The organism is Streptomyces sp. NPDC056361 (genome assembly GCF_042262805.1).
GTDB lineage: Bacteria > Actinomycetota > Actinomycetes > Streptomycetales > Streptomycetaceae > Streptomyces.
The window spans coordinates 1-57671 of record NZ_JBHJQI010000028.1 but is presented as its reverse complement, the minus strand read 5'-3'; the positions used below and the strand labels follow the sequence as shown (position 1 = coordinate 57671).

Below are 57671 nucleotides of genomic sequence, written 5' to 3'. Positions count from 1 at the left end.
CCGCCGTAGCGCGCGGCGTGCTCGGCCTCCTCGGCGAGGCCTTCGAGCTGGTACGGCTCGGTGGCGACGACGAGGGAGCCGGTGCGCTCCCAGTCGCAGTCGATGCCGTAGCGCTCGATGGCGTCCTCGATGGCCTGGAGGTTCTCGCGGCCCAGGCGTTCGAGGAGTCCGATCTCGTCGGGCCAGCGCTGGCGGCCGTTGCCCAGGCCGTGGGTGAGGCTGGACTCGCAGAAGCCGCCGTTGCGGCCGGAGGCGGCGCCGCCGACCTCGTCCGCCTCGACGAGGACGACGTCGGCGGAGGGGTCGCGCTCCTTGGCGACGAGGGCGGTCCACAGGCCGGTGTAGCCGCCGCCGACCACGAGCAGGTCGCACGTGGTGCCGCCGACGAGCGCCGGCTCGGGCTGCGGCCTGCGGGGGTCGTCGAGCCAGAACGGGGTGTGCTCGACGTCTCGGAGCGAGGTGAGGTGATCCATGGGCGTTCCTTACGGGTCGCGGAGTCGCCCGGGCGCGGGGAGTCTCCGAAGTGCCGCCATGAGACTCCGCCGCGCGGAACAAGGTCAATGATGTTGACATAAGCCCCCGCCCGCGCCCCCGCCCCGCCCTTCGGCGCCTACGCCAGCGGGTCCCAGCGGTCGAGGATCTCGTCCGCGATCCTTCGGGCCCCCGGTTCGAACCGCGCGGAGAGGTCGTGGAACAGCGCCTCGGCGCCCTCGGCCGGCCACTGCTCCGGCAGGTGCTCGGCGGGCAGGTGCGGGTCGCCGCGGACCACGTCGAGCCAGTCGGTGTGGAGCAGCAGCAGGCGGCCCAGGTCGTCGTGCGCCTCGGCGGGTGCGGGGCCGTCGCCCCAGCGGGCGAGGAAGGCGCGGTAGCCCTCGGCGATCGCGTCGACGTCGAAGGCGGTGCGGAGCAGGGGTCCGGCCTCGGTGGGTGCGGCGGCCTCGCCGTGGAAGGCCTTGATACGGTCCCCCAACCCGAGTTCCGCCGCGACGCGGGCGACGTCGACGCGGCCGGGTGCGACCCAGAGGCCGCTCTGGAGGGGGCCGAAGCCCGCCCAGACGAGCCGGGAGCGCAGGTCGTGGCGTTCGCGGCGCCAGGATTCGGGGAGCGAGAAGCCGACCAGGGTCCAGGTGCCGTCCCAGGCGCGGTTGACGGCGCCGGTGCGGCGGATCCGCTCCTCGCCGTCGGCGAGCACCTCGGCGGCGCGGTCGGTGAGCGAGAAGTACATCCTGCGGCCTCGCCGGTGCCGTTCGAGCAGCCCGCGGCCGACCATGCGCGTGAGGGTCGAGCGGACCGCGTCCTCCCCCACGCCGACGCGGGCGAAGGCGTCGATGACGCTCGCCGAGGAGAGGGCGGTGCCGGTGCCGAGGACGTGGATGCCGAAGAAGCTCAGCATCAGGGACTGGGTGCGGGGCGGGGCGCCGCGGCCGGCCGTTTCGGGGTCGGCTTCGGACGGCTGTGCCGGGTCGGGTGCGATCACGGGGACAGCGTAGGCCCGGACTTCGCACCTCGGAATGAATCTTCGGCAGTTTGTTGACCGCAGGCAAGAATGTGCCTAGCTTTGGCCTCGCCGGTGCGTGCTCCAGGCCGCGTCACCTTCGCGCCCCGCACCCGGCTCTCGGGAAGGACCCCCGCTCATGACTCCTGTGGATCTCTCCGGCAAGGTCGCCGTCGTCACCGGCAGCGGCCGCGGACTCGGCCTCGCCTACGCCCGCTCGCTCGCCGCCGCCGGCGCCTCCGTCGTGATCAACGACGTGGACACCGAAGCCGCCGTCGAGGCCGTGCGCCTCATCACCGCCGACGGCGGACGGGCCGTCGCCGAGGTGGTGCCGGTCGGCTCCACCGAGGCCGCCGAGGCGCTCGTCGCCCGCGCCGTCGACAGCTACGGCCGGCTCGACGTCATGGTCACCAACGCCGGCGTCCTGCGGGACCGGGTGCTGTGGAAGATGACCGACGAGGACTTCGACACCGTCGTCGAGGTGCACCTGCGCGGCACCTTCACCTGCGTCCGCGCCGCCGTCGAACGGATGCGCGCCCAGGGCGAGGGCGGCCGGATCGTGGTCGCGGGCTCCCCCGCCGGACAGCGCGGCAACTTCGGGCAGACCAACTACGCCGCCGCCAAGGCCGGCATCGCCGCCATGGTCCGCACCTGGGCCATGGAGCTCGCGAAGGCCGGCATCACCGCGAACGCCGTCATCCCGGTGGCCGCGACCGCGATGACCAAGACCGTCCCCGTGTTCGCCCCGCACGTCGAGGCCCTGGAGAAGGACGGCATCGCGCTCCCCGACAGCCTGCGCAAGGGCGAGGGCTTCGGCACGGCCGAGGACGTCGCCGGCCTGGTGACCTTCCTCGCCTCGGACGCCGCCGCCGGCGTCACCGGCCAGTGCGTCGGCATCGGCGGCGACAAGCTCGCGCTCTGGTCGCACCCGCAGGAGGTGTCGGTGGCGTACGCGGACGGCGGCTGGAGCGCCGAGGCCATCGCCGCCGCCTGGCCGGTGACCGTCGGCCGCACCCCGGAGACCTTCGGCATCCCGGCGCCGCAGCTGTGAGCGGCCACGGCGCGATGGACGTGAACGCGCTCGTCGCCATCGACATGCACACCCACGCCGAGGTGTCCGAGAAGGGCGGGGCGTCGCTCTCCGCCGAGCTCGACGCCGCCGCCGGCGCGTACTTCAAGGCCGAGCACCGCCACCCGACGCTGCCGGAGATCGCCACGTACTACCGCGAGCGGCAGATGGCGTGCGTGGTCTTCACGGTGGACGCGGAGTCGGCGACCGGCACTCCGCCCGTGCCCAACGAGGAGATCGCCGAGGCCGCGCTGCGGAACCCGGACGTCATCATCCCGTTCGCCGGGGTCGACCCGTACAAGGGGAAGGCGGCGGTCCGTCAGATCCGGCGGCTGGTCGAGGAGTTCGGGGTCAAGGGATTCAAGTTCCACCCGAACATCCAGGCCTTCCACCCCAACGACCGCATGGCGTACCCGCTGTACGAGGCGATCGAGGAGGCCGGCGCGGTCGCGGTCTTCCACACCGGTCAGACCGGCATCGGCGCGGGTGCCCCCGGCGGCGGGGGCATCCGGCTGAAGTACTCCAACCCGATGGACGTGGACGACGTCGCCGCGGACTTCCCCGGGATGAGGATCGTCCTCGCCCACCCGTCCTTCCCCTGGCAGGACGAGGCGCTCGCGGTGGCCACCCACAAGCCGCAGGTGTACATCGACCTGTCGGGCTGGTCGCCGAAGTACTTCCCGCCGCAGCTGGTCCGGTACGCCGACAGCCTCCTCAAGGACAAGGTGCTGTTCGGCTCCGACTTCCCGCTGCTCGCCCCCGACCGCTGGCTGGCCGACTTCGCGGAGCTCCCGATCAAGGACGAGGTCCGTCCGAAGATCCTCAAGGAGAACGCGGCCCGGCTGCTCGGTCTCACCGGAAACTGAGGGATCACCCCATGCGCAACCAGGGCATCGGCTCGTGGCCCGCACGCCGCGACCGCAGGTCGCCTCGGCGCACCGCCCTCCTGCACGAGGGCCGCGCGGTCGACTACGCCGAACTCCACGACCGCTGCACCCGGCTGGCCCACGCCCTGCGGAGTGCCGGGGTCGAACGCGGCGACCGGGTGGCGTTCCTCGGCCCCAACCATCCGTCCTACCTGGAGACGCTCTTCGCGGCCGGCTTGCTGGGCGCGGTGTTCGTCCCGCTCAACACCCGCCTCGCCGTACCGGAGTTGCTCCACCAGGTGACGGATTCGGGCAGCCTGGTCCTGGTGCACGCCGGGCAGCCGGACGAGCGGGTGGCGGAGCTGGTGGCCGGAGCCGGCATCGGCACCGTACTCGCCGTGGACGGGGGGCCCGGGACGCCGTACGACGAGGTGCTCGCCGGCGCGTCCGCCGAGCCGCTCGACGAGGAGGTGGGGCACGACGACGTCTGCCTCATCATGTACACCTCGGGCACCACCGGGCAGGCCAAAGGCGCCGTCCTCACCCACGGCAACATCCTCTGGAACAGCGTCAACGTCCTCGTGGACACCGACATCGCGGGCGACGAGGTGACCCTGGTCTCCGCACCCCTCTTCCACACCGCGGCGCTCAACATGAGCTGTCTGCCGACCCTCCTGAAGGGCGGCACGGTCCTCCTGGAGTCCTCCTTCGACGCGGAGCGCACCCTGCGGCTGATCGAACGGCACCGGGTGACCCGGATGTTCGGCGTGCCGACGATGTACGACGCGATGGCGGTGGCCCCCGGCTGGGCGGAGGCGGACCTGACCAGTCTGCGCACCCTGCTCTGCGGCGGCGCCCCGGTCCCGACCCGCACCGCCCACGCCTATCTGGACCGGGGCCTCGCCTTCGTCCAGGGCTACGGCATGACGGAGACCGCGCCGGGCGCCCTGATCCTGGACCGGGCGGACTCGCTGACCCGCGCCGGCACGGCGGGCGTCCCGCACTTCTTCACCGACGTCCGGGTGCTGCTGCCGTCCGGCGAGGAAGCGGCGCCCGGCGAGAAGGGCGAGGTCGTCGTTGCCGGGCCGAACGTCACGCCGGGCTACTGGAACCTTCCGGAGGCGACCGCCGCGGCCTTCCGCGACGGAGGGCGCTTCCGGTCGGGCGACGTGGCCGTCGTCGACGAGGACGGCTACGTGCGGCTCGTCGACCGACTCAAGGACATGATCATCTCCGGCGGGGAGAACATCTACCCGGCCGAGGTCGAGGACGCCCTGCTCGCGCACCCCGACGTGGCCGAGGCGGCCGTCATCGGCGTGCCCGACGCCCAGTGGGGCGAGGTGGGCCGCGCCGTCGTCGTCACCCGCGCGGGAGCGACCGTCACCGAAGCCGAGCTGATCGCCCACCTGGAGGCCCGGCTCGCCCGCTACAAGATCCCCAAGAGCGTCGTCCTCGCGCCGGACCTCCCCCGCAACGCCACCGGAAAGCTGCTCAAGGCCCCCCTCCGGGCGCGCTACGGCAGCACCACCTGACATCCCTTCCCTCCCCTCTTTCTTCACGAGGAGTACTCCCATGGCTCTCACCGTCCACGGTATCGACGAGATCAAGGCCCAGGCCGGGGCCGACCTCGGTCACAGCTCCTGGGTCGAGATCGCCCAGCACCGCGTCGACACCTTCGCCGACGCCACCGGCGACCACCAGTGGATCCACGTCGACGCCGAGCGCGCGGCGACCGGTCCCTTCGGCGGCACCATCGCCCACGGCTACCTCACCCTCTCCCTCCTCATCCCGATGTGGAGCGAGCTGCTCCGGGTCGAGGGCGTGTCGATGGCGGTCAACTACGGCCTGAACAAGGTGCGTTTCCCCTCTCCCGTGCGCGTCGGGTCGAAGATCCGCACGCACGGCCGCGTGGTGTCCGTCGAGGACGTCAAGGGCGGCGTCGAGGTCGTCGTGGACCTCACCGTGGAGATCGACGGCGTCACCAAGCCGGCGTGCGTCGCACAGGCGGTGTACCGCTTCTTCGCCTGACGTCCACGCACCGGTGCCGGACCGGCGGACCGGGGGCGAGCCCCCGACCGTGATCCGCCGGACCGGCATGCGGAAAGGGGGGCGGTCGCGCACACGACCGCCCCCCCTTCCGCATGCCCGGACGCCGTCGGCGGCGGGGGTACGGATCCCCGCGCCCCGCATGCCCGTACCCCGCTTCCGCGGGGGTTGCGGTCGCCCTCACCTCCTGCGCGCCCGGACCTCGTCGACGGCGAGGGGTACGGTTTCCCCGCACCCCGCTCACCCGCCGCCCCGAGGAGTCCGGACGATGCCGCAGCCCGCACCCGCCGAGGCCGAGGGCGTGCCCGACGAGCTGGTCGGCCCCCTTGAGCGGGGGCTCGCCGTGCTCCGCGTGATGGCCTCGGGAGCCGACGTCCGCCACCGCCCCGGCGACCTCGCCAAGACGACCGGGCTCGCCCGCTCCACGGTCGACCGGGTCGCCACCACACTCGTCCGCCTCGGCGTCCTCAGGGCCGAAGGCCGCGACCTGCTCCTCGCCCCGGGGGCCGCCGAACTCGGCAACGCCTATCTCGCCTCCTGCCGGCTCCCCGAACTCCTCGGACCGCACGCCGCCGAACTCGCCGACGCCCTCGACGAGTCCGTCTCCCTCGCCGTCCCCGACCGCGACGGCGTCCGCTTCCTCACCCAGGCCACCCGCCGCCGGGCCATGGCGATCTCCTTCCGGCCCGGCGGCCTCCTGCCGGCCGAACGGTGCGCGCCCGGAGCCCTGTTCGCCGCCCACTGGGACGCGGACGACCTCGCGCGGTGGCGGGCCCGTCGGGCCGGCGACCCGCTGGACACCGGCTTCCCGTCCGTGCCGCCCCGCCCGGCAGCCCCGCCCGCCGGGGTCGAGGCCGAGTTCCTCGACCGGGTGCGGGAGGCCCGGGCGAGCGGCATGGCCGTGGACGACCAGACCATCGAACCGGGGCTGCTGGCCGTGGCCCTGCCCGTACGGGGGCCCGGCGGCGCGGTGGTGTGCGCGGTCAGCGTCGTCAGCCACACGAGCCGGCACACCGCACGGTCGCTGACGGCGCGGGCGCTGGCGCCGCTGCGCCGCGCGGTGGCGGCGATGGAGGCGGCCCTGGCGGCGCCGGAGGCCCCTCCGTGCTCGCCGGAGACCCCTCCGGCGAGCGGGGACGCGCCCGCGGCCGCCAGGGCGGGGCTCAAGGAGGAGCTCGGCTCGGGCTTCCTCCAGTCGCTCGCCCGCGGCCTCGACGTCCTGCGCGCCTTCGGGTCCGTCAGGGGTCCCGTGCGCCTGGCCGAGCTGGCCCGGCTGACCGGGCTGCCCCGCGCGACCGCGCGCCGGTCGCTGATCACCTTGCGCCACCTGGGGTACGTACGGGAGGAGCCCGGCGGTTTCGTCGTCCTGCCCCGGGTCCTGGAGCTCGGGCACGCCCGCCTCTCGGGGCTGAGCCTGCCGGAGATCGCGACCCCTCACCTGGTCGCCCTGGTGCTGCGCGTCCACGAGTCCGCGTCCGTCGCCGTCCTCGACGGGGACGACATCCGGTACGTCGCCCGGGTCGCGGGGACCCGCATCATGCACATCGACATCACGGTGGGCACCCGGCTGCCCGCGTACGCGACCTCCATGGGCCGCGTCCTGCTCGCGGACCTGCCCGCGGCGGAGCGCGCCGAGCGGCTCGGCCGGATCACGCCCGAGGCGCTGACCCCGCACACGGTGACGAGCCCCGAGGGGCTCGACGACGTGGTGGCGGCGACGGCGGCGCGGGGCTACGGGTGGGTCGAACAGGAGCTGGAGGAGGGCCTGCGCTCCCTCGCCGTGGCCGTCACGGACGGCACGGGCCGCGCGGTCGCCGCGGTCAACGTGGCCCTCCACGCGGGCCGGGCCACGCCCGCGGAGAGCCTGTCCGCCCTGCTGCCGCCGCTGCGGGAGACGGCCGCGCTCATCAGCGCCGACCTCGGCGCCGTGGGACGCTTCTCCCGGGTGGCGACGGGCTGACGGCACGCCGGGTGCGGGCCCGGGGACGGAGACCCGGGCTCGGCGGGGAGTGCGCCGTTTGTGGGGGGCTCCCCGGGTTTCCCCCTGGGGGTACCCAAAGGGAGGAGCCGTCCCGTGCGGCCCACCCCGGGCGTCGCCGGGGCGTGCCCAAGGGGAGGAGCCCAGCCCGCGCCGTCCGTGGGGCCGCCCCCTGTCCACTCTGGGGTCCAGCCACGGCGCGCCCCCCTGGGGTCCTCCCCGGGCGGCCGAAGCCCGGGATCCCCGCCGTTCAGTCGCCGGCCCCCGCCGGGCGCAGCGCCGCCACCGCGACGAGCATCAGCTCCAGCGCGAAGGGGTAACCGCTGTCGGTCATGTCCGCGGCGAGCAGGGGGAAGGTCGCGGCGATGTGGGGGTGGGTGTCGGGCGACAGCCTGCCGTAGACCGCGTGCCAGACTTCCTCGTCCTTCGCCCGGGCGGCGGGCGGCAGGGCGGCCGCGGCGGCGTCCTGGGCGGCGAAGGCGAGGGCCTGGTCGACGAAGGCGTGGTAGATGCGGACGGCGAGGTCGTCGGGGAACCCTGCGGTACGGAGGATGCCGAGGATCCGCTCGACGGCCTGGGTCTCGTGGGTGCGGCCCGTGGTGCGGTGCGCCGCGAGGATCGCGGCCTGCGGGTTGTTCCGGTAGCAGGAGTTGATGCGCAGGCCCATCGCGCGGAGGTCGGTGCGCCAGTCTCCGGTCGCCGTCCAGCCCTCCTGCGCGCGGCCGATCATCTCGTCGGCGACGGCGAGGAGCAGGGCGTCGGTGTTGCGGAAGTAGCGGTAGAGGGCGGTCGGGTCGGCGCCGAGCGCCGCGCCCAGCCTCCGTACCGAGAGGGCCTCCGCGCCGTGCTGGGCGATCAGGCGCAGGGCGGTGTCGACGATGAGCCGTTCCGAGAGGACGGCGCCCTGCTTGGTGGGGCGGCGGCGCTTCCGACTGCCTTCGGGGACGACGCGTTCGGACATGGCCGGAACATTACGTCAACGTGGTTGACGTGTAAACGGCCTCGGCCGATCGCCGTGCGGGGAGCGTCCGTTCGGCCGCCCGGCAGCTTATGTCAACGCCATTGACGTGCGGACCGCCGCCCGCTTCCATGGCCCCCACCACACGTCATCCCATGTTCTGGAGCGCACATGAGCACGGCCGATCTGGTCTTCACCCGCGGGCCCGTCTTCACGGCGGATCCGGCCCGCACCCGGGCCACCTCGCTCGCCGTCGTCGGCGACCGGATCGCGGCCGTCGGCCACGACGAGGTACGGGACCTCGTCGGCCCCGGCACGGAGGTCGTCGACCTGACGGGCAAGCTGCTGCTGCCGGGCTTCCAGGACGCCCACATCCACGCCGTCTCCGGCGGCAAGGAGCTCGCCGAGTGCGATCTGACCGGCACGGTCGGCGTCGCGGAGTACCTGGAGCGGATCCGGGAGTACGCGGACACCCACCCGGAGCAGGAGTGGATCACCGGCGGCGGCTGGTCGATGGAGAGCTTCGAGGGCGGACTGCCCACCCGGCAGCTGCTCGACTCCGTCGTCGCGGACCGGCCGGTCCTGCTGTCGAACCGCGACCACCACGGCGCCTGGGCGAACTCCCGGGCGCTTGAGCTCGCGGGTCTGACGGCCGACACCCCCGACCCGGCGGACGGCCGGATCGAGCGGGAGGCGGACGGCACCCCCGGCGGCACCCTCCAGGAGGGCGCGATCGGCCTGGTGGCCCGGCTGGTGCCGCCGACGACGCCCGAGGACCGGCTCGCCGGGCTGCTGCGGGCCCAGAAGCTGCTGCACTCGCTCGGCATCACCGCCTGGCAGGACGCGCTGCTCGGTTCGTTCGGCGGCATGGCCGACCCGTCGGAGGCGTACATGACGGCCGCCCGCGAGGGCACGCTGACCGCCCGGGTGACCGGCGCGCTGTGGTGGGACCGCGAGCGCGGCGCCGAGCAGATCCCCGAACTGGTCGCCCGACGCAAGGAGTTGAGCGCGGGGCGGTTCCGGGCCGGCTCGATCAAGATCATGCAGGACGGCATCGCGGAGAACTTCACCGCCGCCATGATCTCCCCGTACCTGGACGGCTGCGGCTGTGCCACCGGCAACAGCGGCCTGAGCTTCGTGGACCCCGTGGCGCTGCGCGGGTACGTGACCGAGCTGGACGCCCTCGACTTCCAGGTCCACTTCCACGCCCTGGGCGACCGCGGCGTCCGCGAGGCCCTGGACGCCCTGGAGGCCGCGGTCGCCGCCAACGGCCACCGCGGCAACCGTCACCACCTCGCCCACCTCCAGGTCGTCCACCCGGAGGACCTGACCCGCTTCGCGCGGCTCGGCGCCATCGCCAACATCCAGCCGCTGTGGGCCGCCCACGAGCCGCAGATGGACGAGCTGACCATCCCGTTCCTGGGCCCCGAGCGCGCCGCCTGGCAGTACCCGTTCGGCGACCTGGTGCGCGCCGGTGCCACCCTGGCGGCCGGCAGCGACTGGCCGGTCAGCAGCCCGAACCCGATCGAGGGCATCCACGTCGCGGTCAACCGCCGGGACCCGGAGGCCACCGACGACCGGGTCTTCTACGGCGAGCAGCGCCTCGACCTCCCCACCGCGCTCGCCGCCTACACCGCCGGCACCGCGCACGTGAACCGTCTCGACGACACGGGCAGCCTGCGCGCCGGCAACCTCGCCGACCTCGTGGTCCTCGACCGCGACATCCTCACCGGCCCGCCGGAGGGGATCGCCGAGGCGCGGGTGGAGCGGACGTACGTGGGCGGCGAGCTCGTGTACGCCCGCTGAGATGCGGCTACTCGCCCCGCCCGGACCGGACGGAGGAGGCCCGGACGTCGAGACGCGTCGGCACGAGCGTCCCGGCGGGCTCCCTGCGGCCGTGCTCCAGGACCGCGACGAGGTGCTCGACACCGGCCTCCGCGACCGCCTCGGGCCGCAGGCTCAGGGTGGTCACCGGTGGATCGGTGTAGAGCGCCGTGGCGTCCTCGCTGACCAGGACGACCAGCAGGTCGTCGGGGACCTCGTAGCCGTGCCGGCGTGCCGCCTCCAGGACGAGCGGCGGACTCGCCTCCGCGACCACGAGCAGGGCGTCGGGCCGCTCGGCCCCCTCCGGGGTGTCGAGGGCGGTCTCGACGGCCCGGACCACCGGCCCGTTCCCGGACTCCGCGACGCGCACGGCCAGCTCCGGCAGGCCGTGGGCGGCGCACCAGGACCGGTGCGCCGCCTCCACCTCGGTGTGGAAGCGGGTGGCGATGTCCGGCACCACGAGCACGGGCCGCCGGGCCCCCTGCTCCCGCAGGTGGTCCAGGGCCTCGCGGACGGCACCTTCGGCGTCGACGTCCACCCAGGAGGCCCCGGGCCGCCCCTCCACGGAGCGGTCGCTGAAGACGGGGATCCCGGCGGCCAGGAGGTCCTCGATGACGGTGTCCCCGGCGACCGGGTCGGCGACGATGACCCCGTCGAGCGACAGGTCGGACCACTCGCCCTGCAGGGTGCCGGCCGGCAGCAGCACCACGGCGTAGCCGCGGAGCAGCGAGGTCGCCGCGGTGGCGCCGGTGAGCCGGGCGAAGTACGGCGACTCCAGATAGGTCCAGAGCGCGTCGGGGGCCCCTCCCACGACGTATCCGATCAGCCGGGCCCGTCCCGCGCGTAGATGGCGCGCGGTGGCGTTGGGCCGGTAGCCCATCCTGCGGGCGGTCTCGCGGGCCCTCTCCCGCACTGCGGGGGAGAGTCTCCCGGTGCCGTTCAGCGCCGCCGAGACGGTCGTCTTGGACAGGCCCGCCTCGCGGGCCACGTCGACGAGTCGGACGCGCGGGGTGGGCGGCGAGGGCTGCCCCTCATGCCCTGAAGCTTCGGTCATGGGGTGATGGTGCCACCCACCTGACCTCGGCAAAACCGTTCCCGCAAAGTCACCTGCAGGTCTTGTGCGGGAACGTTCCCGCACCAATACTCGCTCCATCCCCCCGAGCCCGTCACTACACCCGTAAAGGGGTGGGTCACCATGCGCATGCCCAGAGCCATCGCGCTTCTCGCCTGTACCGCCGCGCTCGCGGCCACCACGGCCGCCTGCTCCGGCGCCACCAAGCCGCCGGCCGCCGGCGGCGGCGCGTCCTTCAAGGTGACCCCGCTGTCGCCGCCCGCGCAGGGCCCGCTGGACTCCGTCACCTGGTCCCTGTACGCCGAGCCGTACACGCTCGACTACGCCCTCGCGTACGACTACCCGCCCAACACCGTGCTGGCCAACGTCTGCGAGCAGCTCCTCCGGGTCACCCCCGACCTGAAGATCGAGCCCGGCCTGGCCGTGAAGTGGGCGCAGCCCGACCCGCGCACCCTGGTCTACACACTGCGCCCGGGGGTGAAGTTCCACGACGGCACCACCATGACCGCCGACGACGTGGTCGCCTCCCTCAAGCGCCAGATGGACCCGAAGACCGGCTCCCCCTGGGGTTCCTCCTTCAAGAACGTCGACGCGATCGAGAAGACCGGCCCGCTGGAGGTGACGATCCGCCTCGGCAAGGCCGACGTCCTCTTCCACGAGCTGATGGCCGCCTCCCCCGGCACGATCGTGAGCGCCGCCTCCCTCACCAAGGGCGGCAAGGACTACGGCACCCCCAAGGGCGAGCTGAACTGCACCGGCCCGTACGCCCTCGAGAAGTGGGCGCAGGGCGACAACATCACCCTGAAGAAGCACGCCGCCTACTGGGACACGAAGCTCGCGCCCAAGTCCGAGAGGGTGAAGTTCACCTTCATCGAGGACGTGGCGGCCCGCTCCAACGCCTTCCTCTCCGGCACGGCCGACGGCGGCTACATGGTCCCCTCGTCCTCCTTCAACCAGCTGCGCTCCGGCGGCAAGGGCACGCTCCTCTTCGGCCCCAACACCGGCGCCACGAACCTCGCGGTCCTCGACTACCACGGTCCGCTCGGCGACCTGAAGGTCCGCAAGGCCCTGTCGATGGCCCTCGACCGGAAGAACATCATCAAGGCCGCGGCCGGCGGCGTCGGCATCCCGGCCAAGGCCCCCGCCGCGCGCGGCGCCTGGGCGCTGGCCCCCGAGAAGACCGCCGCGCTCTACGACACGCTGCCCGAGCCCGCGTACGACATCGCTGCCGCGAAGAAGCTCGTCCAGGAGGCCGGGGCGACCGGTCGGAAGATCACCATCGCCACCAGCAGCCTCGCCCCCGAGATCAGCGTCGTCTCCAACGCCGTCCAGGCCGCCGGCCGCCAGATCGGCCTCGAAGTCGAACTGAAGCCCGTCTCCCCCGACGCGTACAGCTCGCTCTTCGTCGACCCGAGCGCGCGCACCGGCCTCGACCTGGTCATCACCGTCGGCTACGACAACACGCCGGACCCGCTGGAGTTCTACCAGTACCTGCGCACCGGCGACTTCGGGAACTACGGCAACTGGTCGAACGCCGAGTACGACGTCGCCTTCGACCGGGCCAACTCCGAGCCCGACGCGGGCAAGCGCGCCGAGCTCACCGCGAAGCTCCAGAAGATCGCCCTCGACGAGCTGCCCATCATCCCCGTGTACGAGGCCCCGCACTCGGTGTTCCTCGGCAAGCGGGTCACCGGCGCCCCGGCCGGCATCGCCCAGCTCTACTACCCGTGGGCCGCGACGATCGGGGCCGCGAAGCGATGACGCGCTACCTCGTCGGACGGCTCCTCGGCCTGGTGGCGGTGCTGTTCGTGACCTCGGTCGTGGTCTTCGGCTCCATCCACCTGGCCCCCGGCGATCCGGTGTCGTTCCTCCTGCACGGCCGCCCCGCGACCCCCGAGGCCGTCGCGGCGCTGCGGGCGGAGCACCACCTCGACGATCCGCTGACCACCCAGTACCTGAAGTGGCTCGGCGGCTTCCTGACCGGCGACTTCGGCCGCTCGGCGCAGTACCACCAGGACGTGTCCGCGCTCATCGGCTCCCGGCTGACCGGCACCGCGCTGCTCGTCGGCTACGCCGCCGTCCTGGTCGCCGTGCTCGGGGTGACGGCCGGCGTCCTCGCCGCGCTGCGCCCCGGGCTCCCGGACCGCGTGGTGCTCATCGGCACCGGTGTCGCCACCGCCACGCCCTCGTTCGTCACGGCCATCGCGCTCGTGTCGCTGTTCTCCGTCCAGCTCGGCTGGTTCCCCGGACCCGGCGGCGGCGCGGCGGAGGGCCTGTCGGACCGGCTCTACCAGCTGACCCTGCCGGCCTTCGCCCTGGCGCTGTCCTTCGCGGGACTCCTCGCCCGGGTGACCCGCTCCGCGATGCTCGACGAACTCGAACGCGACCACGTCGAGGTGGCGCGGGCCCGGGGCGTCGCGAGCCCGGCCGTGGTCCGCCGGCACGTGCTGCGCAACGCGCTCGGCCCCGTCGTCACCGTCGGCGGCACCATGCTCGCCGGCCTCCTGATCAGCACCTCGATCGTCGAGACCGCGTTCGACGTCCCCGGACTCGGCTCGCTGCTCGTGCAGTCGGTCACCGCCAAGGACTTCGCCGTCGTCCAGGCGATCACGCTCCTGAGCGTGGCGGCCTTCGTCCTCGTCAACCTCGTGGTCGACCTGCTCGCCCCGCTCATCGACCCCCGTCTCTCCCTCGGGGAAGGCTCCTCATGACCACCTCCACCTCCACGGTGCCGTACCGCAGGCCGGGGCTCCGCGCCCTGCGCCTGTTCGGCCAGGGACCGCTGTTCGCGGTCTCGGTCGCGGTGCTCGCCGCGCTCGTCCTGGTCGCCGTGCTCGCGCCCGTCATCTCCCCGTACGACCCGGAGGCGCTCGACCTGTCGGCGAGCCTGGTCGGGACCACGGGCGACCACCTGCTCGGCACCGACCAGTCGGGGCGCGACGTCCTGTCCCGGCTGATCCACGGTGCCCGCACCGGGCTGCTCGGGCCGCTGCTCGTCGTCGGCGTCTCCACCCTGCTCGGCACCCTCCTCGGAGTGGTGGCCGCCTGGCGGGGCGGCTGGACGGACACGTTCCTGTCCCGGTCCATGGACCTCGTCTTCGCGATCCCGGGCCTGATGCTCGCGATCCTGCTCGTGTCGGTCGTCGGCTCCGGCCTGACCGCCCCCGTGATCGCGATGGCCGTGGCCTACACCCCGTACGTGGGCCGTCTCGTGCGCGGCATCGCGCAGCAGGAGAAGGCCCGGCCGTACATCGAGGCCTACCGGGTGCAGGGCTGGTCCGGCTGGACCGTCTGCCTGCGCCACCTGCTGCCCAACATCGCACCGACGGTCTTCGCCCAGTCGGCGATGAACTTCGGGTACGCGCTGATGGACCTGGCGGCGCTGTCCTTCCTCGGCTTCGGCGTGCAGCCGCCGGCCGCCGACTGGGGCGCCATGATCAACGAGGGACAGGCGGCCGTCCTCCAGGGGGCCATGCTGCCGGCCCTCGCGCCCTCCGCGTGCATCGTGCTCGCCGTGGTGGCGTTCGGCATCGTCGGCGAGGGGCTCGCCGACCGGATCGCGAAGCGGGAACGGTGAACGGCATGCGCGCACAGACGGGTGGGGCGCCGGTCCTGGAGATCGACGGGCTCGACGTCCGCCTCGCCGGCGACCGGGCCGCCCGGCCGATCCTCGACGGGGTGAGCCTCACGGTACGGCCCGGGGAGACCGTCGGCCTCGTCGGCGAGTCCGGCTCGGGCAAGTCCGTGGCCTGCCGCAGCGTCCTCGGACTGCTGCCGGCCGGCGCCCGGACCACCGGCCGGGTCATGGTCTCCGGGCGGGACGTCCTCACCATGAACCGCGCCGACCTCACGACGCTGCGGGCCCGGCGGGTGTCGATGGTCTTCCAGGACCCGCGCGCCTCCGTCAACCCGCTGCGCCGCGTCGGCGACTTCCTCACCGAGGGCCTGCGGGCCGCCGGGACCCCGGCGGCCAAGGCCACCGCCCGCGCCGAGGAACTCCTCGCCGCGGTCGGCATCCGCGACCCGCGCGGCGCCCTGCGCCGCCATCCGCACCAGTTCTCCGGCGGCATGCTCCAGCGGGTCGTCATCGCCGCGGCCCTCGCGAGCGAACCCGACCTGCTCGTCGCCGACGAACCGACCACGGCCCTCGACGTCACCACCCAGGCCGAGATCATCTCGATCCTCGCCCGGCTGCGGGCCGAACGCGGCACCGGCATGCTCTTCGTCACCCACGACCTCGAACTGGCCGCGTCGGTCTGCGACCGCGTGTACGTGATGTACGCCGGCCGGATCGTCGAGACCCGGTCCACCGACGAACTGTTCGACCGCCCGCGCCACCCGTACACGGCGGGCCTGCTCGCCTGCACCCCGAGCATCGAGCCCGGCGCGCCGGCTCCCCGGCCCATCCCGGGCCGCCCCGTCTCCCTCGCCGAGGCGCCGCCCGGCTGCGCCTTCGCCGCCCGCTGCGCCCACGCCGTGCCGCGCTGCCACGAGGAGACCCCCCGACTCGCGGCGGACGCCGTCGGGTTCGCCGCCTGCCACCGCGCCGACGAAGGGATCACGCTGTGACCGTCACGACCGAGGAGGGCCTGGTCGTCGAAGGCCTCCGCAAGCGGTACGGCGACCACACCGCCGTGGACGACGTCTCGTTCACCCTGGCGCCCGGCTCCTCGCTCGCCATCGTCGGGGAGTCCGGCAGCGGCAAGACGACGACGGTCCGGATGCTGGTGGGCCTCGAACGCCCCGACGGCGGTACGGTCCGGCTCGACGGCCGGGACCGTTCGGCCCTGCCCCGCGGCCGGACCGAACGCCTCGCCCGCGCCCGCGAGATCCAGATGGTCTTCCAGGACCCGTACCTCTCCCTCGACCCCCGCATCACCGTCTCGGGCTGCCTCGACGAGGTCCTGCGCCTGCACACCCCGCTCGACGCGGCCGCCCGGCGCACCCGCGTCACCGAGCTCCTCGACCAGGTCGGCCTGGGCGCCCGCGAAGCCGCGGCCCTCCCCCGCGGCCTCTCCGGCGGCCAGCGGCAACGCGTCGCCATCGCCCGCGCCCTCGCCGTGCGACCGAGGGTCCTCGTCCTGGACGAGGCCGTCGCCGCCCTCGATGTCTCCATCCAGGCGCAGATCATCGAGCTCCTCCGCTCGATACGCGAGGAGTCCGGCGTCGGCTACCTCTTCGTCACCCACGACCTCGCGGTGGTCCGCCACATCGCCGACGAGGTCCTCGTCCTCAAGTCCGGCGCCGTCGTCGAGTCCGGTCCCGCCGACCGCGTCCTCGGGTCACCGCAGCACCCGTACACCCGGCTCCTCCTGGACTCCGTACCCCGCCGGGGCCGGCGCCCCGGCCAGGACACGACGGAGGCTCACCTGTCGGCCTGAGTCCTCCTCCCGTCGACGACGTCGTCCCCCTCACGATCCCCGGCCCCGGCTCCCGTCCCCGTCCCCAGGCGGTCGAGGACGGCGCCCATCGCACGTGCCACGGCCGCCCGGGACTCGTCGGAGGGGTCGACGAGTTCGAAGCCGTGCCGTCCGTCCGGCACGTCGACGACCTCCACGTCGGCCCCGCTCCTCCCGGCGGCGTCCAGGAACTCCCGGACCGTCGCCGCGAAGGCCGGGTGCTCCCGCCCCGCTCTCGTCAGCACCACCGGCGGTCCGCCCGCCGCACCCACGGCCTCGACGGGGCGGAAGCGCGGCTCCACCGCCTCCCAGCCGGGCAGCGGCGCGAGCGCGGGGTAACTCACCGCCACACACCGCAGCCACGGCGGCGGCGCGGCCAGCCAATCCGCCGCCAGCAGAGCGCCGGTGGAGAAGAACCAGAGCGCGATCCGCTCCCCGTCGACCCGCGGATCCGCCCGCACCTCCTCGACGGCCTCCGCCAGGTCCTCGGCCGCGATCGGATAGTCGCCGATGCCGTGCAGCCGGTGGTCCAGCGTCACCCCGACCGCACCCCGACTCGCCGCGTAGCGCCCGTACCCCAGGAAGAACGGCGTGTCGCGCGGGGTCGGCCGCTGATCGGCCGCGACGGGCCCGCCGTGGACGAAGACCACGGCCGGCGGGCGACGGCGGCCGGCTCCGGCCGGGAGGCGCCCACCGCCGGCCGCGACGTGTCCGGTGCCGGGCGGGAAGTGCCCGCTGTCGGACGGGAAGTGGAGGTCGATGCGGCCACGCCGCTCGCGCGGTCCCTCGGGGAGGTCCAGGAGGAAGGGGAGCAGGTGCGACGGCTGCTCGTGGGCCTCCTCGGGCGGGGTCACCCGGTGTCCCCCGCCCGCCGCCGCGCGGATCAGCACGTCGGCCAGTTCGCCCGGTGCGGAGAGCATCGGCCAGTGCCCGGTGGCGAGTTCGAGGAAGCGCACCCGGTCGTCGGCGAGGGACCGGAACTGCGGCGGCCCCGATTCGACCAGCATCTCCACCATGGCGATGCTCGACCCGTTCGCGGTGCACAGCACACCGGTGACCGGCAGCGCGGCGACCGCGGCGGTGAGGCGGAGCGGCTGGGTGAGGGTGGCGGACGGCTGCGGGACGGCGAGCCGCTCCAGGCGTTCCAGCGCGTCGGCGGGAATCCCCTCCGTACTGCCCCACCGCTGCCAGCTCCCGCGCTCCGGCGGCGGCACCGACCACCCGCGATCCCCGTCGGCTCCGTGCTCGACCCCGCCACCGTCGACCCCGTCCCCGTCCCCGTCCCCGTCGTCGCGCGTCCCGTGCCCCAGACGCTCCCTCACCTCCGGATCGGGTACGGATCCCACGGCCGGCCGCCCGTCGTCCGGAAGTCCCGTGTCCACGGCGACGATCCGGGCCACCCGCTCCGGTCGCCGGTCGGCGGCGCCGAACACGGGGTGGAGGGCGTAGCCGTGGCCGACGAGCACGACCTCCGGCGCGTCGAGGCCGTCGATCAGCCGGACCAGGTCGTCGACGTGCGTCTCCAGTCCCGTTCCGGGCCCCGCCTCTGCCCTCCGCTCCGCCATCCCCGTGAGCGTCACGGGATACGGATCCGCTCCCGCCGACCGGAGCCGGGCTGCGGTCTCCTCCCATACCCAGCTCCCGGTGAACGGACCGGACACCAGCACGAACGCGGTCATGAGCGTCTCCTCGCTGCTCCTCGGCGATCTCCCGCCCGCCACGCTAGGAACTCCCCCAGGGGGAGATACAAGCCGCGCGGCACAATGGGCTTGCCCGTAGGGGTGAAAGGCCCCGATTCCCCTTGGCGGAGGTGCGCGTCGTGTCGTCGGACGGTCTGTGGAGCATCGGGGAGCTTGCGGGGCGCGCGGGGGTCACCGTGAAGGCCGTGCGGTTCTACTCCGAGCGCGGGTTGCTGCCGGAGGCGGAGCGGAGTTCGGGCGGGCACCGTCGGTACGGGGCCGAGGCGCTGGAGAGGCTGCGCCTGATTCGGTCCTTGCGCGGACTGGACCTGCCGCTCGCCGAGGTGGAGCGGGTGCTCCCCGGGGCGGCGGGTGTACGCGAGGAGGAGGGCGTACGCGCGGAGGCGCTGGAGGAGGTCGTCGCCGACGAGTTGCGGCGGGTGAGGGGCCGGTTGGCCGAGTTGCGGTGGCGTGAGGCGTCGCTGCGGCTGGTCCAGGACGGCACGGCGGCGGAGCGGGTCGAGCGGCTGCGGCTGGTCGGGGCCGTGGCCGTGCCGCCGGACACGGATGCGATGGCGCGGTTCTGGCGTCGGATCCTGCCGGTGCGGCTTCCGGGACGCGTGGTGTCGCTGGTCGTCGACGCGGTGGTGCCGCAGCCTCCACGGGACCCGGATCCGGAGCAGGTGCTGGCGTTCGCGCGGCTGCACGCGCTGGTGACGGATCCGCGGCTCGACGGGGCGGAGTTCAGGCCGGCGCCGCCGCTGCCGGACGGGGAGTACCGGCCTGCCGTGCTGTACGAGGGGTTGGCGGAGGCGTACGCGCTGGCCGCGGCGGAGGTGGGGGCGGGGCGGGGGCCGGAGGGCGGTGGGGCGCTGGACCGCTTCGTCTCGGCCTACGCGGACGCGCGGGGCGAGCCGGACGGCGCGGCGTTCCGGCACCGGCTCGTCGGGTGGCTCGCCGTGCACGACGGGCCGGTGATCGGCCGGTACTGGAAGCTCGCGGCGGGTCTGTTCGCGCCGGGTGAGCCGGTGCTCGGGGTCCTGCACCATCAGTTGTCCGTCGCCCTGCGGGGCCAGGTACGGGCGGGGACGGGCTGAGACTTCCCACATGATGGGCGGCCGGGCGTCCACGTGGTGGGCGCCGTAGTGGCGGATCTTGTCGCGGGCGGGGAGTCGTCGCAGGTCAGAGGCGTACGGGCGGAGTGTCAGGTGGCGCAATACTGCCGCAACACCACCGGGTCCCGTCGCCCGCTACGTTCCGTCCCATGCCCGCCGAATCCGCCTCCGCAGCCCGCCCCGTCGCCGCAGCCCGCCGTCTGCGGCTGCGGGCCGACCGGGCGCGGCAGCTCGCCGACCTGCTGCGCCACCAGATCCTGGCGGGCCGGTTCCCGGGCGGGGTGCTTCCGCTGGAGGACGCCATCGCCGCTGACTACCGGGCCAGCCGCAACACCGTGCGGCAGGCGCTGGACCTGCTGCGCGGCGAGGGGCTGGTCGAACGGCGGGCCGGGGTCGGCACGGTGGTGGTCTGCGAGAAGTTCCCGCACGGCCTGGATCGGCTGCAGGGTCTCGCGGAGACCCTGCACGAGCACGGGCGGGTCACCAACGAGGTCCGGACGGTGGGGCCGGTGGCCGCGTCCGGGCCGGTGGCGCACCGGTTGGGCCTGCCCGAGCACACGGACGTGCTGTGCGTGGAGCGGTTGCGGCGGCTGAACGGGCTGCCGCTGTCGCTGGACCTGTCGTACCTGCCGATGGACGTCGGCGGCGAACTCCTCGGCTGCGACCTGGAGAACACGGATGTGTTCCGGCTCCTGGAGCAGCTGACCGGCGGGCCGCTCGGGCACGCCGAGATCACCCTGGAGGCCGTCAACGCCGACGCGCACTCGGCCGCCGTGCTCCAGGCTCCGCGCGGGGCCGCGGTCCTGATGCTGGAGCGGCTGACCCATCTGCCCGACGGGCGCCCGGTGGACCTGGAGTTCATCCGGTTCCGCGGTGACCGCATCACCATGAGCGGCCTGCTGCACCGCTCCCTCTGACCCCGTCGCCCCTTTCCCGTACCCCCTTCCTGGAGACAGCCATGCCTCTGGTCCCCCAGCGCGCCGACGTGCCCGTGACCATCGACGAGTCGAAGTGCATCGACGGCTGCACGCTGTGCGTCGACATGTGTCCGCTCGACTCGCTCGCGATCCGCGAGGACGACGGCAAGGCGTACATGCACGTGGACGAGTGCTGGTACTGCGGCCCCTGCGCGGCCCGCTGTCCGACCGGCGCGGTGACCGTCAACATGCCCTACCTGCTCCGGTGAAAGGCCTCCCTCCCGTGAAGTCCCGAACGACGTCCCGAAGACTCGCCCTGGCGCTCCCCCTCGCCCTGTTCCTGCCGCTCGCCACCGCCTGCGGCGACGGCTCCGACGGAGCGGCCGGGTCGTCCGGCTCCTCCGGCGGCAAGACGGTCACGGTGACCGTCGGCTACCAGTCGAAGACCATCAACACCGTCACCGCCGGCACCCTGCTGCGCTCCCTCGGCTACTTCGAGCAGGAGCTCGCGGCCGCCGGGAAGAAGGACGGCCGCACCTACCGGGTGGTGTGGCAGGACTACGCGACCGGCGCCCCGATCACCGCGCAGATGACCGCCGGGAAGATCGACATCGGCTCGATGGGCGACTTCCCGCTGCTGATCAACGCGGCGCGCGGAAGGCAGCTCAAGGAGCCCACGCGACTGGTCGCGGTGACCGGCTACAACCTGCGGGGCGGTCTCAACACCGTGGTCACCGCGCCCGGTTCGCCGCTGCGCACGCTCGCGGACCTGAAGGGCCGCAAGGTGTCCACCAGTGTCGGCTCGGCGGCCGACGGCACGCTGGTCCGGGCCCTTCGCCGGGCCGGTCTCGACCCGGCGAAGGACGTCGCGAAGCTCAACCAGCAGCCGAGCGTGGGCGCTTCGGCGCTCGCCGCGGGCAGTGTCGACGCGCTGTCGCAGTTCGTCGCCTGGCCGGGCCTGCTCGCCTTCCAAGGGCGGGCGACGGCCCTGTACGACGGGGCGGAGCTGAACCTGCCGACCTTCCACGGGGTCACCGTCCGGGAGGAGTTCGCGAAGGAGCGGCCCGGAGTCCTCGACGCGTTCCTGCGGGCGCAGCGGCGGGCCACGGACGAGCTGCGCACCCGGCCGGTCGCCGCCGCCGAGTCCGTGGCGAAGGAGACGGGGCTGCCGGCGGAGGTGGTCTACCTGTACAACGGCGCCCAGGGCATCGCCACCTTCGATCCGGAGCTCCGCCCGGAGCTGATCGCCGCGCTCAAGGAGGACGTGCCGGTCCTGAAGGAGGCCGGTCTGGTGAAGGACGTCGACGTCGACGCCTTCGTCGACACCGCGCCCCTGCGCCGGGCCGCTCCGGGGGCCGCCTACCCCGAGGCCGCCGCGGCCAGGCCCGAACTGTGGCTGCGGGGGCAGAACTCGACCCGGTCGTTCGACAGCCCCGGCGCGCTCCTGAAGGCCGTCAGGGGGGCCGACGTGCGGGCCGCCTACGTGCCGGACGCGGTGACCGGGACGCTCTGGTTCGCGGACCGGGCGGTGTGGGTCTCGGACGGCGGCACGTGGCGCGCCTTCGTGACGCGGGCGGCGGCGGAGCGGTACGTCTCCGGGCACCCCGGCTCCCGGACCGTCGCGTACGCGGACGCCGTGAGGCTCGCCTCGTGAGCGGCGGGATCGGCGGGATCGGCGGGATCGGCGGTGGCGCCTCCGGCGGCACGGGCGTGGGCCGGCGCCTGGTCCGGGTGGCGTCCCTCGCCGGGGCGCTGGGGCTGTGGCAGCTGCTGACGGCGTACGACGTCGAGCTGTGGCTGCGGTTCGAGCAGTTCCCGACCGTCGTCGAGGTCGCCTCCGCGTTCGCCGACCGGGTCGGCACGGAGGCGTACTGGCAGGACCTCGGCCACAGCCTGCGCCGGATCGCGGTCGGGTTCCTCCTCGCCGCGGTCCTGGGGGTGGCGGCCGGCACGGCCGTCGCCCGGTCCCGGTGGGCCGCCGACCTCCTGGGCCCGCTGGTGGAGGTGGTCCGGCCGGTGCCGGCCATCGCCCTGGTGCCGGTGGCGATCCTGCTGCTGCCCACCAACGAGCAGGGCATCGTCTTCATCACCTGCGCCGCCGCCCTCTTCCCCGTCCTGGTGTCGACCCGGCACGCGGTGCGGGCCCTGAGCCCGGTGTGGGAGGAGGCCGTGCTCACCCTGGGCGGCGGCCGGGGGCGGGTGCTGTTCTCGGTGGTGCTGCCGGGCGCCCTGCCGGGGATCTTCGGCGGTCTGTCCGTGGGCATCGGCGTCTCGTGGATCTGTGTGATCTCGGCGGAGATGATCTCCGGCGAGTACGGGGTGGGCTACCGCACCTGGCAGGACTACACGGTCGTCGACTACCCGGGGGTGTTCGTCGGCATGGCCACCATCGGCGCCCTCGGCTGGCTCACCTCCACCGCCGTGGAGTCCCTCGGCCGCCGGGTCACCGCCTGGCTGCCGCGCCCGGCCGACCGGATCGCGGCGGGGCCCGTACGCGCTGCGGCAGCCACCGCGACCGCCGCGCCCGCCACCGTCCCTCGCTCCCCCGCCGTCCGCGCCACCGCACCCGAGAAGGAGCCGGTCCGATGAGCACCGTGAGCCCGTCCGCGTCAGCCGCCACCTCCGCGACGCCGTCGGGGTCGGCCGGTCCGGCCGACCCGCCCACGCCGGCCGGGTCCTCACCGGCGGGAGCGGAACTCGCTCTGCACGGCGTACGGCTCGGCCGTCCCGGCGCGGCGCCCGTGGCGGGGCCCGCCGGGCTGCGGATCGCGCCCGGTGAAATCGTGACCGTGGTCGGCCCGTCCGGCTGCGGGAAGACGACGCTGCTGCGCACCCTCGCCGGGCTGCTGCCGCCGCTGGAGGGCCGGGTCACGCAGGACGGCGAGCCGATCCGCGGGCCCGGCGCCGACCGGGCGCTGGTCTTCCAGCACGACGCGCTGCTGCCCTGGCGGTCGGTCCGCGCCAACGTCGAACTGCCCCTCGCGATCCGCCGTGTCCCGCGCGCCGAGCGGCGCCGCTCGGCGCTGGAGTGGCTGGAGCGGGTCGGGCTCGCCGAGCACGCGCTCAAGCTGCCGCACCAGCTGTCCGGCGGCCAGCGGCAGCGCGTGCAGCTGGCCCGCGCGCTGGCCGGCCGGCCCCGCGCCGTCCTGATGGACGAACCGTTCGGCGCGCTCGACGCGCACACCCGCGCCGGGATGCAGGACCTCCTCGTGGAGATCCTCCGGGGCACGGGCGCGACCGTCGTGTTCGTCACCCACGACGTCGACGAGGCCGTCCACCTGGGCGACCGGGTCGTCCTCTTCGCGACGGGCGAGGTCCTCGACGTACCGCGACCGCGCGTACGGGACGCACGCGACGATCCCGCGACGGCGGCCCTGCGCCGCCGCGTCCTCGACTCCCTCTGAGAGCACCGGGCTCTCCCCTTCTCCCCTCCCCCCGTCGACTTCCCCTCTCCGGCCTCCGACGGCCGCTTCGAAAGGCACCCCGTGGAGACCCTCCTCACCGTCCCCGACCTCGCCGACGCGACCGAGCTCTCCTGTGACGTGCTCGTCGTCGGCGGCGGCACCGCCGGCACGATGGCCGCGCTGACCGCCGCCGAGCGCGGGGCGAACGTCCTGCTCCTGGAGAAGGCGCACGTCCGCCACTCCGGCGCCCTGGCCATGGGCATGGACGGCGTCAACAACGCGGTCGTGCCCGGCCGGGCCGAACCCGACGACTACGTCGCCGAGATCACCCGCGCCAACGACGGCCTCGTGGACCAGTCGACCGTCCGGCAGACGGCGACCCGCGGCTTCGCGATGGTGCAGCGGCTGGAGTCGTACGGGGTGAAGTTCGAGAAGGACGAGCACGGCGAGTACGCGGTCCGGCAGGTGCACCGCTCCGGCTCGTACGTGCTGCCCATGCCGGAGGGCAAGGACGTCAAGAAGGTCCTCTACCGGCAGCTGCGGCGGCGCGAGATGCGGGAGCGGATCCGGATCGAGAACCGGGTCATGCCGGTCCGGGTCCTGACCCACCCGGAGGACGGCCGGGCCGTCGGCGTGGCCGGATTCCACACCCGCACGGGGGAGTTCGTCGTCGTCAGGGCCGGTGCGGTCATCCTGGCCACCGGCGCCTGCGGGCGGCTCGGCCTGCCCGCCTCCGGCTATCTCTACGGCACGTACGAGAACCCGACCAACGCCGGCGACGGTTACGCCATGGCGTACCACGCGGGCGCGGCGCTGACCGGGATCGAGTGCTTCCAGATCAACCCGCTGATCAAGGACTACAACGGGCCCGCCTGCGCCTACGTGGCCAACCCGTTCGGCGGCTACCAGGTGAACCGGCACGGCGAGCGGTTCGTCGAGTCGGACTACTGGTCGGGGCAGATGATGGCCGAGTTCGCCGCCGAACTCGCCTCGGACCGCGGCCCGGTCTACCTCAAGCTGAGCCATCTGCCGGAGGAGACCATCGGCGCGGTCGAGTCGATCCTCCACACCACCGAGCGGCCCACCCGCGGCACCTTCCACGAGAACCGCGGGCACGACTACCGCACCCACGACATCGAGATGCACATCTCCGAGATCGGCCTGTGCGGGGGCCACTCCGCCTCGGGGGTACGGGTGGACTCCCGCGCCCGCACCACCGTGCCCCGGCTGTACGCGGCCGGCGACCTGGCCTCCGTACCGCACAACTACATGATCGGGGCGTTCGTCTTCGGCGACCTCGCGGGCGAGGACGCGTCCCGGTACCGGGCGTACGAAGGGGAGTTGGACCCGGCGCAGCTCACGGCGGCCCACGAGCTCGTCTACCGGCCGCTGCTCCACTCCGACGGCCCGCCGCAGCCGCAGGTCGAGTTCAAGCTGCGCAGGTTCGTCAACGACTACGTGTCGCCGCCCAAGACCGGCGCCCGGCTGTCCCTGGCCGTCGAGGCGTTCACCCGGATGTCGGAGGAGATCGCCGGGATGGGCGCGCGGACCCCGCACGAGCTCATGCGGTGCGCCGAGGTGTCGTTCATCCGCGACTGCGCCGAGATGGCGGCGCGGGCCTCGCTGGCCAGGACCGAGTCCCGCTGGGGGCTGTACCACGAGCGGCTCGACCATCCGGAGCGCGACGACACGGCCTGGCTGCACCACCTCGACCTCCGCAAGTCCCCCTCCGGGGCGATGGAGTTCACCGCCCGACCGGTCGAGCCGTACGTGGTCCCGGTGCCGGAGTTCGCCCCGCCGGGCGGTCCCGAGCGGCACATCGGCGAGGTGGCGCTCGTGCCGGTCGCCACGGCCGGCCCCCGCGACGCCGCCCCGGCGGCCCGCGCGACGGACGACGCGGGCACGCCCGCCACGGAGCCGCCCGGTGCGGCACTCCCGGCCCCCGACGCGCTCGCGGGGCTTCCCGGCGGCGGGCATCCCGGCGCGGGCCTTCCCGGCGCGGGCGAGGCGGGCGCAGGCGCGCCGGACCCGGCCGAGTGGGCCGCGGGCGAGGCGCCCCCGGCCGGGGCGCCGCACCCCCGGCTGCTGCGGCTGCTGTCGCTCGTCGAGGACTCCCCCGACCTGGAGGCGCTCGGTCCGTACCTGGCCGACCCCGATCCGGCGGTCCGGGCCGCCGCCGTCACCGCCCTCGGCGAGACCGCGCCGGCCGGGACGGGGCCCGCGCTGGCCGCGCGGCTGCGGGACGGGTCGCCGCGGGTCCGGGCGGCGGCCGCGGCCGCCCTGCGCGAGCTGGTCGAGGTCCTGCCCGCCGAGCCGGTGCTCGGGGCAGGGCTGCGGGAGGCCCTGGGCGTGCCCGACGCGGCCGTGCGGGCCGCCGCCCTCGACGTGCTGCGGGCGCTGCGGCTCGGCGACGCCCCGCTGTACGCCTCCGCGCTCGCCGACGGCGTCGTCGACGTCCGGGTGCGGGCCGTACGGGCCCTGGTCGCGGTGGACGCCGTCGCGGAGCTCGCGGTGGCCGCGGGCGATCCGGCGCGCGAAGTGCGGGTCGCGGTGGCCCGCGGCCTGGCCGCCGTGGAGGACGCGGCCCCGGCACCACTGCTGCCGCTCCTCGGTGACGCCGACCCGCTGGTCAGGGGCGCCGCGCTGGCCTCGCTCGCCGACACGGGCTGCCCGCCGGAATGCGCGGCGACGGCGGAGGCGGCCCTCGCGGACGCCGCCTGGCAGGTGCGGGCCGGTGCGGCGACGGCACTCCGGGCCGCCCCGGCCGGCCTCGCCGTCCCCGCACTCGCCGGCGCCCTCGCCGACCCGAACGCCGACGTCCGCAAGGCAGCCGTCCTCGGCCTCCTCGCCCACCGGGCAGAGCCCGCGGCCCGTACCGCCCTCGCGGGCGCGTCCGGCGACGCCGACGCCGACGTCCGGGCCTACGCCGCCCGGGCGGCGGCCCCGGTCCCCGGTGGCGCCCGCTGAACCGCAGCCGTCCGCGGGGTCCGCGGGGTCCGCGGGGTCCGCGGGATGCCGTGCACCCGGACGAGTGATGGGCGTCGGCATCCGGGTGAGCCCGCGCATGCCGTGCCCAGGACCGGGAAGGGGCGCAGGCTGGATGCAGGACGACGAGGAGGTGGTGCCGGTGTCGGGGCCGACGACGACCGGGGACGCGGTGGGCGCGCCGTGCTGGCTGAGCCTGAGCGCGCGTGATCTCGAAGCGGCGGAGCGTTTCTACGGGGCGGTGCTGGGCTGGAAGTTCCTGCGGGGAGGCCAGGGGCACGAGTACGCCGTGGGTGAGCGGGGCGGGGTGCCGGTGGCCGGGATCGCGCCGGTGGCGGCCCGGCTGGCCGTGCCGGTGGCGTGGACGGCGTTCTTCTCGGTGGGCGACGCCGACGCGGCGGTGGCCCGGATCCGGGAGCGCGGCGGCACCGTCGGCGTGGGTCCCGTCGCCTACCCGCCCGACGGGCGCGCGGCGCTGGCCACCGACCGCGAGGGCGCGGCGTTCGGCGTGTGGGAGGGCCGTGTCGAGACGCGCTGGCGCGTCGGCGAGCACGCGGCACCGGCCTGGCTGGAGCTGCACACCCGGGACGCGTTCGAGGCGGCGGTGTTCTACGGCGAGGTGCTCCGCTGGACGGAGGGAGCCGGGGGCCGCCTGGAGGTGTCGTACGAGCAGGACAAGGTGGTGCTGCGGCGGGACGGCGTCGCCGTCGCCCGGCTGAACAGCGGCCCGGTCGAGTCCGCCTCCCCCCGGCCTCAGCTGCGTCCGCGGTGGCTGGTGCGTTTCCGGGTGCCCGACCCGGAGGCCGCGACGGCCGCGGTCCTGGCCCACGGCGGCGTGGTCGTGCCGGGCGGCCTGTGGGGCGGGGTGCGCGGCCCCGAGGACGCCGACGGGCGCCGGGTGGTGGTGCGGGACCCCGACGGGGCCCTGTTCGCCTTGGAGGCCGCGGAGGACGGCTCGGAGTGACCGGTGCGGGGAGGGAAGGCTCGGGTCCCCTCCCCGTCACCGTGCCGGACGGCCGGCGGTCGCCGCCCGGCACGGTGGGGTCCGCGGCGGCCGGCGGCGGTCAGTCGCCGGCGGTGCGGGCCGCTCGGCGCGCCAGGAGGCGGGCCCGCTGGTCCGGGTCGGTCGCGAGGTCGATCGCAGTCCACGCCATGGCCAGTCCGCCGTCGAGGACGGCCCGGTCGGCGGCGGCCGTCGTGCCGTACCGGGTGAAGTCGGGGTGGTGCATGATCGTGTCGCCGCAGTCGTACCCGATGGAGGGGTGGATCGTCGGGACGAGGTGCGAGACGTTGCCCATGTCGGTGGAACCGCCGCGCAGGCCGGGGTCGTGGGGCAGGACGGTGCGGCCGAGTGCCTCGGCGGCGGCCTGGTAGCTGCGTCCCATGGCGAGGTCCTGGCGGAGGTCGGCGTAGTCGTTGCCGACGGTCTCCAGGAGAAGTTCGGCGCCGGTGGCCAGGGCGCCCGCCTCGAAGCAGGCCCGGACCCGGGCCTGGAGCTCCGCGAGCTCCTCGCTGGTGCCGGCCCGGACGTCGTAGGTGGCGGTGGCGCGGTCCGGGATGACGTTCGCGGCGTCCCCGGCCGAGGTGACGACGCCGGAGACGACGGCGCCGGGGACCATCTGCTGGCGGTGGGCGGCGATGGCGACCTGGGCGATCATCATGGCGTCGGCGGCGTTGACGCCCCGGTGCGGCATCGCGGCGGCGTGCGCGGGCACCCCGGTGTAGGCGACCGAGAGGCTGCTGATGGCGAGGCTGGCGAGGCCGACGGCGTCCTGCGGCGCGGCGTGCACCATCATGGCGGCGGCCACGTCGTCGAAGGCCCCGGCGCGCAGCATGTCGACCTTTCCGCCGCCCGACTCCTCGGCGGGGGTGCCGAGGAGCGCGACGGTGAGCCCGAGGTCGTCGGCGAGCGGGGCGAGGGCGAGCGCCGCGGCCACGGAGGCGGCGCCGTTGACGTTGTGGCCGCAGGCGTGGCCGATCCCCGGGAGGGCGTCGTACTCGGCGCAGACGGCGACGACCAGGTCGCCGGTGCCGGCGGTGGCGCGGAACGCGGTGGGCAGCCCGTACGCCTCGCGGGTCACGTCGAAGCCGGCGCGTTCGACGAGGTCGGTGATGCGGCGGGCGGCCCGGTGCTCCTCGTAGGCGAGTTCGGGGTCGGCGTGCAGGGCGTGGCTGAGCCCGATGACCGTGTCCTGGTGGCGGGTCAGGGCGGCGCGGCCGTGCGCGCGGGCGGCGGCGGGCGTCGGGTGCGTGGTCATCGGGCGTCCTCGGACGGGGTGCGGTGGAGGAGGGAGGCCGCGGCGCCGGCGAGGGAGATCACCAGGCACAGCACCCAGGAGGTGGTGTAGGCGCCGAGGTCGGGCAGGGCGCGGCCGGCGGGGGTGTGGCCGGCGAAGACGGTCAGGATCGCGGCGGCGCCGAGCGAGCCGCCGACGCTGATGAGGAGCTCGTTGATGCCGGAGCCGACGGAGGTGCGGTCGTGCGGTACGGACTCCACGGCGAGGGTGCGGGTGGAGTGCTGGAGGAAGCCGTTCCCGAGCCCGGCCAGGGCCGTGCCGAGGAGGAAGAGCGGCGCGGAGGTGTGGGTGGCGAGCGCGATGCCGTAGCCGGCGGCCATCAGGAGGGAGCCGGTGACGAGCGTGAGCCGGTCGGTGAGGCGGGCGGCGACGGCGGGGGCGGCGAGCGCGCCCGCGGCCATCGCGAGGAGGTTGGGGAGCAGTCCGAGACCGATGGCGACCGGGCCGTAGCCGAAGCCGTAGCCGGTCTCGGCGGGGCTGGTGCCGAGGAAGACCGAGTGGGCGACCTGGAGGCCGAACATGCAGAAGCTGAACGTGACGGTGACGAGGGAGACCACGACCACCGGGCGGTGGCGGAACATCCGGACGTCGATCATGGGCTCGGCGGTACGGAGCTCCACGCGGACCCACAGGGCGGTCACGAGCACGCCGCCGACCAGGGTGGCGAGGGTACGGGCGGAGGTCCACTCCCAGCCGGGGGTGCCGCCGAGGCCGAGGGCGAGCATCAGGGCGACGAGTCCGGTCGAGAGCAGCAGCGCGCCGGTCCGGTCGACCGAGCCGCCGGGGCGGTCGGCCGACTCGGGCAGGAGGGGCCAGGTGACGGCGAGCGCGACGGTCGCGCCGATCGCGGGCACCCAGAGGGCGGCGGTGGGGCTGTCGACGGATGCGGCGATGAAGCCGCTGGTCAGCAGTCCCAGGGTCAGGCCGCCGATCAGCGCGGCGACCATGTGGCTGATGCCGCGGCGGCTCTCGGCGTCGCCGCCGTCGGGGCGGTTGCGGAGGATGCCGACGAGGAGCGGGAAGAAGCCCGCGATGGCCCCTTGCAGGATCTGGCCGGCGAGCAGCACCGGGAAGGAGCGGCTGAGGCCGACCAGGACCGAGCCGGCGATGACGATCGCCAGGTTCCAGCGCAGGATCCGGCGGTGGCCGTACAGGTCGCCCATGCGGGCCAGCACCGGGGTGAACGCGACGCTGGCGAGCAGGTTCGCGATGCTGATCCAGTTCAGGTCCGCCGCCGTGACCTTGAGTGTGTCGGTCAGTCCCTTGAGCAGCGGTGACAGGAAGCCCTGGGTGATCCCGCTGGACAGCTCGACGAGGGCGACCGAGGCGACGACCGCTCCCGCGGGGGTGGCGCGTACGGCTCTTCTCGGTGCGGGGGCGGTGCGGGTACCGGCGTCCGTCATACGTACTACCTCTTCGGGAGGGCCGCGGGGGCTCGATGGGGAAGGGGCCGCCCGACGAGTGGGGGTGCGGGGGCGGAAGATGCACCACAATGTGGCGAGCGAGCGGCACTTCGGGCAAGAGTTGCCCCGGAAGACGGACGATTGCGGCAGCGGGACGGCCCCCTTCGGCGGATTCCGGCACGACGGGAGCGCACAGGGCGCCATCGGACACGCCCGCCGCGGCGGGTCGCGCGCGTCCACGCGTGCCGTACGAGAGGAAGAAACGGGATGACGGCCACGCGGGATCCCCGGCCCGGTGGCGGCGCCGGCCTGGACGCACTGGACCACGGCATCCTCAAGGTGCTGCACCGCGACCCGCGCGCCCCGTTCGCCGAGGTCGCGACGGCGGTCGGGGCGCACGAGCGGACCGTCGCCCGCCGACTGGAGCGGATGACCGCCGACGGACGGGTGGCGTTCGTCGCCGCGCTCGTGCCGGAGTACCAGTACGAGGGGGTGACGGCCGAGGTCGCCGTGCGGTGCGCGCCGGGCCGGGTCCACGAGGTGGCGCTGACGCTGGCGGCCCTGGAGGAGACGCGGTCCGTGGAGGTCGCCACCGGGGCGCTCGACGTGTTCGTCGAGCTCCACGCGCCGGCCCACGACGCGCTGCTCACCCTGGTGGACACGGTGATCGGCCGGCTCGACGGCGTCGTGGACATCCACTCCGCGGTGGTCCTGCGGCTGCTGCTCACGGCCAGCGACTGGGCGCCGTACGACGACGAGCCCACGGACGTGCGCCGGCACGCCGTGGAGGGCACGGCGCTGCCGGAGCCGCCGGCCGTGGACGAGCTCGACCGGCGGCTCGTCGACCTCCTGCGGCGGGACGCCCGGATGTCGACGACCCGCCTCGCCCGCGAGCTGAGCGTCGGCGAGACCACGGCCCGGCGACGCCTGGCCCGGCTGATGGAGTCGCACGTCCTGCACCTGCGGCTGCACGCCGATCCCGCGGTCCTGGGCTATCCCGTGGAGGCCCGCTTCCGGCTCGGCGTCCCGCACCGCGAACTCGCCGCCGCGATCCGCCTGCTGGCCGGCGAGCCGGCCCTCCGCCACCTCGTCGTCACCAGCGGCGCGACCAGCCTGCTCGGCTACTCCAGCCACCGCGACACCCGCGACTTCCAGGAGTTCGCCGCCCGGGTCTTCGCACGCCTGGAGGGCGTGACGTCGACGGAGACGGCCCTCCTGATGCGGACGTACAAGCGGGCCGGCTTCGCGTCGGGCGGGGGGTGACGGGGGCGGGGCGGGGAACGGCCGCCAGGAAGGAGCCGGGCCGCCGCGGAGGGGGCGCCCTGCCAGGGGGGCCGGACCGACCGCGAGACCCCTCACCGCCAGGACCCCGGCGGCCGCCTCTGCGCGGCCGTCGGGGTCCTCGGGGTCCGGTGTACGCCCCGGCGGGGCCGGGGTGCCGGACCGGGGCGGCGCCGTCGCGCGCCGTCCCCACGTGCGCGGCGACACCGCCCGGTACCGGGTGTCAGGCCGCGGCCGCTCCGGTGGCGGCGGTGCGCGGCGTGGTGTCGGATTCCGCCGCGGCCGGATCGTCGGCGCCTGTGGCCGGGGCCTTCGCGGGGATGAGGGCGGCGACGGCCGCGGCGGCGAGGCCGACGCCGCAGCCGATGAGCAGGGCGACCCGGAAGCCGTCCTCGGAGGGCAGGGCGTGGCCGCCGAGGCTGGTGGTCATCTGGGCGAGGACGACGCCGATGACGGCGGCCGAGACGGACGTGCCGATGGAGCGCATCAGGGTGTTGAAGCTGTTGGCCGACGCGGTCTCCTCCTGCGGGACGGCGCCCATGATCAGGGCGGGCATGGCGCCGTAGGCGAGGCCGACGCCCGTGTTGCAGATGAGCGTCACGACGAGCAGGCCCCAGGTGGAGCCCATCAGGGCGAGGGAGGAGCCGTACCCGGCGGAGATGACGAGGGCGCCGACGGCGAGCGTGACCTTGGGGCCGCGGGCGGCCGAGAGCTTGGCGCCGAGCGGGGCGAGGAGCATCATCATCAGGCCCGCGGGGGCCATCCAGAGGCCCATCGCCATCATGGACTGGCCGAGGCCGTAGCCGGTGGCCTCGGGCAGCTGGAACAGCTGGGGCACGACCAGGGACTGCGCGTACATGGCGAAGCCCACCAGGACCGACGCCATGTTGGTCATCAGGACGACGGGGCGGGCGGTGACCCGCAGGTCGACGAGCGGGTCCCGGGTGCGCAGCTCCCACGCACCCCAGGCGAGCAGCACGACGGCCGCGACGGCGAACAGGCCGAGGGTGGTGCCGCTGCCCCAGCCCCAGGTCGCGCCCTTGGAGACGGCGAGCAGCAGGGCGACGAGCCCGACGCCGAGGCCGAGCGCGCCGGGTGCGTCGAAGCGGCCCGGGGCCGGGTTGCGCCGGCCCGTGGGGGCGACGCGCCAGATGAGGACGCCGACCAGGGCGCTGAGTCCGGCGGCGACCCAGAAGAGGACCTGCCAGCTGGCGTTCTCGGCGACGGCCGCGGAGAACGGCAGGCCGAGGGCGCCGCCGACGCCCATGGAGGCGCTCATCAGGGCGATGGACCCGCCGAGCTTCTCGGGCGGGAGGATGTCGCGCAGCAGGCTGATGCCGAGGGGGACGACGCCCATGCCGAGGCCCTGGAGTCCGCGTCCGACGATCATCGGGACGACGGAGGAGGCGAGGGCGCACACGATCGAGCCGGCGATCAGCGGGATCACCGAGACGAGCAGGACGCGCCGCTTGCCGAGGGTGTCGCCGAGTCGCCCGGCGACGGGGGTGGCGACGGCGCCGGCGAGCAGGGTCGCGGTGATCACCCACGAGGCGTTGGACGCGGTGGTGTCGAGCAGCCTGGGGAGGTCGCCGATGAGCGGCACCACCAGCGTCTGCATGAGCGCGGCCACGATGCCCGCGAGCGCGAGGACGCCGACGACGCCTCCGGGTCGGGCGTCGGGCTTGGAGCCGTCCACGAGTTCTCCCTCGGTCTTGCGCGGTGATTCCGCACGTGATTCGTTATGCATCATGCACATCAATGGCGTCATACACAAGCTGTGCATGATGCACATGCTTCCGCCGCGAGAGAGAATGCCCCCATGGACAAGCCCGTGGACAAGCCCACCCACCTGGTCGAATTCGAGACCATGCTGCTCAGCAGGCACACGCATCTGTACGCGCCCCGCTCCCGGGCCGGCGGCGCCCAGCTCGACCGCAGCGCCTACGTCCTCCTGAGCCGCATCCGCATGCACGGCCCCCTGTCCATCGGCCAGCTCAGCGAGGCCTTCGGCCTCGACGCGTCCACCCTCAACCGCCAGACCGCCGCCATGCTCCGCGCCGGCCTCGTCGAACGCATCCCCGACCCCGACGGCGGCATCGCCCGCAAGTTCCGCATCACCGAAGAGGGCGAACGCCGCCTCGACGCCGACCGCACCTCCAACATCGAGGGCCTCGAACGCGTCATGGAGCACTGGCCCGCCGAGGACGTCGCCGAATTCGCCGCCTTCCTCGAACGCTTCAACCGCGACATCGAACGCCTCGAGGGCCGCCCCTGGCCACGCCCCTGACCGGGAGCGAGAGGTATTCGGTTGCGCACGCGGCCGACGGCTCGGCAGAGTTCGGCGCACCGCCCGCACGCCGCCCGCACACCGTGAACGACCACCGAGGAGGCGCTCCCGTGACCGTCGCCCCCGAGCCCCGTCTGGCCCTCCTCGGCGGCGGGTTCTCCACCGACGACGACGGCCTCCTGGACGACTGGGTGCTCGGCCACGCGCGCGCGGCCCGGCCCAAGGTGTGCTTCGTCCCCACGGCGAGCGGCGACGCCCCCGGCTACGTCGAGAAGTTCCTCGACGCGTACCGCGACCGCGCCTGCGAGCCCAGCGTCCTGCACCTGTTCCGGCGGGAACTCGACGACGAGGGCCTCCGGGCGCTCCTGCTGACCCAGGACGTCGTCTACGTGGGCGGCGGCAACACCGCCAACCTCCTCGCGGTCTGGCGCGCGCACGGAGTCGACCGGCTGCTGCGCGAGGCGTACGCGGGCGGAACACTGCTGTGCGGGATCAGCGCCGGCGCCAACTGCTGGGCCGACGGCTGCCACACCGACTCCTTCGGACCCCTGGCGCACCTGGCCGACGGCCTGGGGATCCTCCCCGGCTCCGTCTGCCCCCACTACGACGGCGAGCCCGGTCGGCGCGGCTCCTACCGGGCGGCGGTGGCGGCACGCGCGCTTCCGGCGGGCTGGGCCCTGGACGACGGCGTGGGTGCGCTCTTCACCCGGGGAGTGCTGACCGAGGCGGTGACGCGCAGCCCCCGGGCCCGCCTCCACCGCGTGGAGCCGGGCGGGGGCGACGGCGTGACGGAGCGCGCTCTGCCGTGTCGGCCGCTCGTCGCGGGCGGGGGCGCCACCGCTCCCGAGTGACGGGGTGCCCGTCAGGCCCCGCGTCGCATCGCGGCCTGGCGGTCGGCCGTCGCCAGGGCGGTGTTGAGGAGCGCCACGACGGCGAACGCGAGGGCCGCCGACGGGTGGTCGAGCGCGTGGAGGGCGAGGGCCGCCGCGCCGAAGACCAGGGCCTTGACGGCGAGAACTCCCGGGAGCGGCAGGGGGATACGGGCCTTGGGGGCGGCGAAGAGACCCCAGGTGACGGCGGCGACGGCGGGCGCCGAGACGGCGAGCAGCAGCCGGAGGGCCACGTTGTCCGCAGCGTCCCAGCCCCACCAGGCCAGGACGGCCAGGGCCGCGAGCTCCAGCAGGAACGCCAGCCCTTCGTTGAACACGTGCAGCGGGCCGGGCAACTTCATCGGGAACCCCTCGACATCGATCACACGCGCGAACCGGCCCGAGCCTAGACGCCACTTCCGGCAGAAGTCTTTACCGCCGGGCTTCGGCGGCGGTAACTTCCCGCCGACGCAAAACGTTTCTGAAACTTTCCGACTGTGTTTCCAGCGGTGCTGATCCCCATCCCCCAACCAGCCCGCACGGAACGCGCCCCTGCTTGGAGAATCAGATGACCCGCACCCCCACACGGCTGCCCGGACGCCCGGTGGCCGTCCTGGCCGTGGCCGCCGGCCTGCTCGGCCTGCTCGCGGCACCACCCGACGGGCCCTCGCCGCGGACCGCGCCGGCCGCCGCCGTCGCCGAGAACACGGCGACGGTCTTCTACTGGACGAAGACGAAGAACTGGGCGGCCTACAACCTGCATTACGCCCCCGACGGGGGCTCGTGGACCACCGTCCCCGGCGTCGCCATGGAGGCCGCCTGTACGGACTGGGTGAAGAAGACCGTCAGCCTCGGCACGGCCACCGGGCTGCAGGCGACCTTCAACAACGGCACCGGCACCTGGGACAACAACGGCGGCAGGAACTACGCCCTGGGCACCGGCGCGATCACCGTCAAGGACGGGGTCGTCGCCCACTCGGACCCCTGCGCGGGCACCACGCCCACGCCGTCCGCCAAGGCCACGGTGTACTACTCCACCGAGGCCCTCGGCTGGTCCACCGCCAACATCCACTACCAGCCCGCGGGCGGTTCCTGGACGGCCGTGCCCGGCGTCGGCATGCAGACGGCCTGCACCGGCTGGTGGAAGCGGGAGATCGACCTGGGGACGGCGACGTCCTTCAAGGCCGCGTTCAACAACGGCAACGGCACCTGGGACAACAACGGCGGCGCGGACTACGCCATCGGAACGGGCGTCAGCACCGTACGGAACAACGTGGTGACGGCGAACGCGGCCGACCCGTGCGCCGCCGCCACACCCGACACGCAGGCGCCGACGGCCCCCGGGCGCGTCACCGCCGCCGCCGACGGGATCTCGGTCCTGCTCACCTGGGACCCCGCCACCGACGACCGGGGCGTGACGAAGTACCAGGTCACCCGGGTCGGCGGCAGTGGCGGCACGGTCGTGACCGACGTCGGCTCCACCGTGTACTCCGACACGGGCCTGGCCGAGCGGACCGCGTACACCTACACGGTGAAGGCCGTGGACGCGGCGGGGAACGTCTCCGCCGCCTCGGCCGCCGCGACCGCCACCACCGGCGACAAGCCGGCGACCCCCGCCACCGGGAAGCCGCTGGGCACCGACCCGCGCAAGGACCCGATCTACTTCGTCCTGACCGCGCGCTTCAACGACGGCGACGCGTCGAACAACCGCGGCGGCAGCCAGCACGTCAAGTCGGGCAACGCGGCCGACGACGACCCCATGTTCCGGGGCGACTTCAAGGGCCTCATCCAGAAGCTGGACTACGTCAAGGGGCTCGGCTTCTCGGCGATATGGGTCACGCCGGTGGTCCTCAACCGGTCCGACTACGACTACCACGGCTACCACGGCTACGACTTCTACAAGGTCGACCCGCGCCTGGAGTCGGCCGGCGCCTCCTACCAGGACCTCATCGACGCCGCCCACGCCAAGGGCATGAAGATCTACCAGGACGTCGTCTACAACCACTCCTCCCGCTGGGGCGCCAAGGGCCTGTTCACGCCGACCGTCTACGGCGTGCGGGACAGCCAGTGGAGCTGGTACTACGACGAGAAGCAGCCCGGATTCGAGTACGACGGCCTGACGATCGACGCGAAGAGCGGCAAGTCGTACTACAACGGCGACCTGTGGTCGACGGCCGAGCCGACCGGCAACACGTGCCTCAACTGGGGCAAGCCGACCGGCGGCAAGAGCGCCGAGGGGTACACCGTCTACAACTGCCAGTGGCCGAGCCCGACCTCCGGCATGTTCCCGAAGGCCCTCTACCACCAGTGCTGGATCGGCAACTGGGAGGGCGAGGACTCCCGCTCCTGCTGGCTGCACGAGGACCTGGCGGACTTCGACACCGAGAACGCGACGGTCCAGAGCTATCTGATCGGCGCGTACGACAAGTACATCGACATGGGCGTCGACGGCTTCCGCGTCGACACGGCGGTACACATCCCGCGCACCACCTGGAACCGCCGCTTCCTGCCGGCCATCCAGGAGCGGGTGACGCAGCGCCACGGAGCCGAGGCGGCCGCCAACTTCTTCGTCTTCGGCGAGGTCGCCGCGTTCGTCAACGACAAGTGGAACCGCGGCTCGGTGAACCACTCGGCGCAGTTCTACACGTGGAAGGAGCGCAAGGAGTACGACATCGACGACACCAAGGCCGCTCTGGAGATGTACGACTACGAGCAGCAGCAGGGCACCGGCAACCAGCCCGCGTCGACCAACGCGTTCCTGAACGGGAACAGCTACCACGCGCCGGACCACAGCCGGTTCTCCGGCATGAACGTCATCGACATGCGCATGCACATGAACTTCGGTGACGCCTCCAACGCCTTCTTCAACGGCAAGGACTCGGACGACAGTTACAACGACGCCACCTACAACGTGGTCTACGTCGACAGCCACGACTACGGCCCGAACAAGTCGAGCGAGCGGTACGCGGGCGGCACCGACGCCTGGGCGGAGAACATGTCCCTGATGTGGACGTTCCGCGGCATCCCCACGCTGTACTACGGCTCCGAGATCGAGTTCCAGAAGGGCAAGAAGATCGACTGCGGGCCGACCTGCCCGCTCGCCACCACCGGCCGCGCCTACTACGGCGAGCACCTCGCCGGATCGGTCACGGCCTCCGACTTCTCCCAGGTCTCGTCGGCCTCCGGCGCCGTCGCCACCACGCTCCAGCAGCCCCTGGTGCAGCACGTGCAGCGGCTCAACCGGATCCGCCGCGCCATCCCGGCCCTCCAGATGGGGCAGTACTCCACCGAGGGCATCTCGGGCGGCATGGCCTACAAGCGCCGCTACACCAGCGGTTCCACGGACAGCTTCGCCCTGGTCACGGTCTCGGGCGGCGCCACCTTCTCCGGCGTCCCGAACGGCACCTACACCGACGCCGTCACGGGCGACGTCCGCACGGTCGCCAACGGCACCCTCACGGTCGCCGCGCCCGGCAAGGGCAACCTGCGCGTGTACGTGCTCAACGGCCCCGGCAAGATCGGCGCCTCGGGCCCGTACCTGAAGTAGCGCCCACGGTACGGGGCGGCCCCACCCGCCCCGTACCCCCGCACTCCTCCCGCACCGCTCCCGTCCCGCCCCCGGGCGCCGGTTTGACACCCCCGGCGGGCGGGCGGACGGTGGGAACCGGGGACGACCGTGCTCCCGGGGCGGGGGAGGCCGGTGCCTCCGGGGCGAAGAGAGCAGTGCTCCCGGGGCATGGGAGATGATCGCCCGATGGCTGCCGGAATGGAGTTCGGGGCGGCGCCGGTCATGGCGTTGCACGCCTCACCGGCCATGGTCGCGTTCGCGTCCCTGCTCCAGCTCACCTCCTGGGAGCTCGAAGCCCGGGTGACGGAGGAGCTCGCCGAGAACCCCGCCCTCGAAGAGGACCCGTCGGCCGTCGCCTGCCCCCTCTGCCGGGCTCCCCTCCGGAGCCCGGGCCTCTGCCCCTGCCTGGGCGGGGCCGGCCGGGTCCCGGAGCGTCCGGGGGCCGCGCCCGAACCCCGGGCCGAGGACCGGAGCGCGACGCTGCTCGCCGAGGTCAGGGCGGCGCTGCCCGCGTCGGACGCGGGGCTCGCCGCGTACCTCGTGGGCAGTCTCGGACCGCGCGGACGCCTGGACGGGTCCGTCGGGGAGATCGCCGCCGCCCTCGGGGTCGCGCCCGGCCGCGTCCGGCGGGGCCTGGCCGCGCTGCGCGCCGCGACACCGGCGGGAACGGCCGCGTGCGACCTCCGGGAGTGCCTGCTGCTCCAGCTGGACCGGTGGGAGGAGGCGCACGGCTGCCGCGAGCCGGTCGTGCGGTCCGTGCTCACCCACCGCCTGGAGGCGCTGGCCGGCGAGGAGCGCTTCGCGGAGGCCGCGGAGGCGCTGGGCGTCACGGTCGAGGAGGTACGGCGGGTCAGGGCGTTCGTGCGGTCGGAGCTGCGGCCCACGGCGGGGCCCGACCTGGCACCGCCGCCGCCCGAGGCCTGCGCGCCGCCCGACCTGGTGATCGCCCGTGACCCCCGGGGCACGGGCGCGTACACCGTGGTCCTCCTCGAACCCCTCCGCCTCAGGCTCACCGTGAGCCCGGCCTACCTCTGCTATCTGTCCGGGCCGGCGTCCGCCGCAGGCGACGGGCGGCCGGGGGCCGGGGAGCGCCTCGCGCGGGAGCAGGTCGGCCGGGCGCGGGAGTTCCTCACCCGCCTCGACCGGCGCTGGCGGACGCTGCACCGCATCGCGGCGTACGTCGTGGAGGCGCAGCGGCCGTTCCTCGACCACGGCCCGGCCGCGCTGAGCCCCCTGTGCCGCCGCGAGGTCGCCGCGGCGCTCGGGCTGCACGAGTCGACGGTGTCCCGGGCGGTGGCCGGGCGCGTCGCGCTGCTCCCCTGTCGTCGCGCGATGCCGCTCGCCGGGTTCTTCGGCACCGCCACGGGCGTCCACACGGCCCTGCGGGACCTGGTCGCGCGGGAGAGCCGGCCGCTCTCCGACGGCGAGCTCGCCCGGCTGCTCGCCGAGCGGGGCTATCCGGTGGCGCGCCGCACCGTGGCCAAGTACCGCACGGGCCTCGGCATCGAGCCCCGCGCCCGGCGGACCGCCGGCCCGCGCGCCGCCTGACGCACCCCTCCGACCGAAGGTCCCTTCGCCGCACCGCGCCCGTACGGACGCCGCCCGGCGAAGGGACCTTCGCCGCGGCGCGCCCCGGGCCCGGTGCACACGGCCCCGTCCGGCTGGCACGGGGCTTGCAGGAGAGAAGGGCGAACGTCGTGCCGCAGCCGTCGGCGGGCACCGCCCGGCGGAGTGACGAGGAGGCCGCAATGCACAACATGGATCGCACACAGCTCGAGTTCGGCTACGGGACCGGCGGCGGCACGCCCGGCGAGGCGGAGGCGTACGGCGCGTACGCCCCGGAGTACGAGGGCGCGGCCGAGTACGGCGTCCAGGAGGCCGAGGGGACCCTGGACGAGGTCCAGGAGATGGAGCTCGCCGGGGAACTCCTGGAGGTCGCCGACGAGGCCGAGCTCGACCACTTCCTCGGGAAGCTGGTGCGGGCCGCGGCGCCCCTGCTGCGGGGAGCTTCGGGGAAGGCCCTGCGAGGCCTGCTGCGCGGCGCGGCCAAGCAGTTCCTGCCGGTGCTCGGTTCGGCCGCCGGCAACCTCGTCCTGCCCGGCGTCGGCGGCCTGGTCGGCTCCCAGCTCGCGTCGCAGGCGGGCAGCCTGTTCGGGCTCGAACTGGAGGGGCTCAGCCGGGAGGACCAGGAGTTCGAGGCGGCCCGCCAGTTCGTCCGGTTCGCCGCCGACGCGGCCCGGACGGCCGCGGGCTCCGACGACGGGGCGGCGGGTGAGACGGACGGGGCGGCGGAGGCCGAGGCGTTCGGGCAGTACGAGGGCGACTTCCAGGGCGAGTTCGGCGACGGCGCCGCCGAGCTGGGTGCTCCCGACGCGTTCGAGGCGGCGGGCGGGTACGGGGACGCGGGCGAGTTCGAGGGGGACTTCGAAGGGGACTTCGAGGGCGACTTCACCGGCGAGTACGAGGGCGAGGACGAGGGGGACGTCCCCGGCGAGTTCGAGGGCGGTGACCTGGCCGGCGAGTTCGGGGACGAGCTCGACGGCGCCGGGGAACTGGACACCGGGGAACTGGACGCGGGCGCCGCGCGGGCCGCCGTGCTGAGCGCCGCCCAGCGGTACGCCCCGGGGCTCGTCCCGATGGTGTCCGGCGCGGTGTACGGGGGGCGGCGCAGCACCGGCCGCTGGGTCAGGCGGGGCCGGACGATCATCCTCCTCGGCGTCTGAGCCGGCACCGGAAGGGAGACCTGCCATGAGCACGTACGAGTGCGAGTGCGGCGGTCGGCGGCGGGCCGCGGAAGCGGGGAGCGCCGGCACGGTGGCTCCCGAACTGCGGGAGTACGCGGCGGAGACGGGCCTGCTCGGCGGCGAGTACGGCAGCCCGCTGACCGAGGCGGAGGAGAGCGCGCTCGCCGCGGAGCTCCTCGGCGTCGCCGACGAACGGGAGCTGGAGGCCTTCCTCGGTTCGTTCCTGGCCCCCGTCGCGCGGCGCGAGGGCGGGTTCCTCAGCTCCACGGCGGGCGCGGCTCTCGGCGGGGTCCTGAAGAACGTGGCCCTGACCGCGCTGCCGGGCATGGGGTCGGGGACGGGGTCGACCGGTCCGGGGCGCCAGGTCGTGGACCGGGTGCCGATGCTGCGGCGGCACGCCGGGACGCCGCCGGACCTGGTCCTGAAGTGGAACGCGATGAACAGGCCGTCGCGGATCGACGTCGTGGTCCATCTCCACGGCTTCGCCGTCCGCGGCGCGGCGATGACCCTCCCGGTGGACATCGAGCCGGTGAGCGGTCTCGACTTCGGCGCCGTTCCCGGCCGTACGGCCCCGACGCTGCTCGTCCTCCCCCGCGGCCACCACTTCGGCGGCCGGTCAGGTCGCGGGTACACGCACTCGGCCCTGGAGCCGCCGGGCGCGATACAGCGCCTGGTCGCCGAGGCCCTGGCCCGGTTCAAGGCCGCGACGGGGGTCGACGCCCCGCTCGGGCGCCTCGTCCTCACCGCGCACTCCGGCGGCGGCGCCTCGCTGATGCGGATCCTGCGGCACACCGATCCCGACGAGGTGCACACCTTCGACGCGCTGTACGGCGACCCGGGGCCGCTCGTCGACTGGGCGCGGCGGCGGGCCGCCCGGGGCTCGGGCGCGCTCCGGGTGCTCTACCGGCCGTACGAGCCGACCGCGCGCCACAGCGAACAGGTGGCGGCCGCCGTGCGCGGCGCGTCCTCACCGCGCTTCCGGGTGGAGTGGACGAAGGTGCCGCACATGCGGATCCCCCGGCTCTTCGGGCCGCTGCTCCTCGCCGACGCGGGCGCCGACCTGCCGGGCACGGGCCCGGCTCCGGCCCCGGCCCCGGCTCCCCGCCGCAGGAGCGGTGGCGGTGGCGGTCACGCCGTCCGGGAAATGGCGGGCACCGATGACGAGTTCGGCGGGGATCCGGGGCACACGTCCGGTGCGTCGGAGGCCGAGGTGGGCGGCGGGTGGAGCGGTGCGCCCGAGCAGGTCGCCTTCCGGCAGCGGGTCCTCGACGCGCACCTGGCGCGCACCCGGAAGCGGAAGGGCCGGCCCGGGCGGGACCTGGCGCCCGGCGAGCTGGCCCCGGTGGCCGGGACCTCGATCTCCATGCGGAGCGACGCCGCGGCCGCGGCCGGCCGGCTGCTCGCGGCGGCCCACGCGGCGCTCGCCGAGGCGCGGGCGGCGGGGGACGAGGACGCCGGGCACACCCGGCGGCTCACCGGAGGGAGCGGCTACCGGGGCAGTGACCACCAACAGCGGCTGTGGCTCGGCTACTTCAAGGGCTACTACGACCAGACGCTCGCCGCGCGCGCGGCGCTCCCCGGCGGCCCGCACGGCGACGGCGCGGTCCGGTACATGCTGGACGTGTTCGGCATCCCCGCGCGGATCGCCGCGCCCGGGTACAGCAACCACCAGAACGGGATCGCGATCGACTTCCTCCAGGTGCGCGGACGCGGCCACCCCCTCCGCAACAGCACGGGGGCCGCGGCCGTCGGGCAGTGGCACGCCACCTGGTTCTTCCGCTGGCTCCAGGCCAACGCCCGACGCTTCGGCTTCGGGCCGTACACCCGCGAGCCCTGGCACTGGGTCTTCCAGGGTTCCGCCGCCGCGCCGGTGGCCTCGGCACGGCGTGCGGGAGCCCCGGCCGCGGCCGCTGCTCGACAACCCGGCGGCCGAACTCTTCGGTCTGGAACAGGAGTCGGACGACCCCCGGGAGAGCGAGTTCGAGGTGGCCCGGCGCTTCGTCCGGCTCTCGGCGGCGGCCGTGCGGAACGCGGCGATGGCGCCGCGCGACCGGTACCGCCGCTACCGCCCGTACCGGGGCCGGGCCGGTGACGGCGCGGTCGGCCGCGCGGCCGTGTTCGCCGCCGCCCGGCGCTACGCGCCCGGCCTCTACCGCTCGTTCCCCCGGTACGCCCGCCCGGCGCCGTGGTCGTGGCCCCGGCCGTTCCCGACCGGGCGACGACACCGGTACGGTCGCCGCTACGGATACGGCTACCCGCGCTACGGGCTCGGGACGTCGTACGTGACGCAGCCCGCGTCGACAGCGCCGTACGACCCGGGTCCGTACGGACCGGGTGCCCACCGTCCCGTGCCGTACGAGCCCGGCCCGTACGAGCCCGGGGCGCCGGAACCGGCGCCGTACGCCTCCGCCGACGCGGGACCCGGCCCGGCGGGCGCGGGCCCCGAGGCCGCCGCGGAACCCGACGGCACGCCCCCGGGCGCACCGGAGCCGGCGGCTGCGGGCGCGCCGGAACCAGCGGGCGGCAGCGCACCGGACGCCCTGCACACGGGAACCGCTTCCGGTCCGCCGCCGGCGGCCGACGGGAGCACCGCTCCCCCGCGTCCGGCCCCCGGGCCCGCGTCCGGCACCTGGGTGCGCCGGGGCGACCGGGTCACGATCGTGGAGGCCTGACCGTGCACGGGACGTCGTCGACCGCCCGCCGGCTCCTCGCCGGCGAGGCGCGGGCGCTGCTCACCCGGCTCGACCGGGTCCAGCCCTTCGCGGTGCGCGAGACGATGCTGCCCGCCGCGGCCCCCTCGCCCGCCGCCCAGATCGGCATCGAGCGGACCCTCGTGGCGGGGCGGCGCGAGCTGCGGGGCCGGGTCCGCGCCTACCTGGCATGGCTGGACGGCGAGGGCGCGGCGGCTTCGCCCGCGGAGATGCAGCGCAGGTTCACGGCGCTGCGCTGGCGGTTCAACGACGTCCTGGGCCAGTTCGACCTCTTCCAGCAGACGGTCACCCAGCGCAGTGAGCACGAGGTCGGGCTCTGGCTGTCCGGGATGGACGTGGCGGCGGCCGACGCGCTCGACGTGCCCGGCAGGCCCTTCGACCCGCCTCCGGTGGTCTGCTATCTGGACCGGGGGCCCGGTGCGGCGATCCGGCGCGCCCGGACCCGGCTGCCGGGCGGTGGCGCGAGCCCGATCGCGATCGTGCGGGTGCCGCGGGAGCGGATGGTCGGCGGATACGGCCTGAGCTCGTCCCTGTGCCACGAAGTCGGCCATCAGGGAGCCGCGTTGCTCGGCCTGGTGCCGTCGCTCCGGACCGAGCTGCGCGCGCGGGTGACCGGGCCGGGCGGCCGGCTGCCGCTGCCCTGGGCGCTGTTCTCGCGGTGGCTGCCGGAGATCGTCGCCGACTTCTGGGCGATCGGGAAGCTGGGCGTGACGGCGACGATGGGGCTGATCGGCGTGGTCAGCCTGCCGCGCCGCTTCGTCTTCCGCCTCGACCCCCTCGACACGCATCCCTTCCCCTGGATCAGGGTCCATCTGGGCACCGCCATCGGCGAGTCGCTCCATCCGGATCCGCAGTGGCGGGCCCTCGGCGAGCTGTGGTCCGCGCTGTATCCCGTCGACGGTCTCAACGCGGAGGCGCGCGCGCTGCTCGCCTCGCTGACCTCGGCGGCCCCCGAGCTCGCGGCCCTGCTGGTGTCCCACCGGCCGCAGGGGCGCGAGGACGTCACGCTGGGCCGGCTGTTCCGGCCGGCCGAGCGTTCCCCGCGGCGCCTGATCGCGCTGTACGAGGCCGCGCGGCGGCGTCCGGAGCTGCTCGACCGGGCCGCGCCGACGCTCGCGTTCGCAGCACTGGGTCAGGCCCGGTCGGCCGGACTGGTCTCCCCCGAGGCGGAGAGCCGCCGGGCGGAGGCGCTGCTGCGGGGCTGGGCCCTGCGCAGCGCCCTCGCCACGACGGCGGCCTGCGCCCGCCGCTCGTCGCCGGCCGTCCGGCCGGCCGTCCCCCGGAAGGCCGTCCCCGTGGGCGGCGGTCTTCCTCGTCATTCCCTGCCCGAGGAGGAGTCATGGGCACACCACTGACACCGCGCTCGCCGCTCCAGGTCACGCTGACCGCCGTACCCGACGAGGTGACGCGGGGCGAGACGGTGCGGCTGCGGGCCGACACGTCGGAGGGGCGCGTGGCCTTCGACTGGTCCGTCACGGGCGGCACGCTCGCCCGGTGGACGGCCAAGGACGCCGCGGTCGTGTGGGACACCCGGAGCGCGGAGCCGGGCGTGGAGGAGGCCACCGTCACGGTCACCGACCAGCACGGTCGCACCAGCACGCAGGTGGTCGACGTCCGGATCAAGATGCCGGTCGTCGACCGGCGGCGTGAGTCGCTCTCCGTCCACCTGGAACCCGCGGGGGTCGTCAGGACCGACAGCCAGGCGCTGTGGACGGCGATCCGCAACAGCAGCGAGTCCCTCGGCTTCGGCGAGTACCAGGACTTCATCGACCTGGTGCTGTGCCGGTCTTCCGCGGGCCTCGACCGGGAGACCCGGCAACTGCGGTCCGAGGGCCGGGCCGAGCTGAAGGCGCTCCGCAGGGGGAACGCCCTGCCGTACCCGGACGTGGACGCGTACTGGCTGCTGAAGACGGCGACCGAGGCGTTCATGCGGCTGCGCTGCGGGATCCTCGTCGACCCGCACCGTCCGGGGGCGCCGTTCGAGGGCGTCGACCTGCTCCAGGAGCAGGCGCGGTACGGGGACGGGCCCGTGTCGCAGCAGGAGCTCGAGACGATGTGGCAGGCGTTCGTCGAGCCGATCCCGCAGGACCCGAACTTCTACGCCCTCCCGTACTTCGCCCGCATCCTGGACGGGCTGCGGGACGTCCCGGTGCGCGGGTCGGGCAAGTTGGGCTTCCCGTGCGACGCGATCCTCCGGTACAAGCTGACCCACCCGTGCCTCATCGAACTCCTGTGGAACTACTGGCAGGAGGAGAGTCTGCTGGTCCAGTCGCTGATCGAGATCAGCCGCCGGTTCCAGAACATGCGGCGCGCGGTGGAGCCGGACCCGCTGGCCCATCTGGAGATCGCCCCGCTGATGCCGCTCGGCAACCTGCTGTGGGGCTACATCCAGGACGAGCAGCACCGCCTGTCGGTGGTGCGGCGGGCGTACGAGTACGACCACCACTACGGGATCACCCTCATCGGCCGGGCCGTGCCGCCGCTGCGCGGGGCCGACAGCCGCTCCAAGTTCCTGGAGGCGTTCCACAGCCTGCTGAAGCTGTGCACGACGTTCTTCACGCAGGCCGACGACATGACCGTCACGCCGGACGGGTTCCCCGTCCTGAACGGCCTGAAGGAGGTGCACCTGCTGCTCACCGAGGGGCAGCACAACCAGTACGGCGACCTGCCGTGGACGGCCCGCCAGGAGATGCTGATGCAGCAGTGGCTGCTGGCCAGGCCGGAGATGCGGCAGTTCCTGCCGGCGCGCGCGATGGTGGCGTACCCGGAGCCGTGGATGGGCACCGTCGACGTGATGAAGAAGCTGCAGGGCTGGACGGACACGCCCACGCTGCACTTCCACAACCTCGCGGTCTTCGGCGAGCGCATCCTGCTCTCCATCCGGTTCGGCGACTGGAACTCGGTCATCGAGCGGGACGAGGCGGCGAACTGGGCGCGCTACTGGCGGGCGGAGATCCAGGGGTACATCCACGCCTACCGGGCCGCGACGGGTGTCGACCTCACCTCGGACCGGCTGGACGTCACGATGCCGGCCGTCCACCTGCGGCGGCGGACCGCCCAGCAGCGGGGCGGTGCCGGGCGCGAGCGTGCGGTGCGGGGCGGCGGGGCCAGGGCCGGGGCCGGGATGGCGGGCCGCCGACTGCGGCGGATGCCTCCTTCGGACCGGCCGTACTGAGCGGCCGGGGCGTGCCATGTCGTACGAGACGCCCTCCCGGGGCTCCTCCGCCGGGGAACCGGATGCGCTCGTCGGGGAGTTCGAGCGCGGTACCGGGTTCAGCCCGTGGGAGCTGGTCCGGGTGGTGAGCGCGGTCGCGCAGGGTTCCCGTGACGAGTCCGCGCTGACGAGTCTGGTGTTCCACCAGCGCCATCCGGAGCGGGCCGGAGCGCCGATCGGGCGGGGCGAGCGGGACGCGGCGCGGGAGTGGCTGGCCATCAGGGACACGGTCGTCCGGCCGCTGCTCGCCGGCGGCCGGGCCGGCGGCGCGGCCCCCGCTCCGGCCGCTCCCCCGGGGCCGTCGGCCGGCCCCGGCCCGGGTGCCCCGTCCGGGGCCCCGCGTCCCGCGCGGTCCTGCGCGGCGCCGGGCGGGACGGCCGTGGCGAAGTGCACGCGGCCGGGGCGGATCGCGTGCCCGCCCGTGCCGGGTCTGCTGTGCGCGGAGGAGGTCGACGGGGTCCCGTTCCACTACCCCGAGTCCGTGCGGCGCGAGCGCGCGGGCGGGCTCCTCGTCGTGACGGGACGCCAGTGGCGGCGCGAGCAGCGCTTCACCCCGCCGGTCAGGGACGCGATGAGCGCGTTCCTGCGGAACATGCGGGGCTTCGGCATGCCGGTGGAGGCGATCCTCACGGCCGGGTCGCTGTACTGCCGGTGTGTGAAGCGGTCCGATCCCGCGAAGCCGGACGTCCTCAGCAACCACTCGTGGGGGGGGACGCCCTGGACGTCGTCGGGGTGCGGTGGCCGGCCGCCGGCGGGCCGCCGAGCGGGCTGCGGGAGACGATCGTCCACAACTGGACCGACCCGGGGCAGCGGGTGCTGCTGCGGCGGATCGACGCCTGCCTGCGGCTCTCCTTCGCGACGGTCATCGACTACTACCGGACGGACCACCGCGACCACTTCCACTGCGACACCAACCGCGGTCGGGGCGACCGGCCCCGCACGACCGCCGGCCTCGGGTTCACCCGTGAGGCGCTGCGCGCCGCGGGGCATCCCGTGGCGCCGACCGGCCGTCCGGAGGCCGACGCGTACCGGGCGCTCGCCGCCTTCTCCGGGGTGCCCGCGGCCTCGTTCCGGGACGCGGCGGTCCTCCGGCGGGTGCTGCGCGAGCTGTTCACGCGGGTGGCGTCGGGACGGTAGGGGGTGCGTCGTGGCCGGCGACGGCGGTACGGAAGGACGGCGGGAGGACGGATGATCGTCGACTGTCACTGCCACGCGGGGCGCGGGGACCGGTTGACCGGGCCCTGGGACGACGCGCCCCTCGGGCGCTATCTGCCGCGCGCCGAGCGTGCGGGCATCGACCGTACGGTGCTGTTCCCCGCCTTCCACCGTGACTACGCCGCCGCCAACCGGGGGGTGGCGCGGATCGTGGCCGCGCGTCCGGACCGTTTCCTCGGCTTCGCGTTCGTGCACGCGGACCGGGACGCCGGCCGGATCGCCGGGCTCGTCCGCACGGCGGTGTGCGCGTACGGCTTCGTCGGCATCAAGGTGCATCGGCACGACGCGCCGATCACCCGTGAGGTCTGCGACGCGGCCCGGTACTTCCGGCTGCCCGTGCTGTACGACCCGATGGGCGAGGTGGCGGTGGCCGAGCTCCTGGCGGAGCACTACCCCGACGTGCCGTTCGTGCTGCCGCACCTGGGCAGTTTCGCGGACGACTGGCACGCCCAACTGGCCCTCGTGGACCATCTGGTGCGCCATCCCAACATCCACACGGACACTTCGGGGGTGCGCCGCTTCGACCTGCTCGCGGAGGCGGTGCGGCGGGCGGGTCCGGAGAAGGTCCTGTTCGGTTCGGACGGCCCGTGGCTGCACCCGGGGGTGGAGCTGGCCAAGGTCCGGGCGCTCGGCCTCGGCGCCGAGGAGGAGGGGTGGGTGCTGTCCGGGAACCTGCTCGCGCTGGTGGGCGGCGAGCGGCACGGGCCCCGGCGGGCCGGCGTGACGGTGCCGGTCACTCCTCGCGTGCGGCGTCCTGCGGCGTCCTCGTACCGTTCGCCGTTCCGGGGGCGGAGGCGCGGCGGAGCTGGAGCGCCCGGTCGGTGACGCCGAGGGCCCGGGCGGCTTCCTGGAGGTTGCCGTCCGCCTCCTGTACGGCGATGAGGACGGCGGTGTCGCGGGCGCGGACGCCGATCTCCTTGAGACTGACGCCGGCGGCCAGCGCCGTGCGGACGGCCTGCTCGAACCCGGCGTCCGGCCGGCCGTCCGCCGGGGTCCCCGCGACGGGGGCCGCCGGCCGTTCCCCGGGCGGTACGTCTCCGGCGCTGATCAGGCCCGCACCGACGTGACGGCGGGCCATCCGCCCGACGAGCTGCCGCAACTCCCTTACGTTTCCGGGATAGTGACGTTCCATCAACATGTGCTGCACCGCCGGGTCGAAGTCCTCGGCGGCGGGCGTGCCGTCGTCGGTGCGCAGGGCGCGCAGGAAGTGGCGCGCGAGCGGCAGCACGTCCTCGGTGCGTTCGCGGAGGCTCGGCAGCCGGCAGGTGAACGCGGCGATCCGGTGGTAGAGGTCGCCGCGGAAGCGCCGGGCCCCCTCGTCGGAGGCGAGGTCCCGGTTGGTGGCGCAGACCAGCCGGAATCCGGTGGTGTGCCAGGTGTTGCCGCCGACCTTCTTGTACGTGCCCTCCTGCACCACCCGGAGCAGCTCGGCCTGGAGTTCCAGGGGGAGTTCGCCGACCTCGTCGAGGAAGAGGGTGCCCCGGTCGGCGAGTGCGAAGGCCCCGTCCCGCGAGGCGAGGGCCCCGGTGAAGGCGCCCTTCTCGTGCCCGAAGAACTCGCTGCCGGCGAGGGCGGGGACGATGGTGGTGCAGTCGAGCAGGACCAGCTGCTCGGCGCCGCGGCGGGGGTCGAGGGCGTGCACGAGACGCGCGACGAGCTCCTTGCCCGTGCCGCTCTCGCCCGTGACGAGGACGGACGCGTCGCTGAACACGGCCGTCTCGACGATGTCCCGCAGCAGCAGCTGCCAGGCGGTGCCCGCGCCGACGAGGTTCTCGGCGACGAGCGGCGAGGCCACGAGTGCGTCGACGTCGGCCCAGCGGCGCAGCCGCCGCACGACGTCCTCGGCGGGCGTCGCGGACGCGTCCCAGACGAGGACGTCACCGGCCCCCGCGCGGAGCAGCGGCCACGGCCCCGGCGCGCCGAGGGCCGCGCGGGTGAGCGCGACGGCGAGCACCCGGTGCCGTCCCGCGTCGCACAGCCGGGCCAGGCGGGCGGCGAGGGCGGCGTCGGCCGCGTCGAGGAGGAGCACCCCGGGCCCCCCGGTGGGCTCCTGACGTGACCGGCGCACGTCGAGACCGGCTTTGCGGAGCAGCTCGACGGCGGGCTCGGCGCGCGCCTCGGACCCCGGCGGGTGGGAGGCCACCCAGGCCCGGGCGGGGCCCTCACCCACGCCTTCGTCACTCACGGTCACCCATTATCGCGCGGCGCGGTCGCCTCCGCACGTCCCGGGAACGAAAGGGGCGGGAGGGGCGATAGGACCGCCTTCCCGGCGCCGTCAGATCAACAGTGCGTCACACGAACTGGCTTTTCGGACAGAACACTTCCCTCCGCCCGGCGAGTCTGGGATCTTGCGTCCACCCCACACATCACAGGGCCCGGCCGGCGCCACCCGCGCCACCGGGTCATCGGAGGACGCATTGTTTTCCCACATATCCAGCCGGTTGAGGGCTTCGGCCATCGCCGTCGCAGCGCTCGGTACGACCGTGGCGCTCGCCGCTCCCGCCGGATTCGCCCAGGCAGCAACGTCGGACACCGCGCCCGTCGCGGCGAGTTCGGCGGGGGCGACCCAGGCCAGGACGGCCACCAAGGCCACCAGGACCGCCGCGTCGTCGGCGGCCTGGGTCGCGGGCACCCGCGCGTACCTGGTCATCACCGCGCCCGGCGGCACCGCCGCGGTGAGCGGTGCCGTGACGAGCAACGGCGGTTCGGTGTTCGCCGCGTACGACGCGATCGGCGTCATCGTGGCGCACTCGGCGTCTTCGTCGTTCGCCACGTCGATGCGCACGGTCAGCGGCGTGCAGCAGGTCGGCGCGACCCGGACGTCCGACGTCCCGGCCGACGCCTACAGCCCGGCGCTCCCGGCGAACCCGGCGCAGTCCGCGACGACGCTGACGGAGTCCAACCGCTGGGACATGACCCAGATCAAGGCCGACCAGGCCTGGGCGGTCACCACCGGTTCGGCGTCGGTGAAGGTCGGCGTCCTGGACACCGGCGTCGACGACCAGCACCAGGACATCGCGCCCAACTTCAACGCCGCCGACTCGGCCTCCTGCGCCTACGGCAAGGCGGACACCCGCGCGGGCGCCTGGCGTGACGTCGGCACCCACGGCACGCACGTCGCGGGCACGATCGCGGCCGCCAAGAACGGCAAGGGCGTCATCGGCGTCGCGCCGGGCGTGAAGATCTCCTCGGTCCGCATCGCGGAGCCGACCAGCAGCCTGTTCTTCGCGGAGAACACGATCTGCGGCTTCATGTGGGCCGGTGACCACGGCTTCAAGGTCACCAACAACAGCTACTACACGGACCCGTGGCAGTTCAACTGCCCGGACAACGTGGACCAGGCCGCCATCATCGAGGGCGTCCGCCGGGCCCAGGTGTACGCCGAGGGCAAGGGCTCGCTCCAGGTGGCCGCCGCCGGCAACTCCAACTACGACCTGGCGAACAAGACGACCGACTCCGAGAGCCCCAACGACTCGACGCCGGTCACCCGCACGATCACCAACGCCTGCATCGACATCCCGACCGAGCTGCCGGGCGTCGTGACCGTCGCCGCGCAGGCCAGCGGCGGCGCGAAGGCCTCGTACTCGAACTTCGGCAACGGCGTCATCGACGTCGCGGCGCCGGGCGGCGACGGCTCCACCCAGGTGTACTCGACGCTGCCGGGCGGCAAGTACGGCAACATGAGCGGCACCTCGATGGCGTCCCCGCACGTCACCGGTGTGGCGGCGCTGATCGCGAGCCAGAACCCGACGTTCACGCCGGCGCAGATCCGTGACCAGCTCGGTGTCCAGGCCAACGACCGGGCGTGCCCGTCGGACGCCCGCTGCACCGGCACCACGGCGAAGAACGGATTCTTCGGCGAGGGCGCAGTCGACGCCCTGAAGGCCGTCGGGGGCAGCACCCCGCCGCCCGGCGCGTACTTCGAGAACCTCGCCGACGTCACGATCGCGGACAACGCGACGGTCGAGAGCTCGATCACGGTCAGCGGGGTGACGGGCAACGCCCCGGCGACCCTCAAGGTGGGCGTGGACATCAAGCACACCTACATCGGTGACCTGAAGGTCGACCTCGTCGCCCCGGACGGCACGGTGTACACCCTGCACAACCGCACCGGCAGCGGCACCGACAACATCGCGCAGACCTACACGGTCAACGCGTCGGCGGAGGTCGCGAACGGCGTCTGGAAGCTTCGCGTGAACGACAACGCGAGCGCGGACACGGGCAAGATCGACGCCTGGAACCTGACCTTCTAGTACGTCCCGACCCGGGGAACGGGGCCGGAGCCGCCATGGCTCCGGCCCCGTTCGCATGCCCAGAGGGCAGGGCCTGGAAAAAGTCCGTACCGGGGGGTAGGCCTGCCCCGGACCCTTGCTATACGTTCCGTCTAACAAGCTTGCTAGACGCGATGTCTAACAAGAGCCCGAGCCGCTCTCGCGACCCAAGGAGCCGCACCATGGCACGCAGCACCGTTCGCCCGGACGGCGAGTCCGTCACCGACACCGACGTCGCCGAGCGGCTGCTCCGTTCGGCGGCGAAGCTGTCGTACGACCCCGCCGTCGAGGTGGACTGGGACACCCCCCTCGACAAGGACTTCCACGGCCAGAGCCCCGAGTGGAACTCCCTCTACGGCACCGCCTACTGGAACGAGATGACCGAGGAGCAGCGCAAGGAGCTGACCCGGCAGGAGACCGCGTCGGTCGCCAGCACCGGCATCTGGTTCGAGATGATCCTCCAGCAGATGGTGCTGCGCGACATCTACCGCATGGACCACACCGACCCCCGGTTCCAGTGGGCCCTCACCGAGATCGCCGACGAGTGCCGGCACTCCATCATGTTCGCCCGGGGCTCCCAGAAGCTCGGCGCGCCCGCGTACCGGCCCAAGCGCGCGGTGCTCGAACTCGGCCGGTTCATGAAGACCGTCGGCTTCGGCGAGGCCGCGTACGCCGGCATCCTCGTCGCCGAGGAGGTCCTCGACGTCATGCAGCGCGACTGGATGCGCGACGAAAGGGTCGTCCCCTTCGTCCGCACCATCAGCAACATCCATGTCGTCGAGGAGTCCCGGCACATGAAGTTCGCCCGGGACGAGACGCGCCGCCACCTCGCCCGCGCGGGACGGACCCGCCGCCACTTCCAGGCCCTCGTGGTCGCCATCGCCGCGTACTACATCATCACCAGCCTGGTCAGCCCCGAGGTGTACGTGCGGGCCGGCCTCGACCCCGAGCGCGCCCGCCGCGAGGCCGCCGCCAACGAGCACTACAAGGCGCAGCTGCGCGCCAGCTGCGCCGGACTGATGGAGTTCCTCGCCGACGTCGGCATGCTGACCCGGCCCGCGCTCTTCTTCTACCAGCGCGCCCACCTCGTCTGACCCCTCCGAGCCGAGCAGAGCAGAGCCGACGACATGACCTACGCGATCACCCAGACCTGCTGCAGCGACGCGACCTGCGTCGCCGTCTGCCCGGTCAACTGCATCCACCCCACCCCCGAGGAACCGGACTTCGGGACCACGGAGATGCTCTACATCGACCCGAAGTCCTGCATCGACTGCGGCGCCTGCGCCGACGCCTGCCCCGTCGACGCGATCTTCCCGGCGGACCGGCTCACCGGCCCCCTGCGCGCGTACGAGGACCTCAACGCCCGCTACTACGCCGAGCGCACGCCCCCGCCGGCCCTGGCCTCGCCCAACTTCCACACCTGGGGCGAACCGTCCTTCCGCCGCTCCCTCCCCGCCGACTTCGCGCCGCTCCGGATCGCGGTCGTCGGCACCGGCCCCGCGGGCATGTACGCCGCCGAGGACCTGCTCCTGCACACCAACGCCGAGGTGACGCTGATCGACCGGCTGCCGGTGGCCGGCGGTCTCCTCCGCCACGGCGTGGCGCCGGACCACCCGGCGACCAAGGGAGCCGGGGACTCCTTCGCCCGCTTCCACGCCCACCCCCGGGTCCGCATGCGGCTCGGCCTCCGGGTCGGCGAGGACGTCACGGCCGAGGAACTCGCCGCCCACCACGACGCGGTGATCTACGCGGTCGGCGCACCGGCCGACCGGCGCCTCGGCATCCCCGGCGAGGACCTGCCCGGCAGCGTCTCCGCCACGTCGGTCGTCTCCTGGTACAACGCGCACCCGGAGACCGCGGGGGACGCCGTCCGGCTCTCCGCCGAGCGGGTCGTCGTGGTCGGCAACGGCAACGTCGCCCTCGACGTCGCCCGCGTGCTCGTCATGGACCCCGCCGAGCTCGCCGCCACCGACATCGCCGACCACGCCCTCGCCGCACTCCGCGGCACCCCGGTCCGCGAGGTGGTGCTCCTCGGCCGCCGCGGCCCCGAGGACGCCGCGTACACCGGCTCCGAGCTGCTCGCGCTCACGCACCTGCCCGGCGTGGAACTGGTGGTCGACGACCGGGACCCCCGCACCGGGGCGGCCATCGACGCGGCCGCGCCCGGGGCGAAGGCGGCACTCCTGCGGGACGTGACCCGCGAGGCGGTCGACTGGACGCGGGCCCCCGCGCGGGACCGGCGCCGGATCGTGCTCCGCTTCCACTCCGCCCCGGTCGAGGCGCTCGGCACCGACGGGGTGCGGGCGGTCCGGGTGACGGAGGACGGAGCGGAGTCCGGAACGGAGATCGGGGCCGGGCTGCTCGTCCGGGCGATCGGGTACCGCGGCGTCCCGCTGCCGGGGCTGCCCTTCGACGCGGCCACCGGCACGGTGCCGCACGAGGGCGGACGGGTCGCCGGGCTGCCCGGAGGCTACGTCGTGGGCTGGATCAAGCGCGGGCCCTCCGGCGGTATCGGCGCCAACCGGGCGTGCGCGGAGGAGACGGTCGGGACGCTGCTCGCGGACGCGGTCGCCGGTGCGCTGCCCGCTCCCGCCGGCACGGCCCAGGACTTCCACCGTCTGGCCAGGAGCCGCAGCCGCGGTCTCGTCGACGCGCGCGGCCTCGCGGCCATCGACCGGGCCGAACGGGCCCGGGGCCGGGACGCGGGTCGCCCCCGGGTCAAGCTGGCGACGGTGCCGGAGCTCGTCGCGGCGGCGCGGGGCGGACGGTGGCGCCGGAACGGCTGAGCGAGCCAGGAAGAAGGGAAGGGCGGGGCAGGTCGTTCCGGGCCGCGGGGGATCCGGCCCGGGACGGCGGGCCGGTGCGTGCCGGACGGATCAGACCGAGACGCCCAGGGCCTGGCGGACCACGATCGCGTCGAGCCGCACCGCGAACGGGACGACGTCCGTCAGGGCGAGCGCGACGGCCCGCTCCTTCGGCAGCTCCACCGTCACGTCGACGCAGAAGGCCAGGGCGTACATGTACGCCCCGGTCTCCTCGTCCTGGAGGGCGAAGAACAGGTCCCGGTAGAACCGGGTGCGCTCCGCGGACTCCTCGTAGAAGGAGAGGCCGGGCTGCCCCTCCTGTGCGGCGAGGCCGGTGAAGGCCCCGACGAGTTCCCGCTCGACGGTGGCCCAGAAGCCGGCCTCCGCGCACTCCGGCGGCAGCGCCTGGCGGACGGCCTCCTTGAGGGAGAGGACCATGACGAGGACGGGGGCGTACTCCTGGAGCCCCCATCCCCGGACCATCTTCACGACGGTGCTGTCCGGGACGGCCGCGGCGGCGTCCCGTATCGCCTCGAAGTCGAAGTTGACGGTCGCCGGCGCGATCGCCTCCTGGAACACCCGGTCGATCGACCGGGCCTGGGCGAGGTGGTCCGGTGCCACCTCGACGACGGTCCTGAAACTGGCGGCCAAAGCTCCTCCTGGAAGATCGGGATGATCTCGGTGATCAAGGAGGGGTCAGTATGCCGAGGCGGCCCCCGCCCCGGTGGGGCGCGTCCGCCGTGCGGACAGGGCGCCCGACGTCGCGGGCCGGGGCCCCGGCCGCACCGGCAGGGGCCCGGCCGCGGGACCTCGCGGCCCGGTCGTACGGGAGACGGCTCAGCCGCGGCCGCGGCGGGGCTTGGCGCTCTTGCCGCGACCCGCGCCGCCGGCGGTGCCGCCGCCCTTGCGGGCCGCCCCGCCCTTCCCGGCCGTACGGGCACCGCCCTTGGTGCCGCCCTGCTTGGCGCCGCCCGACTTCGCGGCGCCGGGTCGCGCGGGCTTCCGCTGGTCCTTGCGCGGCTGCTTCTGGCCCTTCAGCTCCTCGGCGCGGCGGCCCCGGGTGCTGTTCACCGTCCGGCCGCGCACGATCCCGATGAACTCCTCCACCAGGTCCGGCGCCTCGTCGGCCGCCGGCCACGACAGGGCCACGCGCGACTGCGGGACGCCGTCGAGCGTGCGGTACGTCAGGTCCTTGCGGTGGTGCAGCCGGGCGAGGGACTGCGGTACGGCGAGCACGCCGACGCCCGCCGCGACCAGCTCGATCGCGTCGGCGGTCGTCTCCGGGCGCTCCATCGCGGGGCGGCCCGGCGGCTGCTCCCAGCCGAGGGTGTCGTCGAGGGGGTGGAGGACGAGCTCGTCGGCGAGGTCGCCCGCCGAGATCAGCTCGACCTCGGCGAACAGGTGGTCCTTCGGGACGACGACGACCGTGGTCTCCTCGTACAGGGGAATCGCACTGAGGTCGTCCCCGTCGACGGGCAGCCGGACGAGTCCCGCGTCGGCGGCACCCTCCCGCAGCAGCCCGAAGGCCTCGGCGGGGGTGGCCGACAGAAGCGTCAGGGGTACGTCGGGAAAGCGCTCGTTCCAGATCCGCACCCACTTCGAGGGCGTCACGCCCGGCACGTACACGAGCCGGAACGAGGGGGTCGAGGGGGATTCCGCGGGGGAATCCGGGAGGGAAACGTCCGAGCCTGTCACCCCGCAAGGCTACCGGTAGCGGACGTGGTCGGAGGTCGCCCGCATGCTCGATACCCTTGACACCATGACGTCGCACCAGAACACCCAGACGATGAAGCCCGCGACCGCGGCGAAGAAGCTGGGTGTGTACCTCGAGGCCACCCCCGCCGACTTCCAGGAGGGTGTCGTCTCGCGCGCCGAGCTGACCGAGCTCCAGGCCAACCCGCCCGCCTGGCTCCAGGAGCTGCGCGAGAAGGGTCCGCACCCCCGCCCGGTCGTCGCCAACAAGCTCGGCGTCTCCATCGCCGGTCTCGCGCGCGGCGGGATCACCGAGCCGCTCACCACCGAGCAGATCGACGCGATCAAGCAGGAACTGCCCGAGTGGCTGAAGAAGGAGCGCGCCACCCAGTCGGAGGTCCGCAAGGAGACCGTCCGCATCAAGGAGCGCGACGCGGAGCGCGCGCGCCGCAGCCAGGGCGCCTGAGCCGCACCCACGCCACGCCACGCCGGTCCGGACCGAGGAGGT

47 protein-coding genes and 1 pseudogene (1 of these 48 running past the window's edge) are annotated in these 57671 nt (G+C 74.4%); 35 read left to right on the top strand and 13 right to left on the bottom strand.

The genetic code is table 11. From position 1 onward, the window contains the following. Together ACFCY7_RS12110 and ACFCY7_RS12105 are read right to left on the bottom strand one after the other, a co-directional pair. A pseudogene (locus tag ACFCY7_RS12110) lies at window positions 1-473 on the bottom strand (NAD(P)/FAD-dependent oxidoreductase); it reaches 912 nt to the left of the window's first position. A 137-nt stretch (window positions 474-610) separates the two neighbouring features. Then, entirely contained in the window at window positions 611-1477 is an 867-nt protein-coding gene (locus tag ACFCY7_RS12105) for a PaaX family transcriptional regulator C-terminal domain-containing protein (protein WP_376483706.1), read from the bottom strand. Between the two features lie 157 nt (window positions 1478-1634). Between ACFCY7_RS12105 and ACFCY7_RS12100 the strand changes: the two genes are divergently transcribed. The 5 genes from ACFCY7_RS12100 (at window position 1635) to ACFCY7_RS12080 (ending at window position 7436) form a co-directional block, all read left to right on the top strand. Continuing rightward, window positions 1635-2546: an SDR family NAD(P)-dependent oxidoreductase gene (locus tag ACFCY7_RS12100; RefSeq protein ID WP_376483704.1), complete on the top strand. Its 912-nt coding sequence runs from the start codon at window positions 1635-1637 to the stop codon at window positions 2544-2546. Window positions 2547-2560: 14 nt separating this feature from the next. Beyond that, a complete protein-coding gene (locus tag ACFCY7_RS12095) occupies window positions 2561-3430 on the top strand; it encodes an amidohydrolase family protein (RefSeq protein ID WP_376483729.1) in 870 nt (289 codons plus the stop codon). An 11-nt stretch (window positions 3431-3441) separates the two neighbouring features. Continuing rightward, window positions 3442-4962: a long-chain fatty acid--CoA ligase gene (locus ACFCY7_RS12090; protein ID WP_376483702.1), complete on the top strand. Its 1521-nt coding sequence runs from the start codon at window positions 3442-3444 to the stop codon at window positions 4960-4962. 40 nt (window positions 4963-5002) lie between these two features. After that, a complete protein-coding gene (locus ACFCY7_RS12085; protein WP_376483701.1) occupies window positions 5003-5458 on the top strand; it encodes a MaoC family dehydratase in 456 nt (151 codons plus the stop codon). Between the two features lie 286 nt (window positions 5459-5744). Continuing rightward, window positions 5745-7436 carry an IclR family transcriptional regulator C-terminal domain-containing protein gene (locus tag ACFCY7_RS12080; RefSeq protein ID WP_376483699.1) on the top strand — a complete coding sequence of 564 codons (1692 nt, stop codon included), beginning with the start codon at window positions 5745-5747 and terminating at the stop codon, window positions 7434-7436. Window positions 7437-7704: 268 nt separating this feature from the next. On the opposite strand, the gene ACFCY7_RS12075 is transcribed toward ACFCY7_RS12080, so the two are convergent. Continuing rightward, complete coding sequence (locus tag ACFCY7_RS12075; protein ID WP_376483697.1) at window positions 7705-8415, bottom strand: TetR/AcrR family transcriptional regulator; 711 nt, start codon at window positions 8413-8415, stop codon at window positions 7705-7707. Window positions 8416-8583: 168 nt separating this feature from the next. Between ACFCY7_RS12075 and ACFCY7_RS12070 the strand changes: the two genes are divergently transcribed. Beyond that, window positions 8584-10218 (top strand): amidohydrolase, encoded by a 1635-nt coding sequence (locus ACFCY7_RS12070; protein WP_376483696.1) that lies wholly within the window; start codon window positions 8584-8586, stop codon window positions 10216-10218. Between the two features lie 7 nt (window positions 10219-10225). Here ACFCY7_RS12070 and ACFCY7_RS12065 read toward each other — a convergent pair whose 3' ends face one another. Beyond that, window positions 10226-11290 (bottom strand): LacI family DNA-binding transcriptional regulator, encoded by a 1065-nt coding sequence (locus tag ACFCY7_RS12065; protein WP_376483694.1) that lies wholly within the window; start codon window positions 11288-11290, stop codon window positions 10226-10228. Between the two features lie 141 nt (window positions 11291-11431). Between ACFCY7_RS12065 and ACFCY7_RS12060 the strand changes: the two genes are divergently transcribed. The 5 genes from ACFCY7_RS12060 to ACFCY7_RS12040 are packed head-to-tail and all read left to right on the top strand — an operon-like array spanning window position 11432 to window position 16689. Then, window positions 11432-13069 (top strand): ABC transporter substrate-binding protein, encoded by a 1638-nt coding sequence (locus ACFCY7_RS12060; protein ID WP_376483692.1) that lies wholly within the window; start codon window positions 11432-11434, stop codon window positions 13067-13069. Next, complete coding sequence (locus ACFCY7_RS12055; protein ID WP_376483691.1) at window positions 13066-14019, top strand: ABC transporter permease; 954 nt, start codon at window positions 13066-13068, stop codon at window positions 14017-14019. Before ACFCY7_RS12060 ends, ACFCY7_RS12055 begins: the two co-directional genes overlap by 4 nt. Further along, window positions 14016-14885 (top strand): ABC transporter permease, encoded by an 870-nt coding sequence (locus ACFCY7_RS12050; protein WP_376483690.1) that lies wholly within the window; start codon window positions 14016-14018, stop codon window positions 14883-14885. The genes ACFCY7_RS12055 and ACFCY7_RS12050 overlap by 4 nt, the downstream gene beginning before the upstream one ends. Before the next feature lie 5 nt (window positions 14886-14890). Next, entirely contained in the window at window positions 14891-15877 is a 987-nt protein-coding gene (locus ACFCY7_RS12045) for an ABC transporter ATP-binding protein (RefSeq protein ID WP_376483688.1), read from the top strand. Next, entirely contained in the window at window positions 15874-16689 is an 816-nt protein-coding gene (locus ACFCY7_RS12040; protein WP_376483687.1) for an ABC transporter ATP-binding protein, read from the top strand. Before ACFCY7_RS12045 ends, ACFCY7_RS12040 begins: the two co-directional genes overlap by 4 nt. Here the strand turns inward: ACFCY7_RS12040 and ACFCY7_RS12035 are convergent. Then, window positions 16674-18386 (bottom strand): alpha/beta hydrolase, encoded by a 1713-nt coding sequence (locus tag ACFCY7_RS12035; RefSeq protein ID WP_376483685.1) that lies wholly within the window; start codon window positions 18384-18386, stop codon window positions 16674-16676. The two genes, ACFCY7_RS12040 and ACFCY7_RS12035, sit on opposite strands and share 16 nt — an antisense overlap. Window positions 18387-18526: 140 nt before the next feature. On the opposite strand from ACFCY7_RS12035, the gene ACFCY7_RS12030 reads away from it, so the two are divergent. The 8 genes from ACFCY7_RS12030 to ACFCY7_RS11995 all read left to right on the top strand — a co-directional run bounded on the left by ACFCY7_RS12030 (window position 18527) and on the right by ACFCY7_RS11995 (window position 27771). Then, a complete protein-coding gene (locus ACFCY7_RS12030; RefSeq protein WP_376483683.1) occupies window positions 18527-19483 on the top strand; it encodes a MerR family transcriptional regulator in 957 nt (318 codons plus the stop codon). Between the two features lie 167 nt (window positions 19484-19650). Continuing rightward, window positions 19651-20418 (top strand): GntR family transcriptional regulator, encoded by a 768-nt coding sequence (locus ACFCY7_RS12025; protein WP_376483681.1) that lies wholly within the window; start codon window positions 19651-19653, stop codon window positions 20416-20418. A gap of 41 nt (window positions 20419-20459) precedes the next feature. Then, window positions 20460-20687, top strand: a complete 228-nt coding sequence (locus ACFCY7_RS12020) for a ferredoxin family protein (RefSeq protein WP_017236562.1) — start codon at window positions 20460-20462, stop codon at window positions 20685-20687. A gap of 14 nt (window positions 20688-20701) precedes the next feature. Beyond that, window positions 20702-22072 carry an ABC transporter substrate-binding protein gene (locus ACFCY7_RS12015; protein ID WP_376483679.1) on the top strand — a complete coding sequence of 457 codons (1371 nt, stop codon included), beginning with the start codon at window positions 20702-20704 and terminating at the stop codon, window positions 22070-22072. A 68-nt stretch (window positions 22073-22140) separates the two neighbouring features. Continuing rightward, window positions 22141-23007, top strand: coding sequence for an ABC transporter permease (locus ACFCY7_RS12010; RefSeq protein WP_376483727.1), 867 nt, complete (start codon window positions 22141-22143; stop codon window positions 23005-23007). Further along, window positions 23004-23822, top strand: a complete 819-nt coding sequence (locus ACFCY7_RS12005) for an ABC transporter ATP-binding protein (RefSeq protein WP_376483678.1) — start codon at window positions 23004-23006, stop codon at window positions 23820-23822. Before ACFCY7_RS12010 ends, ACFCY7_RS12005 begins: the two co-directional genes overlap by 4 nt. A gap of 81 nt (window positions 23823-23903) precedes the next feature. After that, window positions 23904-26789, top strand: a complete 2886-nt coding sequence (locus ACFCY7_RS12000) for a fumarate reductase/succinate dehydrogenase flavoprotein subunit (RefSeq protein ID WP_376483677.1) — start codon at window positions 23904-23906, stop codon at window positions 26787-26789. Between the two features lie 133 nt (window positions 26790-26922). Further along, the gene (locus tag ACFCY7_RS11995; RefSeq protein WP_376483676.1) at window positions 26923-27771 is read left to right on the top strand and encodes a VOC family protein; all 849 of its coding nucleotides are present in this window, start codon (window positions 26923-26925) and stop codon (window positions 27769-27771) included. Between the two features lie 100 nt (window positions 27772-27871). Here the strand turns inward: ACFCY7_RS11995 and ACFCY7_RS11990 are convergent, their stop codons facing one another. Next, window positions 27872-29065 carry an amidohydrolase gene (locus tag ACFCY7_RS11990; RefSeq protein ID WP_376483674.1) on the bottom strand — a complete coding sequence of 398 codons (1194 nt, stop codon included), beginning with the start codon at window positions 29063-29065 and terminating at the stop codon, window positions 27872-27874. Next, window positions 29062-30507: an MFS transporter gene (locus tag ACFCY7_RS11985; RefSeq protein ID WP_376483672.1), complete on the bottom strand. Its 1446-nt coding sequence runs from the start codon at window positions 30505-30507 to the stop codon at window positions 29062-29064. Before ACFCY7_RS11985 ends, ACFCY7_RS11990 begins: the two co-directional genes overlap by 4 nt. A 267-nt stretch (window positions 30508-30774) precedes the next feature. On the opposite strand from ACFCY7_RS11985, the gene ACFCY7_RS11980 reads away from it, so the two are divergent. Beyond that, window positions 30775-31770: an Lrp/AsnC family transcriptional regulator gene (locus ACFCY7_RS11980; RefSeq protein ID WP_376483670.1), complete on the top strand. Its 996-nt coding sequence runs from the start codon at window positions 30775-30777 to the stop codon at window positions 31768-31770. A 241-nt stretch (window positions 31771-32011) separates the two neighbouring features. Here the strand turns inward: ACFCY7_RS11980 and ACFCY7_RS11975 are convergent, their stop codons facing one another. Then, window positions 32012-33484, bottom strand: a complete 1473-nt coding sequence (locus tag ACFCY7_RS11975) for an MFS transporter (RefSeq protein ID WP_376483669.1) — start codon at window positions 33482-33484, stop codon at window positions 32012-32014. Between the two features lie 123 nt (window positions 33485-33607). Between ACFCY7_RS11975 and ACFCY7_RS11970 the strand changes: the two genes are divergently transcribed. Next, on the top strand, window positions 33608-34075 hold the full coding sequence (locus tag ACFCY7_RS11970; RefSeq protein WP_376483668.1) for a MarR family winged helix-turn-helix transcriptional regulator: 468 nt from the start codon (window positions 33608-33610) through the stop codon (window positions 34073-34075). Window positions 34076-34185: 110 nt separating this feature from the next. Continuing rightward, window positions 34186-34926: a Type 1 glutamine amidotransferase-like domain-containing protein gene (locus ACFCY7_RS11965; protein WP_376483666.1), complete on the top strand. Its 741-nt coding sequence runs from the start codon at window positions 34186-34188 to the stop codon at window positions 34924-34926. Window positions 34927-34937: 11 nt separating this feature from the next. Here ACFCY7_RS11965 and ACFCY7_RS11960 read toward each other — a convergent pair whose 3' ends face one another. After that, window positions 34938-35306, bottom strand: a complete 369-nt coding sequence (locus ACFCY7_RS11960) for a YrdB family protein (protein WP_376483665.1) — start codon at window positions 35304-35306, stop codon at window positions 34938-34940. 206 nt (window positions 35307-35512) lie between these two features. On the opposite strand from ACFCY7_RS11960, the gene ACFCY7_RS11955 reads away from it, so the two are divergent. From ACFCY7_RS11955 to ACFCY7_RS11925, 7 genes are all read left to right on the top strand, one after another. Continuing rightward, window positions 35513-38491 (top strand): carbohydrate binding domain-containing protein, encoded by a 2979-nt coding sequence (locus ACFCY7_RS11955; protein ID WP_376483663.1) that lies wholly within the window; start codon window positions 35513-35515, stop codon window positions 38489-38491. A 207-nt stretch (window positions 38492-38698) separates the two neighbouring features. Further along, window positions 38699-40060, top strand: coding sequence for a hypothetical protein (locus ACFCY7_RS11950; RefSeq protein WP_376483661.1), 1362 nt, complete (start codon window positions 38699-38701; stop codon window positions 40058-40060). Between the two features lie 200 nt (window positions 40061-40260). Further along, window positions 40261-41235 carry a hypothetical protein gene (locus tag ACFCY7_RS11945; protein ID WP_376483659.1) on the top strand — a complete coding sequence of 325 codons (975 nt, stop codon included), beginning with the start codon at window positions 40261-40263 and terminating at the stop codon, window positions 41233-41235. A gap of 25 nt (window positions 41236-41260) precedes the next feature. Beyond that, a complete protein-coding gene (locus ACFCY7_RS11940; protein ID WP_376483657.1) occupies window positions 41261-43348 on the top strand; it encodes a M15 family metallopeptidase in 2088 nt (695 codons plus the stop codon). Next, on the top strand, window positions 43293-43928 hold the full coding sequence (locus ACFCY7_RS11935) for a hypothetical protein (protein ID WP_376483656.1): 636 nt from the start codon (window positions 43293-43295) through the stop codon (window positions 43926-43928). Before ACFCY7_RS11940 ends, ACFCY7_RS11935 begins: the two co-directional genes overlap by 56 nt. A 2-nt stretch (window positions 43929-43930) precedes the next feature. Then, window positions 43931-45322, top strand: a complete 1392-nt coding sequence (locus ACFCY7_RS11930; RefSeq protein ID WP_376483654.1) for a hypothetical protein — start codon at window positions 43931-43933, stop codon at window positions 45320-45322. Beyond that, entirely contained in the window at window positions 45307-47142 is a 1836-nt protein-coding gene (locus ACFCY7_RS11925) for a hypothetical protein (RefSeq protein ID WP_376483652.1), read from the top strand. The genes ACFCY7_RS11930 and ACFCY7_RS11925 overlap by 16 nt, the downstream gene beginning before the upstream one ends. Window positions 47143-47649: 507 nt before the next feature. Here the strand turns inward: ACFCY7_RS11925 and ACFCY7_RS11920 are convergent. Continuing rightward, on the bottom strand, window positions 47650-47790 hold the full coding sequence (locus tag ACFCY7_RS11920; RefSeq protein ID WP_376483650.1) for a hypothetical protein: 141 nt from the start codon (window positions 47788-47790) through the stop codon (window positions 47650-47652). A gap of 93 nt (window positions 47791-47883) precedes the next feature. On the opposite strand from ACFCY7_RS11920, the gene ACFCY7_RS11915 reads away from it, so the two are divergent. Then, the gene (locus tag ACFCY7_RS11915) at window positions 47884-48318 is read left to right on the top strand and encodes a hypothetical protein (protein WP_376483649.1); all 435 of its coding nucleotides are present in this window, start codon (window positions 47884-47886) and stop codon (window positions 48316-48318) included. A 51-nt stretch (window positions 48319-48369) separates the two neighbouring features. After that, window positions 48370-49221, top strand: coding sequence for an amidohydrolase family protein (locus tag ACFCY7_RS11910; protein WP_376483647.1), 852 nt, complete (start codon window positions 48370-48372; stop codon window positions 49219-49221). On the opposite strand, the gene ACFCY7_RS11905 is transcribed toward ACFCY7_RS11910, so the two are convergent. After that, window positions 49130-50581: a sigma 54-interacting transcriptional regulator gene (locus ACFCY7_RS11905; protein WP_376483645.1), complete on the bottom strand. Its 1452-nt coding sequence runs from the start codon at window positions 50579-50581 to the stop codon at window positions 49130-49132. The genes ACFCY7_RS11910 and ACFCY7_RS11905 overlap by 92 nt on opposite strands. Before the next feature lie 271 nt (window positions 50582-50852). Here ACFCY7_RS11905 and ACFCY7_RS11900 point away from each other — a divergent pair, with 271 nt between their 5' ends. The 3 genes from ACFCY7_RS11900 to ACFCY7_RS11890 all read left to right on the top strand — a co-directional run bounded on the left by ACFCY7_RS11900 (window position 50853) and on the right by ACFCY7_RS11890 (window position 55453). After that, the gene (locus ACFCY7_RS11900; protein WP_376483726.1) at window positions 50853-52649 is read left to right on the top strand and encodes a S8 family serine peptidase; all 1797 of its coding nucleotides are present in this window, start codon (window positions 50853-50855) and stop codon (window positions 52647-52649) included. A gap of 200 nt (window positions 52650-52849) precedes the next feature. Continuing rightward, window positions 52850-53761, top strand: a complete 912-nt coding sequence (locus ACFCY7_RS11895) for a diiron oxygenase (RefSeq protein WP_376483643.1) — start codon at window positions 52850-52852, stop codon at window positions 53759-53761. A gap of 33 nt (window positions 53762-53794) precedes the next feature. Then, complete coding sequence (locus ACFCY7_RS11890; protein WP_376483642.1) at window positions 53795-55453, top strand: FAD-dependent oxidoreductase; 1659 nt, start codon at window positions 53795-53797, stop codon at window positions 55451-55453. Between the two features lie 90 nt (window positions 55454-55543). On the opposite strand, the gene ACFCY7_RS11885 is transcribed toward ACFCY7_RS11890, so the two are convergent. Together ACFCY7_RS11885 and ACFCY7_RS11880 are read right to left on the bottom strand one after the other, a co-directional pair. Continuing rightward, window positions 55544-56122 carry a Type-2Aa cytolytic delta-endotoxin gene (locus tag ACFCY7_RS11885; RefSeq protein WP_376483640.1) on the bottom strand — a complete coding sequence of 193 codons (579 nt, stop codon included), beginning with the start codon at window positions 56120-56122 and terminating at the stop codon, window positions 55544-55546. A 186-nt stretch (window positions 56123-56308) separates the two neighbouring features. Further along, a complete protein-coding gene (locus ACFCY7_RS11880) occupies window positions 56309-57166 on the bottom strand; it encodes a LysR family transcriptional regulator substrate-binding protein (RefSeq protein WP_376483638.1) in 858 nt (285 codons plus the stop codon). 64 nt (window positions 57167-57230) lie between these two features. Here ACFCY7_RS11880 and ACFCY7_RS11875 point away from each other — a divergent pair, with 64 nt between their 5' ends. Beyond that, entirely contained in the window at window positions 57231-57629 is a 399-nt protein-coding gene (locus ACFCY7_RS11875; protein ID WP_376483636.1) for a DUF5997 family protein, read from the top strand. The last annotated feature ends 42 nt before the right edge of the window (window positions 57630-57671 follow it).

Coding starts and splice junctions, on each gene's coding strand:
- ACFCY7_RS11995 (WP_376483676.1), top strand. CDS start 26,923: ATGCAGGACGACGAGGAGGTGGTGCCGGTGTCGGGGCCGACGACGACC.
- ACFCY7_RS12025 (WP_376483681.1), top strand. CDS start 19,651: ATGCCCGCCGAATCCGCCTCCGCAGCCCGCCCCGTCGCCGCAGCCCGC.
- ACFCY7_RS11950 (WP_376483661.1), top strand. CDS start 38,699: ATGGCTGCCGGAATGGAGTTCGGGGCGGCGCCGGTCATGGCGTTGCAC.
- ACFCY7_RS11890 (WP_376483642.1), top strand. CDS start 53,795: ATGACCTACGCGATCACCCAGACCTGCTGCAGCGACGCGACCTGCGTC.
- ACFCY7_RS12085 (WP_376483701.1), top strand. CDS start 5,003: ATGGCTCTCACCGTCCACGGTATCGACGAGATCAAGGCCCAGGCCGGG.
- ACFCY7_RS12005 (WP_376483678.1), top strand. CDS start 23,004: ATGAGCACCGTGAGCCCGTCCGCGTCAGCCGCCACCTCCGCGACGCCG.
- ACFCY7_RS12035 (WP_376483685.1), bottom strand. CDS start 18,386: ATGACCGCGTTCGTGCTGGTGTCCGGTCCGTTCACCGGGAGCTGGGTA.
- ACFCY7_RS12020 (WP_017236562.1), top strand. CDS start 20,460: ATGCCTCTGGTCCCCCAGCGCGCCGACGTGCCCGTGACCATCGACGAG.
- ACFCY7_RS11910 (WP_376483647.1), top strand. CDS start 48,370: ATGATCGTCGACTGTCACTGCCACGCGGGGCGCGGGGACCGGTTGACC.
- ACFCY7_RS12065 (WP_376483694.1), bottom strand. CDS start 11,290: ATGACCGAAGCTTCAGGGCATGAGGGGCAGCCCTCGCCGCCCACCCCG.
- ACFCY7_RS12100 (WP_376483704.1), top strand. CDS start 1,635: ATGACTCCTGTGGATCTCTCCGGCAAGGTCGCCGTCGTCACCGGCAGC.
- ACFCY7_RS12075 (WP_376483697.1), bottom strand. CDS start 8,415: ATGTCCGAACGCGTCGTCCCCGAAGGCAGTCGGAAGCGCCGCCGCCCC.
- ACFCY7_RS12055 (WP_376483691.1), top strand. CDS start 13,066: ATGACGCGCTACCTCGTCGGACGGCTCCTCGGCCTGGTGGCGGTGCTG.
- ACFCY7_RS11920 (WP_376483650.1), bottom strand. CDS start 47,790: ATGCCGAAGCCCCGCATGTTCCGCAGGAACGCGCTCATCGCGTCCCTG.
- ACFCY7_RS11875 (WP_376483636.1), top strand. CDS start 57,231: ATGACGTCGCACCAGAACACCCAGACGATGAAGCCCGCGACCGCGGCG.
- ACFCY7_RS11970 (WP_376483668.1), top strand. CDS start 33,608: ATGGACAAGCCCGTGGACAAGCCCACCCACCTGGTCGAATTCGAGACC.
- ACFCY7_RS12070 (WP_376483696.1), top strand. CDS start 8,584: ATGAGCACGGCCGATCTGGTCTTCACCCGCGGGCCCGTCTTCACGGCG.
- ACFCY7_RS12080 (WP_376483699.1), top strand. CDS start 5,745: ATGCCGCAGCCCGCACCCGCCGAGGCCGAGGGCGTGCCCGACGAGCTG.
- ACFCY7_RS12050 (WP_376483690.1), top strand. CDS start 14,016: ATGACCACCTCCACCTCCACGGTGCCGTACCGCAGGCCGGGGCTCCGC.
- ACFCY7_RS11925 (WP_376483652.1), top strand. CDS start 45,307: ATGGGCACACCACTGACACCGCGCTCGCCGCTCCAGGTCACGCTGACC.
- ACFCY7_RS11960 (WP_376483665.1), bottom strand. CDS start 35,306: ATGAAGTTGCCCGGCCCGCTGCACGTGTTCAACGAAGGGCTGGCGTTC.
- ACFCY7_RS11895 (WP_376483643.1), top strand. CDS start 52,850: ATGGCACGCAGCACCGTTCGCCCGGACGGCGAGTCCGTCACCGACACC.
- ACFCY7_RS11990 (WP_376483674.1), bottom strand. CDS start 29,065: ATGACCACGCACCCGACGCCCGCCGCCGCCCGCGCGCACGGCCGCGCC.
- ACFCY7_RS11955 (WP_376483663.1), top strand. CDS start 35,513: ATGACCCGCACCCCCACACGGCTGCCCGGACGCCCGGTGGCCGTCCTG.
- ACFCY7_RS11940 (WP_376483657.1), top strand. CDS start 41,261: ATGAGCACGTACGAGTGCGAGTGCGGCGGTCGGCGGCGGGCCGCGGAA.
- ACFCY7_RS11945 (WP_376483659.1), top strand. CDS start 40,261: ATGCACAACATGGATCGCACACAGCTCGAGTTCGGCTACGGGACCGGC.
- ACFCY7_RS11935 (WP_376483656.1), top strand. CDS start 43,293: ATGGCGCCGCGCGACCGGTACCGCCGCTACCGCCCGTACCGGGGCCGG.
- ACFCY7_RS12045 (WP_376483688.1), top strand. CDS start 14,891: ATGCGCGCACAGACGGGTGGGGCGCCGGTCCTGGAGATCGACGGGCTC.
- ACFCY7_RS12090 (WP_376483702.1), top strand. CDS start 3,442: ATGCGCAACCAGGGCATCGGCTCGTGGCCCGCACGCCGCGACCGCAGG.
- ACFCY7_RS11985 (WP_376483672.1), bottom strand. CDS start 30,507: ATGACGGACGCCGGTACCCGCACCGCCCCCGCACCGAGAAGAGCCGTA.
- ACFCY7_RS11980 (WP_376483670.1), top strand. CDS start 30,775: ATGACGGCCACGCGGGATCCCCGGCCCGGTGGCGGCGCCGGCCTGGAC.
- ACFCY7_RS12095 (WP_376483729.1), top strand. CDS start 2,561: ATGGACGTGAACGCGCTCGTCGCCATCGACATGCACACCCACGCCGAG.
- ACFCY7_RS12060 (WP_376483692.1), top strand. CDS start 11,432: ATGCGCATGCCCAGAGCCATCGCGCTTCTCGCCTGTACCGCCGCGCTC.